General features: G+C 58.1%; 58 protein-coding genes and 4 pseudogenes (2 of these 62 only partly in view). 29 read left to right on the top strand and 33 right to left on the bottom strand.

Going from position 1 to position 55507, the window contains the following annotated elements:
- On the bottom strand, positions 1-602 hold the 5' portion of the coding sequence (locus tag JNX03_RS19620; RefSeq protein WP_203212453.1) for a methionine gamma-lyase. The gene continues 601 nt to the left of window position 1, outside the view; the window shows 602 of its 1203 coding nt (coding positions 1-602); the start codon lies at positions 600-602; its stop codon lies beyond the left edge, outside the window.
- 92 nt (positions 603-694) lie between these two features.
- Between JNX03_RS19620 and JNX03_RS19625 the strand changes: the two genes are divergently transcribed.
- The 10 genes from JNX03_RS19625 to JNX03_RS19670 all read left to right on the top strand — a co-directional run bounded on the left by JNX03_RS19625 (position 695) and on the right by JNX03_RS19670 (position 10168).
- Positions 695-1162 (top strand): Lrp/AsnC family transcriptional regulator, encoded by a 468-nt coding sequence (locus tag JNX03_RS19625; protein ID WP_203212454.1) that lies wholly within the window; start codon positions 695-697, stop codon positions 1160-1162.
- Between the two features lie 119 nt (positions 1163-1281).
- Positions 1282-2274, top strand: coding sequence for an IS30 family transposase (locus tag JNX03_RS19630; RefSeq protein WP_203212455.1), 993 nt, complete (start codon positions 1282-1284; stop codon positions 2272-2274).
- Between the two features lie 274 nt (positions 2275-2548).
- Positions 2549-4255, top strand: a complete 1707-nt coding sequence (locus JNX03_RS19635; RefSeq protein ID WP_203212456.1) for a class I adenylate-forming enzyme family protein — start codon at positions 2549-2551, stop codon at positions 4253-4255.
- Positions 4252-5544, top strand: coding sequence for a 3-hydroxyacyl-CoA dehydrogenase (locus JNX03_RS19640; protein WP_203212350.1), 1293 nt, complete (start codon positions 4252-4254; stop codon positions 5542-5544). The genes JNX03_RS19635 and JNX03_RS19640 overlap by 4 nt, the downstream gene beginning before the upstream one ends.
- The gene (locus tag JNX03_RS19645; protein ID WP_203212351.1) at positions 5541-6320 is read left to right on the top strand and encodes an enoyl-CoA hydratase-related protein; all 780 of its coding nucleotides are present in this window, start codon (positions 5541-5543) and stop codon (positions 6318-6320) included. The genes JNX03_RS19640 and JNX03_RS19645 overlap by 4 nt, the downstream gene beginning before the upstream one ends.
- A 21-nt stretch (positions 6321-6341) precedes the next feature.
- On the top strand, positions 6342-7658 hold the full coding sequence (locus JNX03_RS19650; RefSeq protein ID WP_231024408.1) for an acyl-CoA dehydrogenase family protein: 1317 nt from the start codon (positions 6342-6344) through the stop codon (positions 7656-7658).
- Positions 7655-8425: an SDR family NAD(P)-dependent oxidoreductase gene (locus tag JNX03_RS19655; RefSeq protein ID WP_203212352.1), complete on the top strand. Its 771-nt coding sequence runs from the start codon at positions 7655-7657 to the stop codon at positions 8423-8425. The genes JNX03_RS19650 and JNX03_RS19655 overlap by 4 nt, the downstream gene beginning before the upstream one ends.
- 4 nt (positions 8426-8429) lie before the next feature.
- Positions 8430-9200, top strand: coding sequence for an SDR family oxidoreductase (locus tag JNX03_RS19660; protein ID WP_203212353.1), 771 nt, complete (start codon positions 8430-8432; stop codon positions 9198-9200).
- 55 nt (positions 9201-9255) lie between these two features.
- A complete protein-coding gene (locus JNX03_RS19665; RefSeq protein WP_203212354.1) occupies positions 9256-9627 on the top strand; it encodes a VOC family protein in 372 nt (123 codons plus the stop codon).
- Entirely contained in the window at positions 9620-10168 is a 549-nt protein-coding gene (locus JNX03_RS19670; RefSeq protein ID WP_203240772.1) for a gamma carbonic anhydrase family protein, read from the top strand. Before JNX03_RS19665 ends, JNX03_RS19670 begins: the two co-directional genes overlap by 8 nt.
- 534 nt (positions 10169-10702) lie before the next feature.
- Here JNX03_RS19670 and JNX03_RS19675 read toward each other — a convergent pair.
- The 8 genes from JNX03_RS19675 to JNX03_RS19710 form a co-directional block, all read right to left on the bottom strand.
- On the bottom strand, positions 10703-11569 hold the full coding sequence (locus tag JNX03_RS19675; protein WP_203212356.1) for an acyl-CoA thioesterase: 867 nt from the start codon (positions 11567-11569) through the stop codon (positions 10703-10705).
- 9 nt (positions 11570-11578) lie between these two features.
- Positions 11579-13534, bottom strand: a complete 1956-nt coding sequence (locus JNX03_RS19680; protein WP_203212357.1) for an acetoacetate--CoA ligase — start codon at positions 13532-13534, stop codon at positions 11579-11581.
- A complete protein-coding gene (locus JNX03_RS19685) occupies positions 13531-14736 on the bottom strand; it encodes a serine hydrolase domain-containing protein (protein WP_231024407.1) in 1206 nt (401 codons plus the stop codon). Before JNX03_RS19685 ends, JNX03_RS19680 begins: the two co-directional genes overlap by 4 nt.
- A gap of 23 nt (positions 14737-14759) precedes the next feature.
- Positions 14760-15461 (bottom strand): ABC transporter ATP-binding protein, encoded by a 702-nt coding sequence (locus tag JNX03_RS19690; RefSeq protein WP_203212358.1) that lies wholly within the window; start codon positions 15459-15461, stop codon positions 14760-14762.
- Positions 15461-16222, bottom strand: a complete 762-nt coding sequence (locus tag JNX03_RS19695; RefSeq protein WP_203212359.1) for an ABC transporter ATP-binding protein — start codon at positions 16220-16222, stop codon at positions 15461-15463. Before JNX03_RS19695 ends, JNX03_RS19690 begins: the two co-directional genes overlap by 1 nt.
- On the bottom strand, positions 16219-17517 hold the full coding sequence (locus JNX03_RS19700; RefSeq protein ID WP_203212360.1) for a branched-chain amino acid ABC transporter permease: 1299 nt from the start codon (positions 17515-17517) through the stop codon (positions 16219-16221). The genes JNX03_RS19695 and JNX03_RS19700 overlap by 4 nt, the downstream gene beginning before the upstream one ends.
- On the bottom strand, positions 17514-18470 hold the full coding sequence (locus JNX03_RS19705) for a branched-chain amino acid ABC transporter permease (protein WP_203212361.1): 957 nt from the start codon (positions 18468-18470) through the stop codon (positions 17514-17516). Before JNX03_RS19705 ends, JNX03_RS19700 begins: the two co-directional genes overlap by 4 nt.
- Positions 18471-18562: 92 nt before the next feature.
- Entirely contained in the window at positions 18563-19807 is a 1245-nt protein-coding gene (locus JNX03_RS19710) for a branched-chain amino acid ABC transporter substrate-binding protein (RefSeq protein WP_203212362.1), read from the bottom strand.
- 186 nt (positions 19808-19993) lie between these two features.
- Between JNX03_RS19710 and JNX03_RS19715 the strand changes: the two genes are divergently transcribed.
- Complete coding sequence (locus tag JNX03_RS19715; RefSeq protein WP_203212363.1) at positions 19994-20185, top strand: hypothetical protein; 192 nt, start codon at positions 19994-19996, stop codon at positions 20183-20185.
- A gap of 62 nt (positions 20186-20247) precedes the next feature.
- On the opposite strand, the gene JNX03_RS19720 is transcribed toward JNX03_RS19715, so the two are convergent.
- The 8 genes from JNX03_RS19720 to JNX03_RS19755 form a co-directional block, all read right to left on the bottom strand.
- Positions 20248-21030 (bottom strand): IclR family transcriptional regulator, encoded by a 783-nt coding sequence (locus tag JNX03_RS19720; RefSeq protein WP_203212364.1) that lies wholly within the window; start codon positions 21028-21030, stop codon positions 20248-20250.
- A 13-nt stretch (positions 21031-21043) separates the two neighbouring features.
- Entirely contained in the window at positions 21044-22075 is a 1032-nt protein-coding gene (locus JNX03_RS19725) for a phosphotransferase family protein (protein ID WP_203212365.1), read from the bottom strand.
- 10 nt (positions 22076-22085) lie between these two features.
- Positions 22086-22739, bottom strand: coding sequence for a histidine phosphatase family protein (locus JNX03_RS19730; RefSeq protein WP_203212366.1), 654 nt, complete (start codon positions 22737-22739; stop codon positions 22086-22088).
- Positions 22739-23731, bottom strand: coding sequence for an NAD(P)H-dependent flavin oxidoreductase (locus JNX03_RS19735; RefSeq protein ID WP_203212367.1), 993 nt, complete (start codon positions 23729-23731; stop codon positions 22739-22741). The genes JNX03_RS19730 and JNX03_RS19735 overlap by 1 nt, the downstream gene beginning before the upstream one ends.
- A gap of 106 nt (positions 23732-23837) precedes the next feature.
- Positions 23838-24764: an SDR family NAD(P)-dependent oxidoreductase gene (locus JNX03_RS19740; RefSeq protein ID WP_203212368.1), complete on the bottom strand. Its 927-nt coding sequence runs from the start codon at positions 24762-24764 to the stop codon at positions 23838-23840.
- Positions 24764-25585, bottom strand: a complete 822-nt coding sequence (locus JNX03_RS19745; protein WP_203212369.1) for an SDR family NAD(P)-dependent oxidoreductase — start codon at positions 25583-25585, stop codon at positions 24764-24766. The genes JNX03_RS19740 and JNX03_RS19745 overlap by 1 nt, the downstream gene beginning before the upstream one ends.
- 2 nt (positions 25586-25587) lie before the next feature.
- Positions 25588-26703, bottom strand: coding sequence for an acyl-CoA dehydrogenase family protein (locus JNX03_RS19750; RefSeq protein WP_203212370.1), 1116 nt, complete (start codon positions 26701-26703; stop codon positions 25588-25590).
- Positions 26704-26707: 4 nt separating this feature from the next.
- On the bottom strand, positions 26708-27886 hold the full coding sequence (locus tag JNX03_RS19755; RefSeq protein WP_203212371.1) for an acyl-CoA dehydrogenase family protein: 1179 nt from the start codon (positions 27884-27886) through the stop codon (positions 26708-26710).
- A gap of 137 nt (positions 27887-28023) precedes the next feature.
- On the opposite strand from JNX03_RS19755, the gene JNX03_RS19760 reads away from it, so the two are divergent.
- Positions 28024-29019, top strand: a complete 996-nt coding sequence (locus JNX03_RS19760; protein ID WP_203212372.1) for an NADPH:quinone oxidoreductase family protein — start codon at positions 28024-28026, stop codon at positions 29017-29019.
- Between the two features lie 48 nt (positions 29020-29067).
- Here JNX03_RS19760 and JNX03_RS19765 read toward each other — a convergent pair whose 3' ends face one another.
- Positions 29068-29721 carry a histidine phosphatase family protein gene (locus JNX03_RS19765; RefSeq protein ID WP_203212373.1) on the bottom strand — a complete coding sequence of 218 codons (654 nt, stop codon included), beginning with the start codon at positions 29719-29721 and terminating at the stop codon, positions 29068-29070.
- A gap of 46 nt (positions 29722-29767) precedes the next feature.
- Here JNX03_RS19765 and JNX03_RS19770 point away from each other — a divergent pair, with 46 nt between their 5' ends.
- Both JNX03_RS19770 and JNX03_RS19775 read left to right on the top strand, forming a co-directional pair.
- Positions 29768-30772 (top strand): NADP-dependent oxidoreductase, encoded by a 1005-nt coding sequence (locus tag JNX03_RS19770; protein WP_203212374.1) that lies wholly within the window; start codon positions 29768-29770, stop codon positions 30770-30772.
- Positions 30773-30783: 11 nt separating this feature from the next.
- Entirely contained in the window at positions 30784-31254 is a 471-nt protein-coding gene (locus JNX03_RS19775; protein WP_203212375.1) for a MaoC family dehydratase, read from the top strand.
- Here the strand turns inward: JNX03_RS19775 and hemC are convergent, their stop codons facing one another.
- Positions 31255-32199: a hydroxymethylbilane synthase gene (gene hemC, locus JNX03_RS19780; RefSeq protein WP_203212376.1), complete on the bottom strand. Its 945-nt coding sequence runs from the start codon at positions 32197-32199 to the stop codon at positions 31255-31257. It lies immediately after the preceding gene.
- A gap of 97 nt (positions 32200-32296) precedes the next feature.
- Here hemC and hemE point away from each other — a divergent pair, with 97 nt between their 5' ends.
- Positions 32297-33331, top strand: a complete 1035-nt coding sequence (gene hemE, locus JNX03_RS19785) for a uroporphyrinogen decarboxylase (protein ID WP_203212377.1) — start codon at positions 32297-32299, stop codon at positions 33329-33331.
- A 15-nt stretch (positions 33332-33346) separates the two neighbouring features.
- Here the strand turns inward: hemE and JNX03_RS19790 are convergent, their stop codons facing one another.
- Positions 33347-33583 carry a hypothetical protein gene (locus JNX03_RS19790; RefSeq protein ID WP_203212378.1) on the bottom strand — a complete coding sequence of 79 codons (237 nt, stop codon included), beginning with the start codon at positions 33581-33583 and terminating at the stop codon, positions 33347-33349.
- Positions 33584-33878: 295 nt separating this feature from the next.
- Between JNX03_RS19790 and JNX03_RS19795 the strand changes: the two genes are divergently transcribed.
- On the top strand, positions 33879-34649 hold the full coding sequence (locus JNX03_RS19795; protein WP_203212379.1) for an anti-sigma factor family protein: 771 nt from the start codon (positions 33879-33881) through the stop codon (positions 34647-34649).
- Positions 34650-34714: 65 nt separating this feature from the next.
- Positions 34715-35773, top strand: a complete 1059-nt coding sequence (locus tag JNX03_RS19800; protein WP_203212380.1) for a hypothetical protein — start codon at positions 34715-34717, stop codon at positions 35771-35773.
- On the opposite strand, the gene JNX03_RS19805 is transcribed toward JNX03_RS19800, so the two are convergent.
- Positions 35724-37328: a winged helix-turn-helix domain-containing tetratricopeptide repeat protein gene (locus JNX03_RS19805; protein WP_203212381.1), complete on the bottom strand. Its 1605-nt coding sequence runs from the start codon at positions 37326-37328 to the stop codon at positions 35724-35726. The genes JNX03_RS19800 and JNX03_RS19805 overlap by 50 nt on opposite strands.
- Positions 37329-37501: 173 nt before the next feature.
- On the opposite strand from JNX03_RS19805, the gene JNX03_RS19810 reads away from it, so the two are divergent.
- Positions 37502-38443: a homocysteine S-methyltransferase family protein gene (locus tag JNX03_RS19810; protein WP_231024406.1), complete on the top strand. Its 942-nt coding sequence runs from the start codon at positions 37502-37504 to the stop codon at positions 38441-38443.
- A gap of 125 nt (positions 38444-38568) precedes the next feature.
- Complete coding sequence (locus JNX03_RS19815; protein ID WP_203212382.1) at positions 38569-39060, top strand: RNA polymerase sigma factor; 492 nt, start codon at positions 38569-38571, stop codon at positions 39058-39060.
- Positions 39061-39258: 198 nt separating this feature from the next.
- On the opposite strand, the pseudogene JNX03_RS20750 reads toward JNX03_RS19815, so the two are convergent.
- Positions 39259-39639 (bottom strand): annotated as a pseudogene (locus JNX03_RS20750) (IS6 family transposase); the annotation flags it as partial.
- 352 nt (positions 39640-39991) lie between these two features.
- On the opposite strand from JNX03_RS20750, the gene JNX03_RS19825 reads away from it, so the two are divergent.
- From JNX03_RS19825 to JNX03_RS19835, 3 genes are all read left to right on the top strand, one after another.
- A complete protein-coding gene (locus JNX03_RS19825) occupies positions 39992-40267 on the top strand; it encodes a hypothetical protein (protein ID WP_203212383.1) in 276 nt (91 codons plus the stop codon).
- Complete coding sequence (locus JNX03_RS19830) at positions 40264-40956, top strand: hypothetical protein (protein WP_203212384.1); 693 nt, start codon at positions 40264-40266, stop codon at positions 40954-40956. The genes JNX03_RS19825 and JNX03_RS19830 overlap by 4 nt, the downstream gene beginning before the upstream one ends.
- 149 nt (positions 40957-41105) lie before the next feature.
- Positions 41106-41738 (top strand): methyltransferase family protein, encoded by a 633-nt coding sequence (locus tag JNX03_RS19835; RefSeq protein WP_203212385.1) that lies wholly within the window; start codon positions 41106-41108, stop codon positions 41736-41738.
- Between the two features lie 192 nt (positions 41739-41930).
- Here JNX03_RS19835 and JNX03_RS20655 read toward each other — a convergent pair.
- Together JNX03_RS20655 and JNX03_RS19850 are read right to left on the bottom strand one after the other, a co-directional pair.
- Positions 41931-42506 (bottom strand): annotated as a pseudogene (locus tag JNX03_RS20655) (ABC transporter ATP-binding protein); the annotation flags it as partial.
- 407 nt (positions 42507-42913) lie between these two features.
- Positions 42914-43741 carry a crotonase/enoyl-CoA hydratase family protein gene (locus JNX03_RS19850; RefSeq protein ID WP_203212388.1) on the bottom strand — a complete coding sequence of 276 codons (828 nt, stop codon included), beginning with the start codon at positions 43739-43741 and terminating at the stop codon, positions 42914-42916.
- 98 nt (positions 43742-43839) lie between these two features.
- Here JNX03_RS19850 and JNX03_RS19855 point away from each other — a divergent pair, with 98 nt between their 5' ends.
- Both JNX03_RS19855 and JNX03_RS19860 read left to right on the top strand, forming a co-directional pair.
- Positions 43840-44466: a TetR/AcrR family transcriptional regulator gene (locus JNX03_RS19855; RefSeq protein WP_203240831.1), complete on the top strand. Its 627-nt coding sequence runs from the start codon at positions 43840-43842 to the stop codon at positions 44464-44466.
- A gap of 24 nt (positions 44467-44490) precedes the next feature.
- Positions 44491-45348 (top strand): crotonase/enoyl-CoA hydratase family protein, encoded by an 858-nt coding sequence (locus JNX03_RS19860; RefSeq protein WP_203212390.1) that lies wholly within the window; start codon positions 44491-44493, stop codon positions 45346-45348.
- A 27-nt stretch (positions 45349-45375) separates the two neighbouring features.
- On the opposite strand, the gene JNX03_RS19865 is transcribed toward JNX03_RS19860, so the two are convergent.
- The gene (locus tag JNX03_RS19865) at positions 45376-45732 is read right to left on the bottom strand and encodes a nuclear transport factor 2 family protein (RefSeq protein WP_203212391.1); all 357 of its coding nucleotides are present in this window, start codon (positions 45730-45732) and stop codon (positions 45376-45378) included.
- 65 nt (positions 45733-45797) lie between these two features.
- On the opposite strand from JNX03_RS19865, the gene JNX03_RS19870 reads away from it, so the two are divergent.
- Positions 45798-46379, top strand: coding sequence for a TetR/AcrR family transcriptional regulator (locus tag JNX03_RS19870; protein WP_203212392.1), 582 nt, complete (start codon positions 45798-45800; stop codon positions 46377-46379).
- Positions 46380-46662: 283 nt separating this feature from the next.
- Here JNX03_RS19870 and JNX03_RS19875 read toward each other — a convergent pair whose 3' ends face one another.
- The 3 genes and pseudogenes from JNX03_RS19875 to JNX03_RS19885 form a co-directional block, all read right to left on the bottom strand.
- Positions 46663-46962, bottom strand: a complete 300-nt coding sequence (locus JNX03_RS19875) for a putative quinol monooxygenase (protein WP_203212393.1) — start codon at positions 46960-46962, stop codon at positions 46663-46665.
- A pseudogene (locus JNX03_RS19880) lies at positions 46959-47480 on the bottom strand (GMC family oxidoreductase); the annotation flags it as partial. The pseudogene JNX03_RS19880 and the gene JNX03_RS19875, both read right to left, overlap by 4 nt.
- An 82-nt stretch (positions 47481-47562) precedes the next feature.
- Positions 47563-48242, bottom strand: a pseudogene (locus JNX03_RS19885) (IS6 family transposase).
- 117 nt (positions 48243-48359) lie between these two features.
- On the opposite strand from JNX03_RS19885, the gene JNX03_RS19890 reads away from it, so the two are divergent.
- On the top strand, positions 48360-49178 hold the full coding sequence (locus tag JNX03_RS19890; RefSeq protein WP_203212395.1) for a DUF4198 domain-containing protein: 819 nt from the start codon (positions 48360-48362) through the stop codon (positions 49176-49178).
- On the opposite strand, the gene gspD is transcribed toward JNX03_RS19890, so the two are convergent.
- Genes gspD through gspG form a run of 5 tightly spaced genes read right to left on the bottom strand, consistent with a single transcriptional unit; the run spans position 49172 to position 53300 of the window.
- Complete coding sequence (gene gspD, locus JNX03_RS19895) at positions 49172-51094, bottom strand: type II secretion system secretin GspD (RefSeq protein ID WP_203212396.1); 1923 nt, start codon at positions 51092-51094, stop codon at positions 49172-49174. The two genes, JNX03_RS19890 and gspD, sit on opposite strands and share 7 nt — an antisense overlap.
- Before the next feature lie 20 nt (positions 51095-51114).
- The gene (locus JNX03_RS19900; RefSeq protein WP_203212397.1) at positions 51115-51996 is read right to left on the bottom strand and encodes a type II secretion system protein N; all 882 of its coding nucleotides are present in this window, start codon (positions 51994-51996) and stop codon (positions 51115-51117) included.
- A complete protein-coding gene (gene gspI, locus JNX03_RS19905) occupies positions 51993-52370 on the bottom strand; it encodes a type II secretion system minor pseudopilin GspI (protein WP_203212398.1) in 378 nt (125 codons plus the stop codon). Before gspI ends, JNX03_RS19900 begins: the two co-directional genes overlap by 4 nt.
- Positions 52367-52837 carry a prepilin-type N-terminal cleavage/methylation domain-containing protein gene (locus JNX03_RS19910; protein WP_203240834.1) on the bottom strand — a complete coding sequence of 157 codons (471 nt, stop codon included), beginning with the start codon at positions 52835-52837 and terminating at the stop codon, positions 52367-52369. Before JNX03_RS19910 ends, gspI begins: the two co-directional genes overlap by 4 nt.
- Positions 52809-53300: a type II secretion system major pseudopilin GspG gene (gene gspG / locus JNX03_RS19915; RefSeq protein WP_203212400.1), complete on the bottom strand. Its 492-nt coding sequence runs from the start codon at positions 53298-53300 to the stop codon at positions 52809-52811. The genes JNX03_RS19910 and gspG overlap by 29 nt, the downstream gene beginning before the upstream one ends.
- A 261-nt stretch (positions 53301-53561) precedes the next feature.
- Between gspG and gspL the strand changes: the two genes are divergently transcribed.
- The 3 genes in view from gspL to JNX03_RS19930 are tightly spaced (each overlapping or abutting the next) and all read left to right on the top strand, a layout consistent with a single transcriptional unit that may run on beyond the window.
- The gene (gspL, locus tag JNX03_RS19920) at positions 53562-54560 is read left to right on the top strand and encodes a type II secretion system protein GspL (RefSeq protein WP_203212401.1); all 999 of its coding nucleotides are present in this window, start codon (positions 53562-53564) and stop codon (positions 54558-54560) included.
- Positions 54557-55015 carry a type II secretion system protein GspM gene (gene gspM / locus JNX03_RS19925; protein WP_203212402.1) on the top strand — a complete coding sequence of 153 codons (459 nt, stop codon included), beginning with the start codon at positions 54557-54559 and terminating at the stop codon, positions 55013-55015. The genes gspL and gspM overlap by 4 nt, the downstream gene beginning before the upstream one ends.
- On the top strand, positions 55012-55507 hold the 5' portion of the coding sequence (locus JNX03_RS19930) for a GspE/PulE family protein (protein WP_203212403.1). The gene runs 983 nt beyond the window's last position; 496 of the gene's 1479 nt are visible here — the first part of the coding sequence; it begins with the start codon at positions 55012-55014; its stop codon lies off the right edge, out of view. The genes gspM and JNX03_RS19930 overlap by 4 nt, the downstream gene beginning before the upstream one ends.

Raw genomic sequence — 55507 nt, forward strand, 5'->3', positions numbered from 1 at the left:
TCCGCCCCATGTTCGAGCGGTCGGGTGATCACCGGCGTGGCATAGGTGTTGTCGACCACCACCTTGGCCCCGGTGCGACGGGCGATCTGTGAAATCGCCGCAATATCCACCAAACGGTTGTTGGGGTTCGCGGGTGTCTCAAAATACACGATCTTGGTTTTTTCGCTGATCGCATGGGTCAGGTTGTCGGGGTTGGTCATATCCACCAGCGTCACCTTGACGCCAAAGCGGGGCAAACCGTGGGTCATGAAGGCAAAGGTGCAGCCATAGAGCGTTTTGTCGATGATTACCTCATCACCGGCCTCAAGAAACGACCAAAGGGTCGAGGTGATCGCGCCCATTCCGGAGGCGGTGCAAAGACCCGCTTCGCCGCCCTCAAGATTGGCGATCCGCTGTTCGAGATGATCCAGTGTCGGGTTGGAGATGCGCGAATAGAAATGCCCCTCCTTTTCCCCCGCAAACATCGCCCCGCCGGATTCGGCCGTGTCAAAGGTGAAGGTGGAGGTCATGTAGATCGGCGGGTTCAACGCCCCCTGATGGGATTGCGGATCATAGCCGTGGTGAATGGCGCGAGTGGAAAAATCATAGTCAGTGGAACGCATCGCTGTCTCCTCGATTCTGAAGGCATTATCAGCTAGGATCAGAGGTCATTAGTTGCTATGTTGTGCTGTGATTTCATGAATGTTGGAATAAAATGCCAAAACTCGACGCGATTGATCGAAAAATAATCCGTGCGCTGCAAGCCAACGGACGGATGACCAACCTTGACCTTGCTGCCGCGGTTAACCTGTCGCCATCGCCTTGTCTGCGGCGGCTGCGCCTGCTGGAGCAAAGCGGCGCGATCACCGGCTATAGCGTGGATGTGGACGCGCAGGCCTACGGGCTGCCGGTGACGGTGATGGTGCGGATCACGCTGGACAAACACACCAAGGATGTTGTGGGCCATTTCGAAGATCAGATGAAGCGCATTCCCGAGGTGCTCGAATGCATGGTGATGACCGGCCTGTCAGATTACCTGCTGCGGGTCGTGGTGAGCGATCTGGAAGGCTACGAACGGTTTGTGCGCGAACGCCTGCACCCGATTGGCGGGATCGGGTCAATCGACACCAGTTTTGTCTACGGGGTGGTGAAGCGGACACATGTGTATCCTGAGGTGGGATAGGTGTTTGGGGAATTTGTTTACATAATGTGAATTACGGGATTTTCGATACACAAAGGGGCACATTCTAAACTGGGTTGCGAAATTTCCCCTATCTTGCTGGAAAGCAAGGAGAATGAAAGATGGCACATAGAGAGCTTAACCTACGTGAACGACGCGCGATAGAAGATATGTTGAACGCCAAGATCGCTGTGCGTGAGATTGCAGCAGAGATCGACAGGCATGTTTCCACGGTGTATCGCGAGATCAAACGCAATCACTATGACGACAAAGAACTTCCAGAATTGAACGAATACTACGGCATGGTTGCGCAACGTGCAGCATCTCAAAGACGTGCGCGCCGTCGCAAGCTCGTGCGTCTCGCCGGACTGCGCAAAGCTGTGATCAAGCAGCTTAAAGAAGGTTGGTCGCCTGAACAGATCGCAGGTCGATTGCAGTTTGAAGGCCAATCCGTGCGCGTGAGCCACGAGACCATCTACGCCTATGTTTACGGCCCGGATGGTCGTTCCAAACAATTGGCGCGGCACCTTCCGAGTCGCCGCAAGAACCGCAGGTCGCGATACGCAAGAAGACCCAGAGGTCAGGTATTTCCGCCAGATCGGTCCATTCATCAACGTCCTGAGCACGTGAAAACCCGAGAAACTTTCGGCGAATGGGAGGGTGATCTGATGATCTTCGAGGGCGCTCAGGGCAAGATGAACGTCGCCTCACTGGTTGAGCGCAAGACCCGTTTTGCTGTCTTGTTCCGCAACAACGACCGTAGTTCGACCCACTTCATAAACAAGCTGATGGGTGTGATGGAACCCCTCCCCCAAACCGCGCGCCGGTCGATCACCTTTGATCGTGGCTTTGAGTTCCGGGAGTGGCGCAAGCTTAAGCCAGGGATCGGAACGGAGGCTTGGTTTTGTGATCCACAGGCGCCATGGCAAAAGGGTTCTGTCGAAAACCTAAACAAGCGAGCACGGCGCTATCTTCCACGCGATGCGCCCGTGGCCGCGCTCACAAATCGAGATATGAAGTCGATTTGCGAGCGCTTGAACGGCACCCCCAGAAAGTGCCTGGGCTGGCGGACGCCGACTGAGGTGTTCAGGGAAGAACTGATGAAACTGAGATAGCGGAAACCGTCGCAACGACCCTTGAGAGTCCAAAGGCCACCCTCGTGACGCTGCGTAAATCTGGCCGGTTCTGGGCCTTGATATAAGCTGAAAACCTTACCGTAACAGGCCTTGCCTTGGTCCTGCGAAAAAAATGCGGAACTTAGTTCCGTTATGCGGTATTGGCAGATCCCTCTTAACTGCCTAACCTTCGGGCAACAGAGTCGCACCTCCGGGGAGGGAAGTGCGCACATCTGCAATGGGAGGACAACATGCAGACCACAAGGTTGCTGCCATGACTGCGATGACACCAGAAGCGGCGGTGCATCACGTCATTACAACAGATCCAGTTTTTGAAGTTGGGCTGGCAGAGGTGCGCGGCGTCACGTTCCGCGCGTTCAAGAACATTCCCGGCACTGTGCCTGCGTTGATGGCGGCAGGGCATGCGCGGCATGGCGATGGCGCCTGGGACTATCTGGCCTATTGCGACGAGACCCTTACCTATGACCAGTTCTGCGCCGCCGTGCATCGGCAGGCGGATGCGCTGATCCAGCAATTGGGCGTGAAGCAGGGCGACCGGGTGGCCATTGCCATGCGCAATTATCCCGAGCTGTTGATCATGACTTTGGCGATCTCCTCCATCGGGGCGGTGGTCGTGTTTGTGAACGCATGGTGGACCACCGAGGAGCTGGATTACGCCCTGCGCGACAGTGCAGCCAAGGTGATCTTTGCCGATGGCCCGCGGCTTGAGCGGATGTTGCCATTGCAAAAAGAACTGGGGCTGACACTGGTTGGCGTGCGCGACGGTGAAGGCAAGGGCGATCACAGTTTTGCCGATCTGGACGCCGCCGCCACAACCAGCGCCGCGCCACAGGTTGCCATTGATACGGACGACGATTTTGCCGTTATGTATTCCTCCGGCACAACCGGCCATCCCAAGGGCGTGGTGCAAACCCACCGCAGCGCGGTGAACGCGGTCTTTAGTTGGCTGATGCAGTCGGTTGTGGCGCCGCTGATCGACCCGCCCGCGCCAGATGCACCTCCGCCGCCGCGCCCTTCGGCGCTGGTGGTGACGCCGCTGTTTCATGTGACCGCCACGCATCCGCTGTTTTTGCTGAGCCTGCCTGCGGGGGCCAAGATCACGATGATGCACAAATGGGATGCGGCCGAGGCCGTGCGCCTGATCCGCGACAATGACATCACCCGCTTTCTCGGGGTACCCACGCAATCGGCGGAACTGATGATCGCCGCCCGCGAAATGGGCGAGGCCCTGCCAACGCTGGATTATATCGGATCGGGCGGGGCCAAACGGCCCGCTGCGCAGGTCTCGCAACTGGTCGAAGCCTTTCCAAACGCAGGCGTGGCAACCGGATGGGGCATGACCGAGACCAATGCCTTGGGCATCGGCATGATCGGGGAGGACTACGCCGCCCGCCCCGAAAGCGCTGGGAAGTTGCATCCGCCCGTACAAGAGCTGCGGTTTCTCGATGACGACGGCAACGATGTGCCGGTGGGACAAATGGGCGAGATCACGGTCAAAAGCCCGGCCAACATGCGCTGTTACCTGAACAAACCAGAGGCCACCGCCGAGGTGCTTCAGGATGGCTGGCTGCGCACCGGTGATCTGGGCACGATTGACGCCGATGGCTATGTCACCATTCACGACCGCAAAAAAAATATCATCATCCGGGGGGGCGAAAACATTGCCTGTCTGGATGTTGAGGGCGCGCTGCACCGCCATCCCGATGTGCTGGAGGCCGCCGCGTTTTCCGTGCCTGATGACCGTTTGGGAGAGACCGTCGGCGCTGCTGTGCAACTGCGCAATGGTGCCAGCCTGTCCCATGCGGATATGGCGGCGTTTCTGGACGGGCATCTCGCCAAATTTAAGATACCCACGCATCTTTGGGCACAGCGCGACGTGCTGACCCGTGGTGCGACTGACAAAATTGACCGGCGCGCGATCCGTGCGGCCTGTCTGGACAACCAAGAGGCCAAGATATGATGACCCCGACCGAAGACCAAATCGGCAGCTATATCGCCGCATCCGGCAAAGCGGCGTGGGAGGTGCCGGGCCTGCCCGCCGATACCCCCCTGCGCCCGATCAAGACTGTTGGCATTATCGGCGCCGGCACCATGGGCGGCGGCATCGCGATGAATTTTGCCACCGCCGGTTTTCAGGTCAGGATTGTTGAAACCACGCAAGAGGCGCTGGACCGCGGCCTTGCGGTGGTGCGCGGCAATTATCAGCGCAGTTCCGACAAGGGCCGCTTTCCCCAGGACGAGGTCGAGGCGCGGATGGCGCGGTTTGACGGGCGTCTGGCGATTGCCGATCTGGCCGATTGCGACCTGATCATCGAAGCGGTGTTTGAAAACATGGAGCTGAAGCGCAAGATCTTTACCGAACTGGACGCGGTGATGAAGCCCGGTGCGATCCTGGCCACCAACACCTCGGCGTTGGACATCAACGAGATTGCCAGCATGACCAAGCGCCCCGAAGACGTGATCGGGCTGCACTTTTTCTCCCCCGCCAATGTGATGAAACTGCTGGAGATTGTCCGCGCCAGACACACCGCCGATGACGTGGTTGCCACCTGTATGGCGCTGGCCAAAGACATCAACAAGATTGCCACGCTGGTCGGGGTCTGCCCCGGATTTGTCGGCAACCGGATTTTGTTCGCCCGCCAAATTCAGGCCAACAAATTGGTTTATCAGGGCGTGATGCCATGGGATGTGGATGCGGCGCTGAACCAGTTCGGTTTCAAGATGGGACCGTTCCAGATGTCTGATCTGGCGGGGCTGGATATCGGGTGGTCCAAGGGGGCCAAGACCGACAATCCGATCCGCGACGCCCTGTGCGAGCTGGACCGGCGCGGGCAAAAGACCAAGGCGGGCTTTTATGACTATGACGAAAACCGCCGACCGATCCCTTCGGATGTGACGGCGGGCATCATCCGCGACATCACCGGCGCGGAGCCGTCCAAGATGAGCGCCGATGAAATCATCGAGATCTGCATCTACCCGATGATCAACGAAGCGGTGAAAATCCTTGAGGAGAACAAGGCGCAGCGGCCCTCTGATGTAGATGTGGTCTGGCTCAACGGCTATGGCTGGCCCGCCGACAAGGGCGGCCCGATGTTCTATGGCGATATGGTCGGCGCACAGGCGGTGCTGGACCGGATGGAAACGCTGGGTGCCGAAGATGCCGCATTTGCACCGGCGGACACCCTGCGCAAACTGGCCGCAGAGGGCGGAAAATTCACTGAAATAGACACTGGGGGGCTCAAGGTATGAGTTACGAATTCATCAAGACCGAGAAACAGGGGCATATTCTGATTGTCACTATGAACCGCCCTGATGTCTACAACGCGGTGCATGTGGATATGCACAACGAGATGGCCGATTGCTGGGACGCTTTTGCCGCAGATCAGGATCTCTGGGTTGCGGTTCTGACTGGCGCGGGGGACAAGGCGTTTTCTGCGGGCAACGATCTTAAGGCCACGGCGGCGGGCGGCTCCAAGAAAGAGATGACACCATCAGGCTTTGCCGGCCTGTCCGCGCGTTTCGATCTGGAAAAACCGATCATCGCCGCCGTCAACGGTTTTGCCATGGGCGGCGGCTTTGAAACCGCGCTGAGCTGCGACATTATTCTGGCCTCCGAGAACGCCAAGTTTGCCTTGCCTGAAGTGAAAGTCGGCTTTTTCGCCGCCGCCTCCGGTGTGCAGCGCCTGTCGCGCTATATCGGCCGTTTGGCCGCGCAGGAGTTGATGTACACCGGCCGGACCATCAGTGCGGCGGAAGCCCTCGAATTGGGCTGCGTCAACGCGGTGCATCCCCATGACGAGCTGATGGAAAAAGCCATGGAAAAAGCCGAACAGCTTTGTTCTGTCTCGCCCTCTGCGGTCAAGGCGACGAAACGGGTGCTCAACGATATGTACGCCCGCGACGGCATGCAGCAAAGCATTGGTTATTCCCGCGAAGTGATCGCCGATCTGTCCAAAACCGAAGATTTCAAAGAAGGCGTGAACGCCTTTGTCGAGAAACGCGCACCCCAATGGGTGAACAAGTAAACCACGCCAAGGAGGCACAATATGTCCGATAGCAATTCGCCACTCAGCCTGAACAATCTGGAAATGTCTGACAAGGCCAAGCCACTGCTGAACGCCGTGATCAAACACATCCGCGAAAACGTCGATCCGATTTCCGAAGAGTTCCACCGCCTTGCCGACAGCAACGAAAACCGCTGGTCCTATCACCCGCGCCAGACCGAGCTGATGGAAGGGGCCAAGCAAAAGGCCCGTGAAAGCGGTCTTTGGAACTTTTTCCTGCCGAATGCCGAAACCGGAGAAGGCCTGTCCAACCTCGATTACGCCTATATCGCCGCCGAGTTGGGTAAAAACCCGCTGGCATCCGAGACACTCAACTGTTCCGCGCCGGACACCGGCAATATGGAAGTGCTGGAACGGGTCGGCACCCAGCAACAGAAAGACACCTGGCTCAAGCCCCTGCTGGCCGGTGAAATCCGCTCTGCCTTTGCGATGACAGAGCCGGACGTGGCCTCTTCGGATGCCAAGAACATCTCGACCTCCGCTGTGCTGGAAAACGGCGAATGGGTGATCAACGGTGAGAAGTATTACATCTCCGGCGCCGGTGATCCGCGCTGCAAGATCATGATCGTGATGGTCAAAACCTCCCCCGATGCCGAAGCGTTCCGCCAGCAAAGCCAGATCCTTGTGCCGATGGACACCCCTGGCGTCGAGATCCTTGGCCCGATGCATGTCTTTGGCCATGACGACGCGCCGCACGGGCATATGCACATCAAGTTCACCAATGTGCGTGTGCCGGAGGAAAACATGCTTTGGGGCGAAGGGCGCGGCTTTGAAATCAGCCAGGTCCGCCTTGGACCGGGCCGTATCCACCACTGCATGCGCTCCATCGGGCAGGCCGAAAAGGCGCTGGATCTGATGATCGAACGCGGGCTGAGCCGTGTGGCCTTTGGCAAAAAGATTGTCGATCTGGGCAAGAACATGGAAACCATTTCCCGCGCCAAGATCGAGATTGAATCGATGCGTCTGCTGGTGCTGAAAGCCGCCAAGGCGATGGATGTGCTGGGTAACAAGGAGGCCCGCATCTGGGTGTCGATGATCAAGGCCAAAGTGCCGGAGCAAGTTTGCGATATCATTGATCAGGCGATGCAGGTGCATGGTGCCACCGGCATCAGCCAATGGTCGCCCCTGTCCGGCATGTATGCCCAGCAGCGAACCCTGCGTTATGCGGACGGCCCCGATGAGGTGCACCACCATGTAATCGCCCGCCATGAGGTGAAAACCTACCAGGACAGCAATTCGCGCCAGACCGCCGCCAAGGCCCATACCGAGGCACGCGGTTCTGCGGGGTTCATGGGATGAGCGATCTGTTTGATCTGACGGGAAAGGTCGCGCTGCTTACCGGCGCGTCCAAAGGCATGGGGCTGGCGATGGCCACGGCCCTTGCCGATCACGGCGCAACCGTGGTGATTTCCGCCCGCAAGCAAGAACAGCTGGACGAAGCGGCGGCGGGCATCAATGCCCGCGGCAAGGGCAAGGCGATCGCAGTGGCCTGCAACGTAGGCTATAAGGAACAGTTGCAGGCGCTGGTCGATCAAACCCATGAAAAGGCGGGCAAGATCGACGTTGTGATCGGCAATGCCGGGGTGAACCCCTATTACGGCAAGACATCGGAAATTCCCGATGACGCTTATGACAAGACCATGAATGCCAACGTCAAATCCAACCTCTGGCTGGCCCAGATGGTCGCGCCCGACATGGTCGAAAAGGGCGCGGGATCCATGGCGTTCACCTCCTCCATCGGGGCGTTCAAACCATCGGTGATGCTGGGCACCTATGGCATGTCGAAACTGGCGCTGATCGGTCTGTGCCGGAACTTGGCAGCAGAGTTCGGGCCCAAGGGTCTGCGCTTTAACGCGATTTGCCCCGGCCTTGTGAAAACCGAATTCGCCCGCGAGCTTTGGGACAATCCAGAGGTCGAAAAGCGTATCAAGGATGAAATACCCCTGCGCCGTCTGGGCGAACCGGAAGATTTTGCCGGGCTTGCGGTCTTTCTTGCCTCCGATGCCAGCAAATACATGACCGGTCAGGCGCTGACGGTCTGTGGCGGCTCTAACATGTGGACCTGAGATCATGGATGTAAAAGACAAAATCTGTGTTGTGACCGGCGCGGCCAGCGGCATTGGCCGGGCGCTCTGTGTGGCGTTCAAAGATGCGGGCGCGGCGGAGGTGGTCTGTGTGGACCGCAATGGCGAAGGCGCGGCGGAAACCGCAGAAATGGTGGGCGGCGCGGCCTATACCGTGGATGTGGCCCGCGAGGATCAGATCAAGGATATGATCGACAGCGTAGAGCGGGACATTGGCCCGATTGATCTGTTCTGGTCAAACGCCGGTATCGCCGTGGGCGGCGGGATGGACACCCCCAATGACGAATGGCAGCGGGTTTGGGACGTCAACGTGATGTCCCATGTCTGGGCCGCACGGCACCTGGTGCCGTTGATGGCGGCGCGCGGCGGGGGTTATCTGCTCAACACCGCATCGGCGGCAGGTCTGCTCAACCAGATCGGATCGGCCTCTTACGGTGTGACCAAACACGCCGCTGTTGGCCTTGCCGAATGGATCGCGATGACCCATGGCGATGAAGGTATCAAGGTGTCCGTGCTGTGCCCCCAAGCGGTGCGCACCGAAATGACCCGCGGCCACGAGGACCACGTCGCGGCGATTAACGGTATGATGGAGCCCGAGCCGGTGGCGCAGATCTGTTTGCAGGCGATCAAGGACGAGACCTTCCTGATCCTGCCGCATCCCGAAGTGCGCGAGTACATGAAGAACAAGACCGACGATTATGACCGTTGGATCGGCGGTATGCGCAAGCTGAACCGCAAGTTTGGGGAACTGTCCTAGCGCTGAGGGCATCGTCTTCGCTAGAGAGCGGCACATTTGAATGAAAGGACAAGTAATGATCGGCTATGTAACCCTCGGCGTTAAAGACATGAGCCGCGCCAAGACATTTTATGGGGATCTGCTTGCCGACAAGGGTGCCAAGATCGTGATGGATCAGGGGCGTCTGGCCTTTGTCAGCGCCGGACGCGGACAACCCATGCTGGCGATTTGCGAGCCATACGACAAAAACGATCCGGTCCCCGGCAATGGCACCATGGTCGCCCTGACCGCGGACAGCAAAGAACAGGTCGATCAGCTGCACCAAAAGGCACTGGACCTCGGCGCGACTTGCGACGGACCTCCCGGCCAGCGCATCCCCGACCGGTTCTATGGGGCCTATGTGCGTGACCCGGACGGCAACAAGCTGTGCTTTTTCGTCTTTGGCTGATCTCCAGCCCCATATCGGCCCGCATGTGACGCTCGATAACCCTGCCTTTGTGCATGGCACTGCGCAGCTATACGGCAAGGTCACCATCGGGCCGGGCGCATCTGTCTGGCCCTATGTGGTGACCCGCGCCGAAATGCACGAGATCATCGTCGGCGCACGCAGCAATATTCAAGACCACGTGATGATCCATGTTGGCACGGCGACGGGAACAATCGTGGGCGAGGATTGCTCGATCACCCACCGCGCGGTCTTGCATGGTTGCGAGATTGGCGACCGGGTGTTGATCGGCATTGGCGCGACGATCATGGACGGAGCCAAGATTGGCAGCAATTCCATTGTTGCGGGTCATTCCATCGTCACCGAAGGGTCGGAATTTCCCGACAATTCAATCATCGCGGGCAGCCCGGCAAAGCTGGTCAAAACCCGCGACAACAGCGCGGCAAATCTGATGAACGCCAGGTTCTATCATCTGAACGCGCTGAACTATGCCAAGGGGATTGATCGTTTGTCGCCTGAGGATCTCAAAGCCCTGCAATCCTGAGGCCAGACATAGAAAAAGGCGTCAGGAGCTTGGACCGAAGTCCGCACCAAGCAGCCGAAACTGCCATCCTGACGCCTTCCTAAACAGAGCTTCCCGAAGGTCCCCCTATTCAAATGCTCGGGCTCTATGAGCCGTTGCAAGCGGGATCAATCCTTGCGGATCGTCCCCCCAACCGGCAGCTGTCAAAGACCGCTACCAGACACGCAATGGCTTTTTCACCGACTTCCCGAACCGCTCAAAAGACCGTTTCGTTTCGCCCAGCGTTCCGTTGCTATCAACACGGGGTTCGGTTTGGTTTGACCCTCTCCTTGCCCGCTCCAACCTCGAAAGACCTTCGCGTCCCGCTTGGGGTCTTGCGACCCTTCGCGTTAACTAAAGATTGGCACCCAACCCCTGAGTCGCGCAAACAAAAAATCAGGCATTTGCGCAATTTCTTGGGGATAACCTATTGGAATAACTTGTGTATTTCCTGTGAGGAAGTGGGTTTTGATCCCTATTCCCAAAGGCTTGGCACCTTGGGGATAACTTCGCCAATTATTTGCGTTTTATGGGTCGCATCAGGCCTTCCTGGGCCACGCTGGCCACCAATTGCCCGTTCTGGCTATAGATTGCGCCACGGTTAAACCCTCGTGCGCCGCCTGTCCATGGGGCATCTAGATCATAAAGATGCCAGTCGGAAAATTCGATCGGCGCATGAAACCACATGGCGTGATCCAGGCTTGCGGTCATCACATTGCCCTTGAACCAGGTCAGCCCATGCGGGCGCAGGGACGATCCCAAAAGGTTCATGTCAGAAGCATAGGCCAGCAGGCAATGTTGCATCTGCGGTGACTGCCCCTTGGCGGCCTCCATCCGGAACCAAAGCTGGTTCACGTCGCTCTCCACCTCCGGGTCGAACATATCGCGCGGTGCCACCTCGCGCAGTTCGATCGGACGCTCTCGCAGGAACTCTTCGCGGTATTTCTCCGGGATGCGATCCACGTAGGCTTCGCGGGTCTCGGCGCGTGAGGGCCAATCCTCGGGCTTCCCAACCTCGCGCATCGGGTGCTGATAATCCCAGCCCTCTTCCTGTACATGAAACGAGGCCGAGAGGTTGAAAATCTGTTTGCCATGCTGGATCGCCACAACACGGCGGGTCGTGAAACTGCCGCCATCGCGGGCGCGATCCACCTGGTAGATCACCGGAATGCTCGGATCACCGGGGCGAATGAAATAGGCATGCAAGGAATGGCAAAGCCGGTCCTCCACCGTGCGATAGGCCGCCATCAATGCTTGCGCGATCACCTGCCCGCCAAAGATCCGCGTCGTCGTCTCGCCGCCCGATCCAAGGCCGCGAAACATATCGACCTCAAGCTGTTCGATGTCCAAAAGCTCAAGCAGTTTGTCGGCAACGGATGTCATGGGCTGGCCTCAGGCGTTGGCCCGTGCGTTGGCATAGGCGATAAAGAAATCAAAGCTGTCCGGATTGGCCATGGAATCGCGGTTCACGACCGTTGCCGGATCACCGCCAAGCAACAGCTTTTTGACCGGAACCTCAAGCTTTTTACCGGACAGGGTGCGCGGCACCTCTTTGACCTCGACAATCTCGTTGGGCACAAACCGCGCCGAGACCTGCGCCCGGATCGCGGCGTTGATCTTGTCTTTGAGCGCATCGTCCACCGCGCCGCCCTGCGCCGGCACCACAAACAGCGGCATAAAGCTGTCTTTGCCCAGAAACTCCAGATCGACCACCAGTGAATCCAGCACCTCTTCCAGCCCTTCAACCGCCTGATAGATCTCGGCGCTGCCAAGGCGCAGGCCCTTGCGGTTGATCGTGGCGTCCGAGCGGCCATAGATCACACTGGCCCCGCCTTCATCAATGGAAATCCAGTCCCCGTGCCGCCAAATGCCGGGATAGGTGTCATAATAGCTTTCGAACAGGCGGCTGCCGTCCTCGTCCCCCCAGAAGAACAGCGGCATGGACGGCAAAGGTTCGGTGCAAACCAGTTCGCCCACTTCGCCGACCAGTTCATTGCCGAGCGGATCGAACGCCCGTACCGCATTGCCAAGGGCGCGGCATTGCATTTCACCGGCCCTGACCGGCATGCCCGGATGGCCCACCACAAACGCCCCCGCCAGATCGGTGCCGCCCGACAGCGGCGCAAGCCAGACGTCGGATTTCACATCGCTGTAGATCCAGTCATAAGTGTCGCTCGACAGCGGCGATCCGGTTGAGCCAAGCGAGCGCAGCGCGGTCAGGTCAACCGCCTCACGCGGGATCAAAGCGGCCTTCATACATGTGCTGAAATAGGCCGCCCCCGCCCCGAAAAACGTCAGGCCCTCATCGGCGACAAAGCGCCAGATCACTCCCATATCGGGATGGTTCGGTGCCCCGTCAAACAGCGCCACGCGCGCCCCCTGCCCAAGCGCCATCCACTGCGAATTCCACATGATCCAGCCCGACGACGTCAGCCAGCAATAGCGGTCCTTGGGCGAGATATCCTTGTGCAGGGACTGCTTTGCCGCCTCCAGGATCACTCCACCATGGCCATGCACAATCGGCTTGGGGTTGCCCGTGGTGCCGGAGGAATAGACAATCCATAGCGGGTGATCAAAGGCCACATGGGTGCTGGCATATGCGCCGGTGCCATGGATCAAATCATCCCATGCCACATGGCCGCCCGGAAGATCCCCCGCCACGGCAACGGTCACAAAATGATCCACCGACGGCAGCGCCGCATTGATCTGCGCCAGAACATCGCGGCGGTCCGTCATCTTGCCCGCATGCATATAACCGTCCTGCGCGATCAGAACCTTGGGTTCGATCTGGGTAAACCGGTCCAGGATCGCAACATGGCCCATATCCGGCGCACAAAGTGACCAGACCGCGCCAAGGCTTGCCGTCGCGAGAAAGGCAATCAGCGCCACCTCGGTATTGGGCAGGATGGCAACAACACGGTCGCCCTTTTCCACGCCCATACCGCGCAGATGATCGGCGACAGAGGCAACCTGATCGCGCAATGCGCCCCAAGTCAGTTCACTGCGCCCAAAGGTTTCCGACTGCACAACCAGCGCAATCTCATCGGGCCGTTCATCGGCATGTTTGAGGATCTGATCGGCATAGTTCAGCCGTGCACCGGGGCACCATTCTGCGCCCGGCATCTGCCGTTTGGCGATAAAGGTCTCGGGCTCTTGACTGGCGCGCACGTCAAAGAAATCCCAGATCGCGGACCAGAACCCGTCAAGATCCTCAATGCTCCAACGCCACATGGCGTTGTAGTCCTCAAACGTCAGGCCGCGGTTGTCCTGCACCCAGCGTTCAAACTGCGCCATGGTCGAGGCCGCTGCACGTTCCGGGCTTGGGGTCCAAAGGGTCTTGGCGGTCACATCAATGCTCCATGTACCAACGCCTTAAGCTGCGGACGGGCGGGATAGGAACTGCTGGGCGACAACTGGGTAAAGAACACCACGCTCAACTCCTCTACCGGATCAATCCAGAAAAAGGTCGAGGCCATGCCCCCCCAGCTGAAATCGCCCACCGATCCGGGGCTGCGGGCGCGGCCCGGCTCCAGCACCACCGCACCCCCAATGCCAAAGCCCATGCCCTCCATCGGCTGCTCGGCAAAGCTTTGCGGACCCATGGAGGCGATATCCCCCGGCAAATGGTTGCGCATCATGAAGGCCAGCGTTTTGGGCGACAAAAGCCCCCGCCCGCCTGTGCGCAGCATCTCGGCAAATTTCATATAGTCATCAATCGTGCCCACCAGACCGCCGCCGCCCGAATGCATGGAGGCGCTGAGGAATGGCGATTTATCCGCATGATCCACTTGCCGCAGCGGATCGCCACCCGTCTTGGCCGCGTTCAGCGCAAAACTGTCACCGGCCAATGGCGTATACAGCGCGGCAAACCTCTCCACTGCATGAGGCGGCACGGAAAAGCGGGTTTCGTGCATGCCCAAAGGTTCAAGAATTTCCTCTGTCAGGAACTGATCCAGCGTTTTGCCCGACACCACTTCGATCACCCGGCCCAGCACATCAATGCCCACCGAATATTCCCAGCGGCTGCCCGGACGGAACGCCAGCGGCAGCGCGGCGACGCGGTCGGTCATCGCGGCCAGCGATCCCTGATCAGGCTTGAACAACAGATCCTCGGCGTCCATCGCCCGCGCCAGAATGCCGGGGTTGAACGGATAGCTGAGGCCCGACGTATGGGTCGCCAATTGATGCAGGGTCGGCGGGGCGCAGGGTTCGGTTTGCGAAATATCCGCCGCATCCGGTATCAGGCAGCGCATGTCGGCAAAGGCGGGGATGAACTCTGACACCGGCGCATCAAGGTGAAACAATCCCCGCTCCGCCAGCATCATCAGCGCCACCGAGGTGACCGGCTTGGTCATCGAATAGATCCGCGCCACGGTGTCGCGCTCGAACGGCAGGCCTGCCGCCATGTCGCGCATCCCGCAGCTGTGAAAATATTGTTCCGCGCCGCCCTTCGCGATCAAGACCGAACAGCCCGCAAAACGGTTCCTGTCCAGATATGACTGCATCCACGCCCCGATCCGGGTCAGCCTGCCTGCGTCAAATCTGCTCATCTTTGGATCCGTTCCGGGGTGGTTTAGACTTCCAACCATTCTTTGCGCACATCGTCACGTGCACGCAACTCTGCCGGTGTGCCTTCGAACACGACCTGCCCGTGACCCATGACATAGACGCGGTGCGCAATGTCCATGGCGATGGCCAGCTTCTGTTCCACCAGAAGGGTCGAAATTCCGCGATTGGCGATCTCTTGCAGCACCTCGGCCACCTTCATCGTCATCTGCGGCGACAGGCCCTCTGTCGGCTCGTCAATCATCACGAACTCAGGATCACCCATCAGCGTGCGGCACATGGTCAACATCTGCTGTTCACCGCCCGACAACACCGATGCCTCAACATCCGCGCGTTCGTTCAGGTTCGAGAACATGTCGAACATGTTTTGCATCGACCAGCGGCCCTCGCCATCCCTCTGCCCCGGCTTCAGGCCAAGAATCAGGTTTTGACGGGTCGTCAGACCGGGGAAAATATCGCGGTTCTCCGGCACATATCCGATGCCCATATTGGCAATTTCAAAGGCTTTCTTGCCCGCGATCTCCTGGCCCTTGAACTTGACAGAACCTTTGGGTTCAACCTCGCCCATCACCGCCTTGCAGGTGGTGGACCGGCCCACGCCATTGCGCCCCAAAAGTGCGACAATCTCGCCTTCCTGCACGTTCATGTTCACACCCTGAAGGATGTGCGACTTGCCATAATAGGCATGCATATCTGTGATTTCGATCATCAGTGTTCTGCCTCCAATGCGGCACCCAGATAGGCCTCTTGCACCTTGGGATCTGCGCGGACGTCTTCGGGTTTGCCCGTCGCAATGATTTCGCCGTAAACCAGCACGCTGATCCGATCAGCAAGGCCAAAAACCACGCCCATATCATGTTCCACCATGATCAGGGTTTTGCCTTCGGTGACCTTCATGATCAGGTCGGTGATATAATCGGTTTCCGAATGGCTCATCCCGGCGGTGGGTTCATCCAGCATGATCACATCCGCGCCACCCGCGATGGTGATCCCGATCTCCAGCGCTCGCTGTTCGGCATAAGACAGGGTGCCTGCCGGCAGGTTGCGCCGTTCCGACAGATTGATCTGCTCAAGGATCGCCTCGGCCCCCTCGGTCAGGGCGCGGCTGCGGTTCACCAGGTTCCAGAAGGAATACTTGTACCCCTGCGACCACAGCAAGGCGCAGCGCACGTTCTCGAACACCGTCATCTTTGGAAAGATATTGGTGATCTGGAAAGACCGCGACAGACCTTTGCGATTGATCTGATAGGGTTCCAGCCCCGCCAGATCCTCGCCGTGCAGTTTGACCGTGCCCGCCGATGGCGGAAACCGTGCCGTGATCAGGTTGAAAAGCGTCGATTTGCCCGCACCGTTTGGGCCGATGATCGCATGGCGTTCGGCCTTGCCAATCGACAGATCAATCCCGCGGATGATTTCAGCCTTGCCAAAGCTTTTCTTTAGCCCGGTCAGTTCAAGTGCTGCTGTGCTCATGACGCACCTCCTGCCGTATTGGCCTCGTCCCATGCTTCTTTCATTGCCGGTGCGGTGGCCCGCGCCACCCCAAGACCCACAGCTGCGACAACCCCCGCGATCAGCCAAGGCAAGATCGTATGGCTGTCAAAGGTGGTCCAGAACAGGGTCATCTCATTGTCACCCTTCGCCCCGTGCCGGAAATGGAAGGTCATTTCGATCAACGCACAAACCCCGAGGATGCCAATCGCGCCCGGCACCAATGTCTTGATATAAGGCACAATCAATCCGCTGGCCTTGCCCAGCCTCATGGCGGGCACATGCATCATCATCAGGCCGGCCAGACCGCCGGGGAAGAACATCACCGTCGCCAGGAACAGCCCGCCGACATAAATCGCCCAGAGATCCGTTTGCAGGCTCAGCACCGTTTGCAGCAGGGTAAAGGCGATTGCCCCGATGATCGGCCCAAAGAAGAACCCGACACCGCCCAGGAATGTCACCAGCAGGATCACACCCGAAGAGGCCGCGTTAAGGTTTTCCTCGGTCAGGATCTCATAGCTGATCGCAAAGAGCCCGCCTGCGATACCGCAGAAAAAACCCGACGCGCAGAAGCTGTAGAAACGCACCCAGCGTGCGGAATAACCAAGGAACTGCGCCCGCTCTGGGTTGTCGCGCACCGCGTTGGCCATCCGGCCCACTGGGGTGCGCGAGAACAGATACATCAGCGCCGCAGACAGCATGAGCCAGAAGGAGATCAGATAATAGACTTCGATCTGCTTGAGGAACTCGACCCCGAAAAACGGCAAACCATAGGTCCGGTCGCCCGAGATACCTTCTTCGCCGCCAAAGAAGGCCACGATGATCACGGAACAGGCCGCAATCAATTCGCCCACCCCAAGCGAGATCATCGCAAAACGCGTGCCCGCGCCGGAGGTCGAGAACGACCCGATGATCATCGCAAAACCCATGCCGAACAGACCGCCGAACAGCGGGAGCAGTGGCAGTGGGAAGGCAAGGCCAAAGTCCTCGATATAGTTCATAAGGTGCATGCAGAAGAACCCGCCAAGGCCCATGTAAACCGCATGGCCAAAGGACAGCATGCCCCCCTGCCCCAGCAGCATGTTATAGGCCAGGGCAAAAACCACCGTGATCCACATCTGGTTCATGATCGTCAGCGCCGAATTGGACGTGAAGATATAGGGCATCACCAACAATGCGATGGCCGCCACAATCCATGGACCAAGGGTCAGTGTCATCGAACCGGCCCGCATCCGCTGGGCTGGTTTGCTTGGATCTGTCGTCAGCTGATCGCTCATGATTCACGCTTTCCGAATAGGCCCGCAGGGCGGAAAATCAGGATCAGCACCATCAGGATGTAGGGCAGGATATCTGCAATCTGTGGGCTGGTGACGGTCCAAAGGTCGCGGAACATGTTGTCACTCAGGTTTTCGGGTGTGGCGATGCCGATCCCGTTCAGGATATCCGACATCGCGATGTTGTAGGATTTGGCAAAGGTGGTGATCCAGCCGATCAACAGCGAGGCCACAAGCGCGCCCCAAAGCGATCCGAGACCGCCAATCACGATCGTCACAAACACGATAGAGCCAAGCACAAAGGCCATGCCCGGAAAGGTGCCGAGAACCGGCCCGGCAATCACACCGGCCACACCGGCCAATGCCGTGCCAACGCCAAAGACACCCATAAAGATCAGCGGCACATTGTGACCCAGCGCCTCGACCGTACGCGGATAGCTCAGCGCGGCCTGAATGATCATGCCAACCCGTGTCTTTGTCAGAACATAGAGCAGCCCCATGAAGATCCCGACCGAGATGAAGATCATAAAGATTTTGTAGGCCGGGATCGAATTGCCCGCGATGGAGAAGGCGGTGAAATTCAGGATCTCGGGGATGTCATAGGGCATCTGGTTCTTGCCCCAGACAAATTGCACCAGCTCTTCGATCAGCAACGCCAGACCAAAGGTGAAAATCAGTTCGGGCACATGCCCGTATTGGTGGACCCGTCTGAGGCCGTATCTTTCGACACCTGCCCCCATCACACCGACGATAAGCGGTGCAATCAACAGGCCAACCCAAAACCCGAGGGCGAGGCTGATCTGATAGGCGAAATAGGCGCCCAGCATGTAAAAGCTGGCGTGTGCAAAGTTAAGCACGCCCATCATAGAGAAAATAAGCGTCAGGCCGGCGGAAAGCATGAACAACAGCAATCCGGTCACAAGCCCGTCGATCACATTGACGAGGATGAGTTCCATCAGGTCCCCCGAGGGATAGGATATTTATTAGCAATGAATTCCGCACCGCTGTCCTGCAGCGGTGCGGAAAAGAGAAAAAGAACGCTCAGGTCTTAAGGGCGTTTCATCTCGCAGGTCGTTGGGCTGTCCATCGACGCCATGGTCACTGTGGATTCAGTGAAGACACCATATCCAGAGTTGTCATAGTCAAAGTCGATGTTCTCGTTTGTGTGGACGCCAACATGCATATCCTGGATCGCCTGGTGATCCTGTGGACGCATGAAGATCTTGCCGCCCCACATGGAATCGTACTCCATGCCTTCCAGCTGCTTGGCCACGGCAACAACGTCGTCCGCTGTGCCAGCCTCTTCAATGGCCTGCGCCAACATGCCGATCACGTTGAAGATCCGGCTTTGATCGATGTTGCCATCTGGGTACTTGGCTTCAAACGCCTCGTAGGTCGCGCGGGCCTCTTCGGTGGCAATCGGGTTGATGCCGCCCTGCGAGATCAGGCGAATACGGTCCTTGGCGCTGTCACCAAAGGCCGCTGTCATACCGGAACCGGCTGCATAATAGGTAAAGATCGGGCCGTCATAGCCGTTCTCGATCACCGATTTGCCAAGGCCCAGCATGTCTGCGCCCCAGTTGCCTGTGATGATCGCATCCGCACCGGAGGCGACGATCTTGCGGGCATAGGGGGTGAAGTCTTTCACCTTGCCGATGGGGTGCAATTCGTTGCCGACGATTTCAACATCAGGACGTTTCTCGGCCAGGTTCGCAACAGCAGCGGCTGCAACGGCCTTACCAAAGGAATAGTCCTGACCGATGATATAGACCTTCTTCATGCTCTCATCAGCGGCCATCACATCTGTCAGCGCGTCCATCTTGATGTCGGCGTTGGCGTCGAAACGGAAGTGCCAGAAGTTGCACTTGTCATTGGTCAGCGCCGGATCAACCGCCGCGTAGTTCAGGAACAGAACCCGGCTGTCTGGGTTACGCTTGTTGTGCTTGTCGATCGCTTCGGTCAGCGCGTTCGCCACGCCCGAGCTGTTGCCCTGCGCGATGTAACGGATGCCCTGGTCGATCGCGACCTGAAGCTGGATCAGCGATTCTTTTGGGCTGATCTTGTTATCGAAAGGTACAATCTCGAAATTCTGGCCGCCCAGAACACCGCCCTTTTCGTTGACCATGTGGTCAGCCGCAAATTGGTACTGGTGCAGGCCGTTGGTGCCAGTGCTGGCAAACGGGCCGCTCAGCGGGTCAATAAATGCAATCTTGATGTTGTCAGCAAAGGCCGCTGTGGCCCCGACGATCAACGAAAGTGCGGACACCGCACCCAACTTGGTAATATTTTTCATTTTCATCCTCCCTATGACGACTTTGGCAATATTTTTCATGAGCCCTGAGCCGCTTGGAAAGACTTGCATACCCCCATCCAAAGTCAAGGCTGTTGGCAGGGCGGGCCGGTCCGGATTGGGCAGGGATTTCAAGTCACTGACACCCCTCGCAGGTGATCAACCCGCACCACTGGGCCCCGCAGAAGCATGAAAGCTAATCCTTTGAAAAAAATTATTTTTTCACTGTTTCGCAAAGGGTTTCAGGGCGCGAAACGGCTGTTTGGGGGCGGCAATCGGGTGGAACAAACCCAGAAAAACCGCGCAAAAATGCGCCGTTTGATCACTTTTATTTCGCCTTGGCCGCACAAAGTGACGCTACGGAAAACGGAAGAGATTTAGAATTTGTTCCGCTAAGCGAAACTGTGATCCGTGACCGCTGTTTCGATTCTTGGCGCTCCGGCTCAGCGCCGGACGCTGATTGCCTCGGCCGCCTTGATCAGAAGCGGCGCATAGACGCTTTCCAACTGGCGCTTTTTCACCCGGAACGACGGTCCGCCGACGTTCAGCCCGTATGTCCGCGCACCGGTCAGTGAGAACACCGGCACCGCGATGCCGTTTACGTCACTGCGCCAGCGCCCGTAACCGGTGCAAAACCCCTTGTCGCCAAATTCGGCTTTCGCCTCGGCGAAATGTGTCCGGCCCTCTGCCTCGACCTCCGGATCCTGGCGTCCGGCAATTTCGAAAACCGCCTCGCGTTGATCGTCCTCCATGCCCACAAGGATCGCCCGGCCAATCGCCGAATGAAACACCGGCAACCTTGACCCCACGCGGATCGAAAGGGAGACCCCTTCGGAAGAATTGGCCGTGGCCAGATAGACCACATCCAGCCCGTGCTGTTCGCCCAATGCCACGGTGATATAGGAGTTTGGCCCGCGGCGCAGCGCCTGCATCTCTTGCTTGGCGCGGTCGATGATGTCCATCGAGGCCAACACCCCAAAGCCAAGTTGCAGCACCCCCGCGCCCAGACGGTAGGTGCCGACGCGTTCATCGGCCACCAGATACCCCAGTTCGCACAGCGTATAGGTCAGCCGCGAAATCGTTGCCTTGGGCAGGCCGGTGCGGTCTGAAAAGTCACTGTTGGTCAGCGAGGGTTCATTATCACGATAACACCGCAGAATCTCCAATCCACGGGCCAGAGAGGTCACGAAATTCCTGTCTTTGCTCTCTGCCTGATCTGCGTCCATACCGTGCATCGCCCTACCCCCGCTTCAGCGCATCCAACCCGTGTTGCGCAAATACCGGCACATATTGTCCCAGCTTGATCGCTCTTTCAGGGTTCGACGCATTGCCGTCAATGGCGCGTTTGAGAACCCCCTGGATGATCCCCGCCATGCGGAAGAAACAAAACCCCAGATAATAGCCGAAATGATCAATCCCGTTCAGGCCGCGGCGCTGGCAATAGGCGGCGATAAACTCCTGATCGCTGGGCAGACCAAGCGCGGCGCGATCCAGCCCGCCCATCCCGCGCCCTTCGGTGCCTGTTGGCATCTGCCATTGCATGATCACCCCGGCCAGATCCGCAAAAGGATGGCCAATCGTGGACAGTTCCCAATCCAGCACCGCACGGCACTGGGTGCCAGTGGCATCAAACATCATGTTGTCGATGCGGTAATCGCCATGCACCAATGTGCGCTGCCCGTCATCTTCTGGCCGCTCCGCCACCAGCGCATCCATCAATTGATCCATCGCCGGCACCGTTTCGGTTTCCGAGGCGCGGTACTGCTTGGACCAGCGGCCCACCTGCCGCTCGAAATAATTGCCCTCAGGGCCATAATCGGCCAGCCCGACCGCATCAATATCCACCTGATGCAAGGCCGCCAGCACGCGGTTCATCTCGTCAATGATGGCGCCGCGATCGGCATTGCTAAAGTCCGGCATTGCCGGGTCGGTGATGTTGCGGCCCGCGACCTGCTCCATGATGTAAAACGCCGATCCGATCACATCGTCGTCCTCGCACAGCAGATACATCTTGGCGACTGGCACATCCGTGCCCGCCAGCGCCTTTTGCACCCGGTATTCACGGTCCACCGCATGGGCCGATTTCAACAAGACCCCCGGCGGCTTGCGGCGCAGCACGTAATTGTCCTTGGGAGTGGTCAAAAGGAACGTCGGGTTCGATTGCCCGCCCTGAAACTTCGTCACCCCTGTCAGCCCTTCAAATCCGGGCAGATGCTGTTCCAGATAGGCGCTGACCGCCGCTTGATCGAGTGTTTGTGTGTCCACGCTCATCCCCGTTTCTCTAACTATAGCTCAGCAGTTTTGCGCCCGCCGCAGAGGCAAAATGCGGCGTTGCGTTAAATTCATGCAAGGAAAACATCGGCCCTGAAAACATAAATCGCGTCATGGCGGTGTTCTTGATTTGCAAGTTCAGTTGCATCATCTGCCGCGCAGGCGCGCCAAGGGCCGTGGCTGTCATCTGGCCGATCACCCCGCCGGAACTGACCACCAACACCCGTTTGGCCTTTGTCTTGGTCACAAATTCCCGCGCCGCCTCAACACGCGCGGCAAATTCGGCATAGGTCTCGCTGGCCCCGTCAAAGGTGGCGTCCTGCCATTCAAAAACTGTCTCGCGCAGGGTGCGGAAATGGGTTTTGCGATCACCTTTCACAACATCCGGCACCTGCCCCTTGAACCGCGCGTTCAGCAGATCAGCAAAGTCATATTCGTTCAGCCCGGCATGTTCTTCCGCCGCGCCGCCGTCAAAGCCCATTGAGGTCAAGGTATCCCTCTGCCGCTTTAGCGTGCCGGTGACCAACCGGTCCGGCACCCATCCGCCATCGCGCAGCGTCTCGCCCACTGCCGCCGATTGCTGGTGGCCCAGATCCGACAGCACATCATAGTTGTCCTGCCCAAAGGAGGCCTGTCCGTGGCGGATGACCAGCAGCTCGGCCACTAGGTGAACTCCGCCGCCAGCTTCTGACCCGCCGCCAGATATTCCACTTCCATCCGGTCGACGATATCCCCCGCAGGCCCGACCGATTTGATCGCGCCGATGCCCTGGCCAGAGCCCCAGATGGTTTTCCACGCCTTTGGTTTTTCGCGATCCTGGCCAAAGTTCATCGAAGAGGCATCCGCCGTCGGCAGGTTGTTCGGATCCATGCCCGCCGCCTCAACCGACCCTTTCAGGTAATTGCCCCAAACCCCGGTAAAGAGCGAGGAATAAACGATATCTTCTGCACCAGAGCCGACAATCATATCTTTGTAACCCTGATCGGCATTGGCCTCATCCGTGGCGATAAACGGCGATCCGGTATAGCCAAGATCCGCACCCAGTGCCCGCGCCGCCAGCAGGGCCTCGCCCGTGGCAATGGCACCCGACAGGGCAATCGGCCCGTCAAACCATTCGCGGATTTCCCGCACCAGCGCAAAGGGCGATTGCGCCCCTGCATGCCCGCCCGCGCCCGCCGCCACGGCCACCAAACCATCTGCACCCTTTTCAATCGCCTTGCGGGCAAAGGTGTTGTTGATCACGTCATGCAATACGATCCCGCCGCAGGAATGCGCCGCCTCGTTGACCTCCACCCGCGCGCCCAGAGAGGTGATCCAGATCGGCACTTTATGTTTGGCACAAATCTCCAGATCCCGCTCCAGCCGTCCGTTGGACCGATGCACAATCTGGTTCACCGCATAGGGCGCAGCGGGGCGGTCCGGGTTGGCCTGGTTGTGACGATCCAGTTCCTCGCGGATCCGGGTCAGCCATGTATCAAGCAGCGGATGCTCCCCCTCGCCTTCCCGCGCATTCAGGGCCGGAAAGGATCCGACGATACCGGCCTTGCACTGGGCGATCACCAGTTCGGGCACCGAAATGATAAACAGCGGTGAGGCAATCAGCGGAATGCGCAGCCCTTGCAGAGCCTTGGGCAGATTGGAATCGTCACGCGGCATGGGGGATCCTCCGGCATCGTTCATGTTCACAGTCAAGGGGCGGGAAAATCCGCCCCGCTTGTTGGCAAATCGCATCACAAAGGCGACTGGCAGGGATCGCCAGGCATCACCACTCCAGTTTCAGCCCACGCGCACTGGCAGCGTTCAGAGCATATTTTCGCGTCTGGCTAAAGGCATCGGTCATTTCCACATGGCCCGCCGGATCGGTGATCCGGTCAAACTGCGCCGCGACCGCCTCGGGTGTGTTGTCCTCGTCCATCAGGGTGATGCCCGTACTTTCGTAGACCTGCGTCTGTGAGAAACTGCCGGCCCCCGCGCCAAGGATCACCCGGCTTGGTCCGTCCTCGCTGACCAGATAGAGCAGCCCCGGCGTGATGGTCTCGGGCGCCAGCAGCGCCTGCGCCTCGGCCGGCAGCAGATCTTCGGTCATCCGCGTCGCCGCGGTCGGGGCCAGCGTGTTCACCCGAATATTGTCCCGCGCCCCTTCCAGATGCAGCACATTCATCAGCCCCATCATCGCCGCCTTGGCCGCCCCATAGTTGGACTGCCCAAAGTTGCCATAAAGCCCGGAGGCAGAGGAGGTCAGCACAATACGCCCGTATTTCTGCTCCCGCATGATCGGCCAACAGGCATGGGTTACATTTGCCGATCCGATCAGATGCACATCCACCACCTTGCGGAAATCGGCCATCTCCATCTTGGCAAACGTCTTGTCGCGCAGAATGCCTGCGTTGTTCACCACGATGTCGATGCGGCCCCAAGCGTCCATCGCTTGGGCGACCATATCCTTGACGCCAGCCTCGTCCGACACATCCGTGCCATGGGCCATCGCGGTGCCGCCCATGGCGCGGATCTCGTCCACCACGGTTTCTGCCGCTTCGGAAGAGGCACCGGACCCGTCCCGCGCCACGCCCAGATCGTTGACCACAACCTTGGCGCCCCGTTCCGCCAGACCCAGCGCATGGGACCGGCCCAGACCGGTGCCCGCGCCGGTGACAATCGCAACCCGTCCGTCAAACCTGATCTCGGCCATCAGTGCAGCGCCTGTTCAAAGATGTTCGGCCCGCTCATCACGTTGATGCCGCCGCTGACTGGAATAATTGCGCCGGTGATGTAACTGCCCCCCTGCCCGCAGAGGAACAACATGCAGCCTGCGATATCCTCATCGCGGCCCACACGTTTCAACGGCACATCGTCGCCCACCTTGCTGCGTGTGGTCTCATCTGCCGTGGCAAAGGCCGTCATACGGCTGACAAACGGCCCCGGTGCCAGCGCATTAACGGTCACATGATGCCCGGCCAGTTCCTTGCCCAGAATGCGCGTCATGTGATGCACCGCCGCCTTGGACATGGAATAGGAATAGGCGCCATCGCCCATCTCCCGCTCGCCCATGACAGAGCCGACATTGACCACCCGCGCCGGATCATCCGCCGACGACGAGGCAATCAGCATCGGCAACAGCTTCTGCGTCAGATCGAACATGCCCGCCACGTTGACGTTCATCACCTTTTCCCAGGCATGATGCGGAAACTGGCCCAGGGGCGCCCCCCAGGTGATCCCGGCATTGTTCATCAGGATATGCAGGCTGTCCGTGCGCGATGCCACTTCGGCCACCAGTGCATCAATACCCGCCTCGCTGCCGACATCGCCAACAAAACCGATCGCCTTGCCAGAGGCGCCAAGCGCGTTCAGCTCTTCGGCCACCGCGGCACAGGCACCTTCCTTGCGGCTGGCCAGTAAAACCGTCGCCCCCGCGCGGATCAACCCTTCGGCGGCCATGCGCCCGATGCCGGTCGCGCCCCCTGTCACAAGGGCGGTTTTGCCCTCAAGACCAAACAGACTGTTGATATCCATCCTCAGAATCCTCTCAATGCTGCGACCTGTTCGGCGTGATAGCTGTAATCTCCCAGCCACTCCGCGCCGACCCGCGCCCGTTTCATGTAAAACCCCATGTCAAAGGCATCGGTCATCCCGATCCCACCATGCATCTGCACACCCTCCTGCACGGCAAGCTGCGCCGTGGCGGTCGCCCGCGCCTTGGCCAGTGACACCGCCAACGCGGCGTTTTCGGGATCATGGTCCAGCATCCGCCCCGCATGCAGGATCGCCGAAGACGTCACCTCGATCTCGCACCACAGATGCGCGGCGCGGTGTTGCAACGCCTGAAAGCGGCCGATCTCGATACCAAACTGCTTGCGCTCTTTGAGATAGCCAACGGTCATGCCAAAGGCCCCCGCCGTCAGCCCCGACATTTCCGCCGCCAGCGCCGCCTGTCCCGCCTGAAGCGCCGGGCGAAGCACATCCATGGCCTGATCCACTGTGCCCAGCAGATCCTCGCCCGTTGCTTCGACATCCTCAAAAGTGATCCGCGCCGCATCGCGGTCGTCAATCATATTGCTGGCATCGCGGGTCACGCCGGCCCGGTCTGCGGGAATATCAAACAGGCTCAGCCCGTTGTCTGTCCGCGCCAGAACCAACAGCCGGTCGGCCAATCCGCCATCGACCACGAACTGTTTCTTGCCAGACAGGCGAAAGCCGTTGCCGTCCGCCTTGGCCGTCATTTGCACCGCGTTAGGATCGAATTTGGACCCTTCGTCAACGGCCAGGGCATAGGTCACATCGCCGGTCGCAATCTTGGCCAATGCCGCCTCGGCCCGTGCATCGCTGACCTGCCGCAGCGCGGTTGCGGCAATCACCGCCGTGGACAAAAACGGGCTGACCACCAGGGTTTTGCCCATCTCATGCGCCAGCACATTCGCCGCCGCCGACCCCATGTCAGATCCGCCCGCGCTTTCCGGCACCAGCACCCCGGCCCAGCCCATTTCGGCCATCTTCTTCCACAGCTCCGGATCATGGGTCTTGCCCGCATCGCGCAGATCCCGCAGCGCCTTCACCGGCGCTTCGCTGTCCAGAAACCCACGGGCGCTATCGGCCAACATGGTCTCGTCTTCGGTCATCACTAGTTTTGCCATGTCTCTACCCCGGAAGCCCCAATACACGCCGCGACACAATCGACAGCATTACCTCGCTGGTGCCGCCCTCAATTGAATTGGCCTTGGTCCGCAGCCAGTCACCGGCGCGATTGCCCAATGGTCCGTCCCACTCCAGCGCATCACTGCCGCCCGCGTTCATCAACAACTCGTGCCGCTGTTTGTTCAACTCGGTGCCCATGTATTTCAACATCGCAGAGGCATCACCGGCCCCCTGCCCCGCTTCGGATTGATCCTTGTACCGCTCCAGCGTCAGCCCGATGGCAAGCGCATCAATCTCGCAGCGCATCGCGTCTGCGCGCAAAGTCGCGTCCGTCAGACCTTCTTCGCCCGCGCTTTCCGCCAGTATGGCACCCAGCGCCCGACCACCGCCCGACAGGCCAGCCCCGCCAGCCGAGATCATTTCCCGCTCATGGGTCAGCAAATATTTCGCCACATCCCAACCGCGGTTTTCCTCACCAACGATCTGGTGTTTGGGCACCTTCACATCCGAGAAAAACGTCTCGCAAAACGGCGAAATGCCCGAGATCATCTTGATCGGTCGCGTCTCGACACCCGGATCGTTCATGTCGATCAACAGAAACGAAATGCCCTTGTGTTTGGGCGCGTCCTTATCCGTCCGGATCAGCGCAAAAATCCAGTCGGCCTTGTCCGCATAGGAAGTCCAGATTTTCTGCCCGTTGACCAGCCAATGATCGCCCTGATCCTCGCCCTTGGTCTGGACCGATGCCAGATCGGACCCCGCGCCCGGCTCGGAATAGCCCTGGCACCAGCGGATCTCACCACGGGCAATCGGTGGCAAATAATGCAGCTTTTGTTCATGCGTGCCAAAATGCAGCAGCGCCGGCCCCAGCATCCAGATGCCAAAGCTCTGCAAAGGAGACCGCGCATTGATCCGCGCCATTTCCTCGTGGAACACTTTTTCTTCGTCGCGGTTCAGCCCCGCGCCACCATATTCCACGGGCCATGTTGGCACGGTGTAACCCTTGGCCGCCGCCCGCTCCAACCAGTCTTTTTGCGCAGGCGAGGAAAACGTCCATTGCGTCCCGCCCCAGCAAATCGCATCCTCGGACATGCCCCCGTCCCGCATTTCTTGGGGACAGTTCTCTTCAAGCCAGCCGCGCAGCTCCGCACGAAAGGCTTCAACGGTCTGGTTGCCGCTCATTTTGATTTCCTCCCTCAGGCACAGCGCAAGTCACGCTGCGTCAGTTCCGCATAGCAGAATTGCATTTCGAAATTTGATTGACAAGACGGAACGCTACGTCCCCTACTGACCGAAATTTCGGCAAAGGAGACGCCCCGATGAAAGCAATGCTAAGCAAAGAGGTCGGAGGACCAGAGACGCTGGTTTTGGAGGAATTGCCCACGCCAGAGCCGAAAAAGGGCCAGGTGCGTGTGCGCGTTCACGCCGCCGGATTGAACTTTCCCGATACGCTGATCATCCGCGATATGTACCAGATGAAACCGCCCCGCCCCTTTGCGCCGGGCGGTGAAATCGCCGGAGAGGTCGAGGCGCTTGGCGAGGGGGTCACAGAGGTTGCCGTGGGCGACCGCGTGCTGGCGCTCACCGGTTTTGGCGGCTTCGCCACACATGTTCTGGCCGATGCCAAACAGGTCATCAAAATCCCTGATGCCATGCCCTATGAGGAGGCCGCCTGCCTCATCCTGACTTATGGCACCTCCCATCACGCCCTCAAGGACCGCGCCGCGATCCAGCCCGGCGAATCCCTGTTGATCCTGGGGGCCGCGGGCGGTGTCGGCGCCGCTGCAATTGAACTGGGCAAGGCCGCAGGCGCACGGGTCATCGCCGCCGTATCCTCCGAGGAGAAAGCGCAGTTTTGCCGCGATCTCGGCGCGGATGAAACGTTGATTTACCCCCGCGAGCTGGACCGTGACGGGCAAAAGGAATTCTCCTCCCAGATCAAGAAACTGGCGGGCGGCGAGGGCGTAGATGTGGTCTATGACGCGGTGGGCGGCAATTATGCAGAACCGGCCGTGCGCGCGCTCGCGTGGAAGGGCCGCTATCTGGTCGTCGGCTTCCCCGCTGGCATTCCCAAGATCCCGCTGAACCTGACCCTGCTCAAAGGGTGCCAGATTGTCGGCGTGTTCTGGGGCGCTTCCACTTTGAGGGAGCCGCAAGGCCATGCCGAGAACATGTCGGACCTGTTCAGAATGTATGCGGATGGCCAGATCAAGCCGCGCATTTCGGCCCGCTTTCCACTGGAAAACGCCGACGAGGCGCTTGAGTTGATGCAGGATCGCAAGGTTCTGGGCAAAGTTGTCGTGACTGTCGCCTAGACCCTGAATGGCGGTGCAGTCTCACATATCATGCGCTGGGTTGCGCCCTCACAGGTGGGCGCAATCATTGAACCCGCGCACGATCATCTCCTCGCCATGCACCACTAGCCTTGAGATGGATCCATTGGCCGCGCCACTGAACGAAAAGGCCCGCGCACCCGTGGCCAGCGCCAGCGCCGCGCCAACAACCCCGCCATGCACAACCACCGCAACCAGCTCATCTGCATGGGCCGCCGCAATCCGCAAAAGCCCGCGCCGCACCCGCGTCTGGAATTCTGCCGTGGTCTCTGCGCCGGGCAGTTCGCCCCATTCATGCCGGTCCCGCGCCCGCAGAATGGCCGGATCGCCTTCTGCCGCACGAAACCGGAATTCGCCGCCGTCCCAATCGCCCAGAAACACCTCCCGCAAATCGGCCTCGACCCGTGGCCTCAGGCCCAGATGGGCCGCCAAGGGGGCCGCGGTCTGATGGGTCCGCTGCATCGTCGTCACATAAATCGCGTCAATAGGATGATCGCGCAGCCGTGCCGCCACCGCTTTGGCCTGCGCATGGCCTTCGGGCCGCAACGCCGGATCGCCTTGCCCGCCCACCATCGGAAAATTCTGACCGCGCACTGCCGCTTGTGTCTCGCCGTGCCGGATCAAAATCAGGTCCGCTGCGCCTTTGGGCGGCGTGAACCGGTGTTGTCGCATCTCGTTACTCATAAATCCCCCGCTGACCTCAGCGCAGCTTAACCGCAAGGACAAACCCATGACAAACCGACAAATCGTGATCGCCGAACTGCCCACAGATGCCCTTGGCCCGGAACATTTCACCATGACAGAAACCACCGTGCCCGAACCCGGCGCCGGCGAGGTGCAGTTGCGGGTGATCCTCATGTCTATCGACGCCGCCAACCGGTCCTGGATGAAGGGTGCGACCTACCGCGCCGCCGTACAAAAGGGCGATGCCATGCCCACCTACGCGATCTGCGAGGTGATGCAGTCCAACAGCCCGAAACTCGCCCCCGGTGACATCGTCGCGGCAGAGGCGACATGGTCCGACGTGATTACCATGCCTGCGCATAAAGTGATGAAAATGCCCAAGGTAGAGACACTTTCCCACCTGATGTCGGTCTATGGCATCGCTGGCAAAACCGCCTATCACGGGTTGATGTCCATCGGCCAACCTGTTGCGGGCGAAACCGTGCTGGTCTCTGCCGCCGCCGGGTCTGTCGGCGGCTATGTCGGCCAGATTGCCAAAGCGCTTGGCTGCCGCGTTGTCGGTATTGCGGGCGGGCCTGAAAAATGCGCTTGGGTCACTGACCATCTGGGCTTTGATGCCTGCCTTGATTATCGCGCTCCGGGGTTCTTCAAGGCGTTGCGCGGCGCCTGCCCTGATGGCGTGGATGTCTATTTCGACAATGTCGGCGGCAGCGTGCTTGAAATGGCGCTGAACGTGATGAACGAACGCGGGCGGGTGATCTGCTGTGGCGCGATCAGCCAGTATGACACCGAAAACCCCACCGGCCCGCGCAATCTGCCCGGTGTTGTGGTGGTCAAACGGCTCAAGATGGAGGGATTCATCGTGATGGACTTTGCCCACAACGATGCCAAATGTCTGCGCGCGATGCAGCATTGGGTCGGCACCGGCCAGATCAAGGTGCCCGAGGACATCGTTGATGGTCTTGAGAACGCGCCGCAGGCTTTGATTGGTTTGTTGGCCGGTGACAACAAGGGCAAGCGCATGGTGCGCGTGTCCGCCGATCCATCATAAGGGAAGCGAAAATGTCCGCATTAGAGACTGCTTTTTCAAATGCCGAAGCCCAACTCGGGACCGAAGTGGGCGTGTCAAACTGGATCACGGTAGACCAGCCGATGATTGACCAGTTTGCCAAAACCACCTTTGACACTCAATGGATTCACGTTGATCCCGAACGCGCGGCGGCAGAGACGCCTTTTGGCGGCACCATCGCCCATGGCTTCCTCACGCTCTCGCTCGCCAGCCGCTTTGCCTATGATTGTTTTCCCATGCTGTCCGGTCAGGTGATGGGCATCAATTACGGCATGAACAAGCTGCGGTTTCTGATGCCAGTGCGTGCCGGGGCGCGGTTGCGCGGGCGGTTCACGCTTCAGAAAGTCACCAAGCGCAGCGCGACAGACCTGTTGCGTGAAAACCTGCTGACCATTGAGATCGAGGGCGAAAAGACCCCTGCCCTTGTGGCAGAATGGCTGGGTCTGGCGATTTTCGAGGATTGATCAGCGCCAGTCGAAAAACTTTGGCCCCGCCTGGGCCAACATCTTTTCCGCCATTTCACGCCCCGCCTTTGCGCCGTCCTCGATAGGACAGCGCAGGGCGTCACTGATCGCCTCCGACCCGTCCGGGCGCAACACTTCACCGCGCAGGAACAACCCGCCGCCGTTCAGTTCCGCCAATCCGGCAATCGGGGTTTCGCATGACCCGTCCAGCGCCGCCAAAAAGGCCCGCTCTGCTGCCAAACGCTGGCCCGTTGGTCCGTCATGGATTGCCGCCAGCATATCGGCGACCCGTGTGTCATTTTGCCGCCGCTCGATCCCGATCGCGCCCTGCGCCACGGCGGGCAGCATCAGCTCGGTCTCAATTGCGGTCTTTGGCACATCGGTCATATTCAACCGGTTCAACCCCGCCATTGCAAGAAACGTCGCTTCTGCCACACCTTGATCCAGCTTCATCAGCCGGGTTTGCAGATTGCCGCGAAATTCCACCACCTCCAGATCAGGCCGCCGCAGCTTGAGCTGGGCCTTGCGCCGCAGGCTTGAGGTGCCAACCACCGTGCCCGCGGGCAGATCTTCCAGCGCCTTTGCCCGCGGCGAGATAAACGCATCGCGCACGTCTTCACGGGGCAAATATGTCTCTAACACAAGGCCATCAGGCTGATAGGTCGGCATATCCTTCATCGAATGCACCGCAATATCAATGCGCCCTGCCGCCAGATCTTCTTCGATCTCGCGGGTGAACAACCCTTTGCCGCCGATCTCTTTCAAGGGCCGGTCAATGATCTTGTCCCCGGTGGTTTTGATCACCACGATCGTGAAAGCCTCGAACGGCAGGTCAAACGCCTTGGCCAGCCGCTCGCGGGTTTCATGCGCCTGCGCAAGCGCCAGCGGCGATCCGCGTGTGCCAATGTTCAACGGGTTCTGCGGGGAAGGAAGATCATATGTCATGGCGCTTTCGTACCCCTGTACACTCAGGCTGACAACTGTTGTATGTGGCGACGCGAAAAAGCATGATGCAGCAGACGACAAAGCCGGAAAGATCCCCATGACACAGACCAAAACAATCCTGCGCGCATTGGCGGGCGAAACACTGCCCACGCCGCCGATCTGGATGATGCGCCAGGCAGGCCGTTATCTGCCGGAATACAAGGCGACGCGGGCACAGGCCGGTGATTTCCTGTCGCTTTGCTATAATCCCGAACTCGCGGCTGAAGTGACGTTGCAACCGATCCGCCGCTATGGCTTTGATGCGGCGATCCTCTTTGCCGATATCCTGTTGGTGCCTCAGGCACTGGGTGCCGATCTGTGGTTTGTCACCGGCGAAGGGCCGCGCCTGTCCACCATCACCACCGAGGCAGAGCTGAACGCGCTCAAACCGCTGGATGACATTCACGAGACCCTGAACCCCATCTATGAGACCGTGAAAATCCTCTCCCAAGAGCTTCCCAAAGAAACAACGCTGATTGGCTTTGCCGGTGCGCCCTGGACCGTTGCTACCTATATGATCGCCGGACGCGGCACCCCGGATCAGGGGCCAGCCCATGCGCTCAAGGCCGAAAACCGCGCCGTATTTGACGGCTTGCTGGACCGCATCACAGAGGCAACCATTCATTACCTTTCTGCCCAGATCGCGGCGGGCGCCGAGGTGGTCAAACTTTTCGACAGCTGGGCCGGATCGTTGCAAGGTGCTGATTTTGAAAATTATTCGCTCAAGCCGATGCAAAAAATCACCCGGGCACTCAAGGAAAAACACCCGCAAACGCCCATCATCGCCTTTCCGCGCGGTGCGGGCGAACGCTACACCGGCGCCCATGCCGCGATTGGCGCCGATTGTATCGCACTCGACGATGGGGTGAGCGCCGCTTGGGCCGCGGAAAATGTGCAAACCGCCGGATGTGTGCAGGGCAACCTTGCCTCTCGGCATATGGTGACGGGCGGCGATGATCTGATCCGCGAAACCCGCCAGATCGTCGATGCACTGTCAGGTGGGCCGCATATCTTCAACCTCGGTCATGGCATCACGCCGGACGCCGATCCCGCCAATGTGCAACTGATGATCGACACTGTGCGGGGCGGCTGACGCCCTGCATGGGGCTCAGGCGCCCATCTTGTCCCAAAATTCGACGATGGCCTCGAAATTGATCGCGGACATCCAGCCGTAGCGCACAAAATCGTCGCGCTGGTGGGTTTCTTTCAACTGCGACAGGAACAACCGCTTGTCCGCATCCTGCTGCGTTGGAGTCGGTGCCGCTGCCAGAGCCCGCACTTTTTCCAGCTTGGCCGCCCGCGCCGCATCCAACCAGGGGCTGGATGTCAATGGCGCGGCTGCCATGATGGCCGAAGATCAGTTCGCGGCATGGTATCGTGACATGGACAAGCACTCAGGTTGAAATAAGGGTAAGCCCCAGCGGATGGGGCTTACCTCAGTTTCAATGCCAGCGGGCGATATTGCCTGACCGTTGCTGACAACGCCTTAGAGGGCTTGCACGAAAACAAAAACTCAATCTTAACGAGAAAACTCTCTGAGTTAAGGAATATATCTCCCATTCAAGGCGTAGTCTAATCGACACCGGCATGTATGGACATCAACATCTGCCCTTTCGAGTGCACTTTGAAAAGACCAAGATATGACTGAATATATTGATAGACCGTCCGCATATATCGACGGTGAGCTAACCGAACCGGAGCTTCGAAGTCTCGAAGCGGAACTTGAGATCGACCCGGCGCTGCGCGCGGCGCTTGAAGAGCTGCAAATGGCAAATGACACAGCCGTACAGGCCTTCGAAGAGATGCTGAGCGAACCGGTTCCACCATCGCTTGTTGCGGCTATCCAATCTTATCAGCCACCGGCTGCGTCCAATCTAAACCGTGCGCCGACGACGGCTTGGTTGATCGGGATTGCGGCGTCCCTGCTGGTCGCGCTTTTTTTGGGGTATGGTATGGGCGTATCGACTTCGCAGTCACTCGTCGCGTCCAGTGGCGGATGGCTTGAAGATATAGCCGACTACCATGCTGTCTACGAAGGTCAAAAGCGCCATCTGGTAGAAGTTCCGGCGTCTGAATCCGATCACATCGAAACCTGGCTGGGCAAAACTGTTGGCGTTGCATTCAAAACGCCGGACCTCAGTGAAAAGGGTCTCACCTATCGGGGTGCGCGGCTTCTTGCGGCGGCCGGAAAACCGGTCGCGCAATTGATCTATACTGATGTCAGTGGTGGTGTCATTGCCCTGTGCATGATTGCCGCAAACAAACCGGATCAGCCGGATCTCGCGAACAGGTTGATCAACGGCTACCAGATGACAAGCTGGCACAGCAACAAGGCAGGATATGTCGTTGTCGCCCCTGTCGGTCAGAAAGACATCGAAGGCATTGCAAAAAGCGTTCAACGACAGGTTTGACCCTTGAACCATGGCTATGAGAATGCTGCTTGAGCCGGTGTCACCCACTCGTTACAGCATGAGCCATGCGACATTCAGGATTAATTATCGCCGCCGCGACTCTGGCATATGGCGGTGTGCTGATAAACACGATGCCCATCTGGCTGGTTCGGCTTGCGGCCAAGACAGAGGCAAGTGAGACTCTGCCGGGTGTTCTGGCCATGGTCGTGCTGATCGCGACTGCGGCTGGCTGTGCGATGAGGCAGCTGGGATTTCAAACTGGCAAGTGCAATGTGCTGGCTTCCTTGGCTCTGGTCACTTTGTCCATGTCTGCCGAATTGTTTGAATTTATCCCACAGCACATTCTGCTGTTTTCTGGTGGCGGTTTCGGTCTTGCACTTGGCTATTTACTGCACAAAACGCTGTCCATAATGTACCAAGCCGACGATACAGCGCGCCGCTTGGCCGAAGCGATTTCAGTCGGTGTGTTGATGTCTGCTGTGGTCTTGCTGGTGGATGCTGTCTTCGGGCGTGGTATTTTGCCGATCCTCGCTGGTCTGAGCATCCTTTCCGTATTGCTGAACCTGTTCCCGGACCAATCTCAAAAGTTAGAGCCGATCGATTTACGCGCTGATAGTCCGCCCTGGTGGCACCTCAGTTATCTTGCGTTCTTTTTGGGGATGGGCGCCTATTGGGCTTTTCTTGAGTCTTACGCCGAACATATCGGGTTAGGCAGTATCAGTGGTTGGCTCTTTGCTGGTCTCGTGACATCAGCGATGGGGTCTGCACTGGCGTCACGGCTGCGGCCTGCCACGCATCAGCGCATGCTGGTATTAAGCCTACTTGCCGCCGCGATAAGTGGTGGTGTCACCTATCTTGCCACGGTTCCGTCGGTGGTCGGTCTTTCAGTATGTGCCAACGGATTTTTCCTCTTTGTATTCTTCCCACTTTATCTAAGTGCAGGCCGCGCGGATGGCGTTGGGTCACGATTGGCTGTTTATCTTGCAGGATTTGCGCTCGGTGGTGGATTGGGCGCGCTGGCCGTCTCGTTTGGGGGCTTCACCGCCTTGGCCCTTACCGTAGCTTTGTCAGGGTTCATTGCCGTACCGGCTGCACTTCGTTCACAGGCGCCTCAGGTTGTCTGATCTCGATACCCGCCTGCCGCCAGGCTGCGATTGCCCGGTCCCTGAGTTCTGCATAGCAAGGCAGATCAAGTTCCTCATGGGCCTGTGTTTCAAAGTCCGGATACAGGTCGCGCATGATCGCCACCTCTGACCGCGCCTGATCCAAGTTTCCCAACTCAGCATGAAACCATGCAAGATGGGCGTGAAACCAGAAAAAACCGGGCGTTGGAAACCGGCTGATCTCCAGCAGTGCGCTTTCAACGTCACCAACCCGTGCCATGCGCCAGCAGTGGGCAAAATGATACCAGCCCGGGTGATTGGGACTAAGCGCGATAGCGCGGTCCAGCAGTGCAATTGCGCGCGCCTCTTCACCCAGAAAAGCAAAGCAATGTCCCAGCTCGGCCAGAACATCGGCGTGCCCGTCATTCAGACTTAGCGCTCTTTCGGCGGCATCATGGAAACCGGCCACGTCGCCCTGATAAAACCGGATTGTGGCAAGCGCGGTCTGTGCGAATGCGTCGGCTGGGTCTGCCTTGACTGCGTTGCGTGCGGCGGCATGTGCCTCGCCCAGTGCATCAACTCCTGGGCGCTGGTTGATGTGAAACCGGTGTTCTTCCAACAAAACAGTCGCATAGCACGCCCAGCCAAGCGACGCACCCGCATCCCGTTCAAGCGCCTTGGGGAAGGCATCGCGAAGGAAGGCGTGAAGTTCAGGTGTGTAGGTTCGGTAGAATTCATGGAACCGCGCGATCAGTTCACAGATCTCCCAAGTGCTTGCATCCCCGCGCCGTGTCTTGCGGTCGATGTGGTCAGCAACTGTACCATAACGGCTGGCAACGCGACCCACGATCAATCGAGCAATTTCATCCTGAATGTCGATCAAGTCCGCAAGGTCATCATTCCGGTCGAACTGATCAGTTAACAAGATCTCTCCGGTATCTGTTGCACTCACTTGGACTGTGACACGGATCCGCGGTGACGACTTGCGTATGCTTCCTTCCACGAAGTAGTCAACGCCGAATTCCCGCAGCAAAGCGTCGGGTTGTAAGCCGCGTTCAGCCATCTGGCTGGTGGTGCGACGCGAAAACACAAACAATTCGCGAAAATGCGACAGGTTGACAATAACCTGTTCGGTCAGCCCGTCTGCGACAAAGGCATCCGCCGCGTCTGATCCCAACATCTGAAAGGGAAAGACCGCGATCGTAGGGCGATTGTTGCGATGTGCATCAACCATTTTTGCTGGAGTTCTTGGCTGCTCTTCGCCAGCATCTGGTAAGATGTCAGCGACAAAGCGAAACCCATGACCATGGATGGTCTTGATCGTGTGCTGCTCCCGGCCTGTGTCCCCAACTGCAAGGCGGGTTTCCTTGATCGCGGTCGAAAGGCTGGCATCCGAAATGATCCGGTCGCCCCAGACTGCCCTGACCAGTTCGTCTTTGGGCATCACCCTGTGTCGGTTATCGACCAAGGCTTGCAACATGCGCATGGTCTGCGGCGTGAGAGCATGGGCTGAATTGTCCCGCTCAATCCGGGCAAGATCAGGGTCAAACGCGCAATTGTTAAATTTTAAAACCATAGATCCCGGGCATCCCATTGGCCGATGTGTCCTTGTATAAAGGCGTTCCCCCAAGAATTCTCAACAAAACTCAGGAAATTCTCAGAGTTTCTTCCAGATCTTCAGTCCCGAACTTTCTAAACCTCGGGACAGATGAGCTGCCCTCGTGGGGTAAGAGTTGAAAGGGATAAGACGTGAAATACAGAAATGCACTGCCACAACTGCATGGAAAAAAAATGATGGCCGATGGCGGGCTGGAAACGGTTCTGGTCTTTAAAGAAGGCATTGACCTGCCTCTTTTTGCAGCTTTTAAGGCGCTGGAAACAGAGGCGGGTGTCGCCGCCATCACACGTTATTTTGATCAGATGGCCCAAATCGCCGTAGAGACCGGCCGCGGCTTTATCATGGACACACCGACCTGGCGTGCGAGTTCAAAATGGGGCGCCGAACTTGGCCTTTCGACGACCGAGTTGAAAAAAATCCACCGCGAGGCCATCGACAGTTTCGTTAAGTTGCGGGAAAAATTCGAAACACCTCAAAGCCCTTTTGTTATCAATGGATTGGTTGGCCCTCATGGTGATGGTTATGCGCCAGAAACAGAACTTTCCGTTAAAGAAGCACAGAATTACTATGCCGAGCAGGTAGGTTGGTTCAACGAAATGGGTGCCGATATGGTAACGGGTATGACCATCACCTCCATTTCCGAAGGTATTGGTATTGTCAAAGCCGCGCAGGCGGTGAGCATCCCCTCTGTCGTGTCCTTCACAGTTGAAACCGACGGCAGTTTGCCATCTGGCGAAGGATTGGCCGAAGCCATCTATGCCGTCGACCGCGCCACAGATGGGGCCGCCGCATACTTTATGATCAACTGTGCCCACCCGGAACATTTTCTCGACGTGATTGGTGGGAATGGTGACTGGTTGGAGCGTATCTGGGGACTACGCGCCAATGCTTCCCGTCTGTCCCATGCCGAGTTGGATGAGGCCGAGGAATTGGACGATGGCGATCCGTTGGAATTGGGCCAACTGTATCGGCGCGTCTCGGATCTGTTGCCCAATCTGACTGTCGTTGGGGGCTGCTGCGGCACCGATCACCGCCACATCAAAGAAATCTGCGCTGCGTTGGACGCAGACTGACCCCATATCGCAAATCTGTCCGAGATGATCCGGAAAATATGTTCTGTGCGGCCGTGCGGGTCGCGCAGATCGCGCAAGGCCGTGCCAGCGCAATAAACGACATCTAGCCCAATGAGGCGAAATCCATGAGTGTCGAAACCCTGAAAGTCGAACTGGTGCGATTGTTGCCCAATCTTCGCAGATACGCCTTGTCCTTGACCAAGAACCCTTCTGATGCCGATGAATTGGTGCAGGATACCTGCTTTCGGGCCCTATCGCGCGTGGATCAATGGAAGCCCGATCAGCCGCTTTCTGGCTGGTTGTTCCGGATCCTGCACAACGCTTGGATTTCTGAAACGCGCAAGCGCAAGGTGCGTATCGGTCAAGGAAACGTTGACGCCGAGGGCACAACGGAGCTTTTGACCCGCACCACCGGCGAGAACCATGCAATGGCATCCAATCTGTACACGGAGATTGCGGCACTACCTCCACAGCTCTCCACCACTCTGCTTCTCGTGACGGTAGAAGGATATTCCTACAAGGAGGCTGCGGATGTTCTGAACGTTCCTGTGGGTACTGTGATGAGCCGGATCAGTCGTGCACGCGCGCATCTTATCAAGAAACTGGGTTCACTCTGAAACGTCATCATCCTTCTGGGGCATATGGCACGCGTATCGGTTCCTGGCCTCAGCAGTAATCGCCTGTTGCTCAAGAATGGATCCGATCTGAGCAACGAAACCTGCATGCACGACTGCAGAAGACATGGATTTGATCAAGACAGGTATTTTGCCGACGGAGTTTGGACTCCGCGGCCGATCTTGTTTCCCTGGTGCGGACCTTGCTTTCCATCTCGCGACTGTATTTCTCAGCCGGGTGTTGTCACCTTTTGGTCGGAGTATTTCGTCCAACACGACGCCATGCTGATCAACCGTGCGCCAAAGCCAATACTTGCGACCAGAGATCTTCACATCCACTTCATCGAGATGACAAACATCGCCAAGACGGTCCTGATTTAGTCGCAAGTTTCGAGCAATCACCGGTCCAAACTTGATCGCCCAACGCCGAACAGTCTCCAAAGAAACGTCAATCTCCCGGGCAATCAGCATCCCTTCAACTTCGCGAAGGCTTAAATTGAATCGAATAGAAAGCCAAACCGCGTGAGCAATGATCGGAGGAGGAAATCGGTGACGCTTGTAGCTGATGGAGGATAAATCCATCGATGTCGCCTATTCCCAAATCCCGACGGGAGCAGCCGACTGAGCGTTAACGGGACAAAACCTGTTTATGCCCTGCGGCAGGGCCTCGGTCTCAAAATCATTACCAAAGCCGGGCTGTAGCCTTCCTGTGGACCGGCGGGCGATGCCTGCCAAAGCCCGTGGCGTGCTTGACCGTTCTTGAAGACGAGACCCTTTCTGGCCAGCCGGACAGTTCACAGGTGAGCGGGTCTAAAGAGGTCGAGGAAAAAGAAATCTCAATTTCGTTAAAATCTTCTCAGGCAATGGGGAATTTTTTGCCGGGGCGACGCGTCTTCCTAGCACAAGTTCACCAAACAACCTGAAAGGCACTACAATGAAACAACTTATTTCCATATTGGCCCTTTGCGCGACAGCCACCGCATCCCATGCAGCCTCAACCGAGAATGGTTTGCGCTTCAATGGACTGCAACTGAATGGTTTCACCCTGAATGGCCTGGCCTCCAATGTGATCACATTCAACGGTGTATCTTCAAACGTCATTACCATTAACGGCGTGTCTTCCAATGTGATCACGATCAATGGAACACAGACTGCCGACGGCAGCACTCTGTCCGCCTTGTCTGCCTTGGCACAATCGGCGCTTAAATGACCCTAATTGGAACTTTTCTGGTCTCCTGCGGCACAATTGCTGCCGCAGGAACTCTCGTACTTGCGGAACAGGCCCATCGTTTAGCTGACATAGATCTCAGCGACAGTCCGTTGATGCGATCCGCGACCGAGCGAAAGATACTCGAATACACAATAGAATGCGCCCTTCCGGAAGGGCAAATTGCTTTTGCGGAGTACGAAGGTATTTCATATCAGTTCAGTGGCGTCATGAGGATCGCTCCGGAATGGGCCGATGGCCCCTTGTCCCTGGCGAAGCAAAGGGATGTTACAGCCTGCCTGCTCGCGCGAACAAATGCTTTTGGCGTACCCGTGCAAATTTCAATGCGGAGTGAAACGGGGCACCTTGCGGGGTTGTCGATGTTTCAGGTGTCACCTGAAGAACAAGTCGATTTTCCCATTTGGGAGGGTGCTTTCTTTGGGAACATCTTTGCCTCCGCACCTGTCGCATATGCCTGCCAAGGCTCTCCAAACCAGCAGGATAAGTTGCGTGCCGCGCAACGGATCTGCACTCTTCCCAGTGGAGAATTGACGCCTGACGGCAAACCGGTATCGGCCTGTGGTTTCGTGTCGCTCGGCCCCTGCGGAGCGCTTCAGACATCCGGCATTTTGGATACCTATGCGGATCACATGGTGCATGTGTATCTCGGGCAACCCGAAGAAAAGAAATGATTGCAAAAGGTTTTCCTGCCTGACAATTCCAACACCCCTAAGAGGTTAAAATGACTAGACTGCTCGCCCTCATTTACGCTTTGGCATGCTATGCGCTATTCGGTTGCGCTTTTCTTTTGCTGATAGCCTTTCAGCTGGGGATCCCGGCCTTGCCTGTTTCCAAGTCACTTTCGATTGGCCCGTCAGTCGCCATCAACATTGCGCTGATCACCGCTTTCGGATTGACCCATAGCATCATGGCGCGTGATGGGTTCAAACGGGTTTGGACCAGGATCATCTCGCCTACCGTGGAACGGGCAACTTACGTGCTTCAATCTTCGGTTTTCCTGATCGCGATCGTCTGGTTCTGGCAGCCCCTACCGACAGTTGTCTGGACAACCGATGGTGTAATTGCCCTTTTCATCGGTGGTCTGTTCTGGGCCGGTGTCGCGATTGTTCTGCTATCGACATTTCTATTGGGTCATCTGGAATTCGTCGGGATTGCAGCGCCTCTGAACAAGTTGCGCGGTGTCGCAGAACCTCAGGATGTCTTTCGCACACCGATGCTGTACAGTGTCGTGCGCCATCCATTGCAGTTGGGTTTGTTGCTTGTGTTTTTTGCATTGCCGGTGATGACGGCAGGGCATCTTCTTTTTGCTGGTCTGATGACAATCTACATGATGATCGGATTGCACTTCGAAGAGCGCGCGCTTGTTAGACGTTTTGGTGAAACATATCGGACCTATCAGTCCCATGTGCCAATGCTGATCCCTCGCTTGTGGCCCACGCGCCGTCGCGCTTGATTGGTCTGCCGTGTTTGAGACGCGCTTTTGCGCAGTGGAGCAAAACCGGCAGCACCCAATCCGTCCCAGCAGATTTCATTTAAGGGGACGTTCTTAGCACAAGAACATAAAAATGGCACCGCCAGGCAGTAAGCCAGGCGGTGCCGAGGGATAAATTGCACCGTGTCGCGCGATAGATCCCGCCCTACTCAACAAGAGCAGGTTGTCTTGATCCAAATGCCCGCCCACTTTCGCGGAAAACGTCGCGATGAGATCATCAACGGTCATATTCGTTTTTTCGTTTTCTAAAAGGTCCAAGATGATTTCGCCACGGTGCATCATGATCGTGCGATCTCCGTATTTCAACGCTTGGGCCATCGAATGTGTGATCATAAGTGCAGTCAGACCAATTTCCCGCACAACCTTGTCGGTCAGTTCGACAACGATATCAGCCATGATTGGATCAAGTGCTGCAGTATGTTCGTCCAGCAAGATCACCTCACAGGGGGCTAGCGTCGCCATAATCAGGTATACGGCCTGACGTTGCCCCCCCGACAAGAGATCCATTCTGTCCGTCAAGCGATCTTCCAAACCCAAGCCCAACACAGCCAGCCTATCGCGATAGACATTTCGTCGAGCTTTTTGCAAAGCAAACTGCAATTTGCGGGGTCCACCACGATCCGCGGCAAGCGCCATGTTTTCCTCAATGGTGAGGGCACCGCAGGTTCCAACGAGAGGGTCCTGAAACACGCGCGCCATATAGCGCGCCCGATGGCTTTTGATGGTGCGTTGCCGCGGAGAACAGCTTCGCCAAGGATAACCGCCGCCAGACCGATCACGATCGTACCCACACCCATGGTGACATCAGCAAATCCGTAGACCTGTGCAAAAAGTCCTCCGGCGAAACCACAAAGACCGTTTGCCAAAGCAAGGCCAAAAAAGATGCGACTGGAGGGATTTATGCCATTTGCCGCTGCCATGTCTGACATCAGCACCCATGGAACAGACTAGGTTGATTGCGTAGCAGAGGATCTCAGGCTCCTCGTAACCATCAGAGAGTGGAGATCAGAAAGAAATCCGGCTCTGCTGCCTTGCTTTGTAAAAGGTGGACTAAGAAAATATGTGCAGCCTCTAGATGAAGTTGTGCAGATAGGGCAATTCCCAAAAATGGATATGAAAGGGGTCTTTCGATCGCGTCAGATATCCTTGAAATCGCCGCTGCGGCCACGGCCCTTGCTGAAACGCGTCGCGCCTTGCACGCCTTCGTCAAATACCTGATCAACGCTGTTGTTCCATTCAGTTTGCAATCCATCGCGCGTGGATTTCCCATAGGTCTCGTAAACATTCAGCCGATCCGCGCGCATGGTCCCCTGGGGAAAGCGGGCAATTTCCTGCGCCATCTCTTCTGCTTTTGCGCGTGCTTGGCCTTTTGGTGTGACCCGCTCGCAAAGACCAATGCGTTCTGCCTCTGCAGCGTCGACACGACGACCTGTCAGAATGAGGTCTAGCGCACGTCCCTGTCCGACAAGGCGTGGCAATCTCACAGTGCCGCCATCAATCAGCGGCACGCCCCAACGTCTGCAGTAGACCCCGAAATACGCATCTTCTGCCATAACCCTGCAATCACACCAAAGGGCAATCTCCATACCACCTGCTACAGCTGCACCTTCGATGGCGGCGATCACCGGTTTTGACAATTCCATTCTTGTCGGCCCCATCGGGCCGCGAGGAGGAGAGCTGTGAGTGGAGCCGGTCGCGCCAGACGGGAAAGCGAACTTATGTTTCATATCCCGCTCAAAGTCTTCTTTTCTGGTCAGTGTTGAGGCCAGTTTCAGATCCCACCCAGCACAGAATGTTCCACCCTCACCCCAGAAAACTGCGACTGAGGCATCCGATGCCCGGTCAAATTCGGTGAAAGCGGCGTAAATTTCATCGGCACTTTGCGTATCCATCGCGTTGCGCGCTTCTGCTCTGCTGTGAATGATTGTCCACACAGGCCCCTGCTTTTCAATTCGCACGCCCATTGTTATCCTCACATAACATTGTTACTGATTCGTTATACCTCACGTTGGGTAACGATCAACAGCAAAAGGTCAGCAGTGTGCCAAGTTCAGAAGAGAGATTGGATCGCGAAGCAGCATTGCGCGAATTTCGACGCAACCTGATCCTCGATGGGGCCGGAAAGGTATTTGCGGAGGATGGATTCGACCGGGCGACTATGCGCAGAATTGCAGCCGCCGCGGGTTGCACAACCGGAGCAATCTACCCGATTTTTTCTGGGAAAGAGGAAATTTATGCGGGTCTGCTCATGCGCTCGCTTGACGCTTTGCAGCAGGCGGTGTCGAGCGCATTTGCAGAGGCAGAACCAGGCTGGGCAAAAGTTGTCGGCACCGCACATGCTTTTCTGCGATTTTATGTGCAGCGTCCTTCAGAACTGGCTCTGGGTTTACACCTGTTTTCGAATGGGATCGGGCAGCGTGGATTGACGCGTTCCTTGGATGCGGACCTGAACGAAAAATTATGGTCCAGTCTTTCACTGATCGAGCTTGGCCTGATCGAAAGCGGATTGCCAGAATCGATCGATCCGCGCCGGGAAACGATGACATTATTTGCGGCCCTCAGCGGCACTCTTGTTTCCTACCACACAGGACGCCTGAAAGTGTTTGGGCAAACTGGCGAAGAGATCTTGAACAGGCAGTTGGAGTTGCAGCGTGCAGCCCTAACGCACGAACCACATGAAGCAGATTGAACCGTATTCAAGGAGAATAAGCGTATGGACAAGGTGATATTTGAAAAGGATGGACGCATCGCACGGATCACACTCAATCGGCCAGAGGTGATGAATGCGATCGATGACGACGTGCCGACGCAGCTGGAGGCCTGTGTTCAGAAGGCCAACGCCGACCCTGACATTCACGTTATCATTCTATCTGGCGCGGGCGATGCCTTCTGTGCCGGCTATGATCTGCAATTCTACGCGCAATCAACCGGCACAAACAACGTGACTCAAGACATGCCATGGGACCCCATGAAAGATTACACCTTCATGGCTCGCAATACCGAACAGTTTATGAGCCTTTGGCGCAGTCACAAACCGGTCCTCTGCAAGGTTCATGGCTATGCCGTTGCCGGTGGGTCGGACATCGCGTTGTGCTGTGATATGATCGTTATGGCAGAGGATGCCAAGATTGGTTACATGCCGACCCGCGTTTGGGGGTGCCCAACAACTGCGATGTGGACATATCGTCTTGGCCCTGAACGGGCAAAGCGGATGCTGTTCACCGGTGACAAGATCAGCGGGATCGAAGCGGAACGTATGGGGCTTGTGCTGAAGGCGGTTCCGGCAAGTGATCTGGATGATGCGGTTGAGGATCTGGCCGCACGGATGGCAACGGTACCGGTCAATCAATTGATGATGCAAAAACTTGTCGTCAATCAGGCGATCGAAGCGATGGGGCTGAAAAACACGCAGATGATCGCAACCGTTTTCGACGGCATCACGCGCCATTCGCCGGAGGGCTTGAATTTCAAAGCCAAGGCAGAAGAAGTTGGTTGGAAAGAGGCCGTTCGGCTGCGTGATGAAGGCACATGGGATTGGACCGACCATCGTCCAATAAATCCGGAACGATGAGACCAGACGCGGGTTCTTTGGCGATGGTTAACGTCTAAGTTCGCCAAAGAACCCGATCACCTTGACGATGCGCCCTGTGTCGTTCACCTCAACCACATCGAAGCCAGTCATCACCTGTTTGCCCTCACGATCAATGCGCCAATGATAGCGGCAGAAATTGTTCTGAAAACCAACCTCGCCTTCGCGCACGTAGATGGCCTCAGGTATCTGGGTCTGCGTGGTTTTGACCATCTCGAGAAAAGCGGAACGCCCGATGATGTTGTGGTTGGGGTCAACGAAATGGACATTGTGTTCTAATGCAGCATCAACAAGTTGCGCCTTTTCCGTGTCATCTGTGCTGTTCCAGACAGCGAACATACGATCGAGATTTTCGAGGTAAGACATGAATTTCTCCAAAACAGACTGGCGGTCTATTTGCGGTCAGTAGGGAAATCTGTCAACAGAAAAGTATGAGAAATCAACAAAAGCGGTCCATCCGCACGCAAGAAAAGATTATCGAGGCGTTCCGCGCCCTTGTGCTTGAACACGGCTATGACGGGACCACGACACAGATGGTGTTGGACCATTGCGGCTTAAGCAAAGGCGCAATGTATCATCAGTTCCGCAGCAAATCTGACCTTATGGCGGCTCTTTATGAACGCGAAGCAACGGCAACGCTGGACGCCGCATGGGCGGTTTGTGCAAAGGATGAAGATCCACTGGCCAAGCTGTTCAGTTTCTATCTGGCCTGGGTCGAACAGGTGCGATCCCCTCCCGTAGCAAGGCTATTGTTTGAAATTGGGCCATTCGCCTTGGGCTATGAGGGCGCAAAGACCATCGAAGACCGGACAAGCGCGACCTATATTGAAGGGCTCCTTGAGACTGCCATGGAACAAAGTGCCATCCGGGCGGTGGATCTCAAGCTGCTGGCCGGAATGTTAAACGCGCTTGTTGGAGAGGCCGCTCTATACCATCACCGGACAGGCCGTGACACGGACGAAGACTTGTCGGTTATGCTGAAGGGCGCGCTGAAAGCGGTAAGAAAGGACTAATGTCGAACCACCAATCGTTTCGAGGCGTGATCACGTTGGGCGTTCCCGGCCACTGACCGATCACGCGTTGTTTCAGAAATCAAGGTAAAGACCCATGGATGGGATGATTTCTGGGCCTTTTCTGTCTTCAACCGTCGAGCTGACTGAGGGCTGCGCGCACGACGCGCTTGCCCAGATCGAAACCGAAGAATATGAAAACCAAACCCGCAGACACCCGTTATGAAAGAGGGAGCCTTGGGGGGCAGGTCAGGCCAAACAGACCTTTCCTGCTGCAGTCGATCTATCAAGGTTCGGAATCGTGGCGCAGAATTTCAACCTGCATGGAGCCCCTGTCTGTCAGAACTTCTTTTTTGAATGCCTGCAAATGATCGGTTGCCACATGGTGGCGCCAATCCGCATGGCTCGACCAGACTTCATAAATCAGGGTAACTGCCGCGTTCGTGGGATCGCGATATACTTCGTATCGCAAACAACCACTTTCCTGACGCGTGAGTGCGGCCAGTCGCTCAATCCGTTCGGCCACATATCCCTCATGACCGGAGTGAGCCGTAATGGTTGCAATGATGATACGTTTGTCTGTCATCTGGTATCTCCCCGGATCAGGTCAGCTGCTTTTTCCGCGATCATGATGACCGGAGATGCGGTGTTTCCCGAAGGAATCTTTGGCATGATCGAGGCATCCACCACTCGCAACCCAGTGCAACCCAGAACCCGCAACTGAGAATCCACAACCGCCATCGGGTCGCTGCCCATCTTGCAGGTGCCAACGGGGTGAAATATCGTGGTGGCAATATCACCCACGGCCTTAACGATTTGACTTTCGTCTTGGACCTGCGAACCGGGCAGTATCTCTTCGGGACTGAACGGCGAAAGCGCCCGGGCCGTCATGATTTCTCTGGCTTGCCTAATTGATCTCGCGGCGACGATCTTATCCCGCTGGGCAGAGAGATAATTCAAACGGATCTCCGGCTGCCTGTCGCTATTCGTAGTCGTAATGTGGCAATGGCCGACACTTTCCGGGCGCAAATTGCAGACCGACACGGTGATGGCAGGAAACGGGTGCAAGGGATCGCCAAGCCTGTCGGTTGAAAGCGGTTGAACAGGCATTGCCAACTTGTTTTGCCGAGTTTGCATTGATGTTCTTTCTCGCACTTCAGGCGGTCATCTCGAGAGCATAGTCTTTCTAAAGATGGAAAGCATCGGTGCGAGCGTGGCGGTAGGATTTGGTGGAGAGACGATATCGACGAGGGCGGAAGATGACATTGATTTGGTCATGATCTGCCAGAAACCTTTGCGCCTGGCGTGGCGATTTGAACCGCCCCATCAGCTTCTCGCGCTTTCTGGTTGGACGATGTGATCCTTCGATCCGATTATTCAGCCCCTTGTGCGCCCGGTGGTCAGCGCGCGGCGCAAGCGATTTGATTGGTTTGATATAACTGCGCAATTTGTCTGTTATCACAACACGCGGATCACCAAAACGGTCGACAATCCGCTGAACGAAGCGCCGAGCGGCCTTCGCATTTCGCTGCGATTGAACAAGGATTCCAGGACGTCCCCGTTGGCATCGATAGCCCGCCAAAGCCAGAATTTTCGTCCATTGATCGGGATCACGACCTCATCGAGATGCCACTGGTCGTTGGCGGCGGGCCGCTCCCGTTTCACGCACTTCGCGAAGTGTGACCCGAACCGGTTCACCCATTTGCGAACCGTCTCGCGACTGACCGTCACACCCCGCTCCGACAATAGATCCTCGACATCGGCGGTGCTGAGGGCAAACCGGTGGTAGGCCCAAACAGCGTAGGAAATGACTCCACGTGGAAAACGGAAGCCCTTCAGGCGCGGCATGTCGGTCAGGATCTTCATGCAGGGCCTCTAGGCGAAGCGAAACATACAGACAAGTTGGCAATGCCGCTGAAACTTTGCCGGGCTGCATTACGTGTTTCCCTCAGATGCCATCAACCGACCAGAGGAATTAACCTGATGCCGTTTCGTACCGCTCTTTCAACGCTTTTCATTTGTCTCACACTTGGCACCGCGCAGGCACATGAAGTCTGGATCGAACCTTTGAAATGGGAGATTGACACAGGGGATGTGCTGATGGCGCACCGGATCAATGGCGAGGACTTCAAGGGCAGCAAGCTGATCTGGAACCCGCAATCTACCGTCTTGGCCGAAAAACGGCTGGGCGGACAGATAACACCTCTGGAAGGGCGTACCGGAAATAAACCGGCGTTTCGTGTTCCGACATCAGACGAGGGGCTGCTGACCTTGATCTACCAATCCACTCACAGCACGATCACCTATCGCGACTATGCCAAGTTTGCCCGCTTCGTGACATCCAAAGGCTGGAAGGAGACGCTTGAATCCCATTCGGCGCGAAAGTTGCCAGAGACACCGATCAAGGAGGCTTATGTGCGCTTTGCCAAGGCGCTGGTGGCTGTTGGGGATGGTGCCGGCGAGGATACGGCCCGTGGGATGGAACTGGAATTGGTCGCGCTCGACAACCCCTATACAGAGGTGGGAACGGAACTGCGGTTCCAGCTGCTCTATCGCGATGCGCCTTTGGCGGGCAATAAGATCACCGTTTTTACTGGCGACGATGCTGGTCAAGTCAGCGATTTTAATCTGACCACCGATGCCGATGGCCGTGTGTCCTTCACCCCCGAGCCCGGTGTCGCCTACTTGATTGACAGCGTTCTGCTGCGAGAGCCCGCTCGCGAGTTGGTAATTGAAACGAAAGGCGCTGTCTGGGAATCGCTTTGGGCGTCTCTGACCTTTCGCGCCCCTGATATTCAGTAAAGTCCGTTGATCTCAAGCGGCAGGCGGTTGACCTTGCGCTCTCTGAGCAGACTGCGCGGGGGTTCTGCCGCGTCGGCCTTGCGCAAGCGTCGAAACTGTCGCTGCGCAACCGCCTTAGCCTTGTGCTGACTGTCTATGACCGTGGGCCGGAGGAACACGAACAGGGTGCGCCGTGTCTGATCCTTGGAGCGCGATCGGAATAGTCCGCCGATCACAGGAACATCGCCCAGCCCCGGCACCTTGCCCTGCACCGCACGGTTGTCATCGGTGATCAGCCCACCCAGCACTATCGTGCCGCCGTCCTGCGCTTGTACGGTTGTCTCGATGACGCGGCGGTTGGTGATCAAGTCCGCCGCCCCTTCGACATTGGCATTCACAAGGCTCGATACCTCTTGTGCGATGTCCAGCCTGACAACGCCGTTCTTGGTCACGCGCGGCAACACCTGCATGGTGATGCCCACGTCGCGCCGCTCGATCGTCGTGAAGGGGGTGGCGGTGTTGCCATCGGTTGCGAAAGAACCGGTGCGGAAAGGCACGTTTTGCCCCACCACGATGGTCGCAGGCTTGTTATCTGTGGTGGTGATCGACGGGGTCGACAGAAGATTCGCCTGGGTCGATTGTGACAGCGCCTGCACAAGTATACCGAAGTTATCGACAGAACCGCCCAGGGTCAGGCCACTGGCCAGGCCAGAGGCCTGATTGACGCCAAGCGCCGCTAGCACATTGCCAAGTGACGCGCCTCCGTTGGAGAAATTGGTCGCGGCGATCCCGCCGGACGGCATCTGATCGGCCAATCCCAGTTGCACGCCCAGCCGTTCCGCTACCTCGCCGGAGACCTCGACAATGGCGGCCTCAATCATCACCTGTCTTGGGCGCTGATCCAGTGCTGCAATCAGGCTTGAGGCTTCTTTGATCTGGATGTCGGTTCCCCGGATCACGATGGAGTTCGTTTCCGTTGAGGCCTGAACGGCAACCTCCGGCGCAGGGCCGTTCACGGTTGGGCTTGTGTCCTCCACATCCGCCGCCACAGGGTTGGTGATGTCCGTGCCACCTTGCAACGTCTTGGCGACAATATCGGCCACCACTTCGGCATCTGCAAATTGCAGGGCGTAGATATGGGTGCGCTTGCGTTCCTGCGGTGAGGTGCGGGGGGCGACGTCAAGATCACGCGCCAACTGACGTATCTGACTGATGTCACGCTCGTTGCCGCGCACAAGGAGCAGGTTTGAGGCCGCATCGACCGAGATGCGCGCGCCCGTGCCAGAAGTTCCCAGCACTTCGGCCATCGCCTGCGCGACAGCGGTGGCATCCGCAAAGGCAAAGCGGATGACCTCTGTCCGTTCTTCTTCGGGCAGATCGAAAGTGCGGGCAATATTGACGATGCGATCCACATTGGCCTGCGTATCCGTGATGATGATGGCGTTTGGATCGCTCAATGCCTCGATAAACCCTGTCTGCGCCACCAGCGGGCGCAGGACGCGAACGGCTTCTGCAGAGGGCAGACGGTCAAGCGGCACCAGCTTGGTGATCACATCCTGATCCCCTGCCCGCTCACCGGGCGGCGTCGTCCCGGCCTTGGCCACGGATTCCGCCTCCGGCACAATTTCCCAAATGACGCCAGCTTCAACCGCCACAAAACCACGCACGCGCAACATCGACTGGAACAAAGACCACACACCCGCCTGCGTCAACGGCTTGGCAGAAATGACGCTAACGTTGCCTGACAGACCCGGATTGATCACCAGCGTGCGCTCGGTAATCTCGGAGACCTGTTCGGCCAGCACCGCAATGGCGGCATTGCGTAGATTGATGGTAAACGCCGGATTGCTGTCATCAAGCGCATTGTCCTGCGCGTGCGACAAGCTCGCAACGGACAGAAACAGGAGGCCAAGTGCCAGACTGAAAAGTGTGCGCATGCGGTCCGCTCCCCTTCTCACTACCTCAGAGGGAAGGTCAGCAACAGCGCCCGCCCGTCCCGCTCCACTTCAACCCGTGCGATCCCCGCGGCCGCCACCTCATCATAAAGCAAACGGTCGCGGTCCAAATCGCCAAGAGTCTGACCGTTAAGTCGCGTTACCACATCGCCAGGACGCAGCCCAGCTAAAACAACGCCAAGATTGGGATCAGGTTTGATCCTGTAACCATTTTCCACCAGTTCCACACCGACTGTGTCCATCGCCGCCTGCGGGTTCTCCGTGATCCGGTCCCGCCAGTAGTTGATATATTCCTCGGTGGTCTCGGGCGACGGTGCCTCGCGCAGGTCGATGGAACCCTTTCCCGGAACGATGGCCGCTGCCAGCCGGGCAAAGGGGTCGGCAGTGTCGCTGTCCGGGCCTTTCGAAATTTGCGGTTCAGCGCTTGGATCATTGCCCTCGATCCCGTCAAAACCCACGATCACCAGTGCCTCACCGGATCTGAGCGTCACCGTATCCGTGTTGATTGCGACCAGTTCCGCTGACGCAACACGATCGCTCAACCGAAAAACGGAGGTCTGTCCGCTAACCTGCAGAAAAGCGCGGGAGGCTTCGGGATCCGGATCCACCAGAACACCGCGCAGGACAACGTCCAGTTGCTGCGCCATCGGGGTGGGTGCTTCAGCCACGATTGCGGATCGCCCGAAGGGCGCCAAGGCGATGATCACACCGGTTTCACTGGGGGCATTGTCGCGTGGTTCGCGCGCTAGCTTAGGGAGAGGCTCCGGCATCACCGCCGTATGCCCCTGTGCGTGCCAGATCAGTCGCGTGCCGGCGAAGACTAGCGAAGCAACCAGGCCCAGCACCGCCACCAAAGTGAACATCCAAAGCCGCCCCGCCGTCATTGTGACCCTCCTGTCAAAGCGGTGTACCCGGTGAGCGAAACGAGTTCCGCATCCGGCCCTTGCGCCGCATCCGCGACGCGCAGCGTCACAGCGCTCAGCCCGGTTTCCGGCAAGGCCCGCGCCTCAATCCGCACGGCCCAGTCGACGCCCATGGCCGACCGCCAGCGCGGGGCCACATCTAGCCCCAGCGATGTTGCCGCCAAAGCATTTTCGGCAACCCATCTCGCTACGATCCGATCCGCCAACTGCCCGGATGCGCGGGCGTGACGTTCCACCGCCGTAAGCAGTGTCATCGACCCCACAGCCAGCACAGTAAGTGCCACCAGCGTCTCGATCAGGGTGAACCCCGCATCTGGCTGCCGGGTATCAATCATGGCGACACACTTGCACGGGCACCGTCAAACCGAACGCTGCGCTGGCTTGTGCCCGTGCCCAGCCGCAACAGGGTTACTCGCCCGGTTTCCGATATCCCATCGGGGGTAATCAAAACCTCACCGGCGCGGCTTCCATTGGCGTCACTTAGGCTGAACTCTATCTGTTTCCGGTCGCCGGCGGCCTCCCAGCGTTCGCCGTCCCACACCTCAAATCCATAGCCATCCGATCCCCAGTCCAGGCGCATGTAGCGGGCCGCAATTAGACTGCGCTCCGCTGCGAGGTTAAGGCGGCTTTGTAACAGTTCAGCCTCTTGTGCAATCCCGCGCGATGGTGCGCGGCCCGGCAATGCCAAGGTCACGACACCCGCGCTTATTCCGATGATCACCAAAACAGCCAGTATTTCGATCAGCGTCACACCGGCATCAGGTATCCGGCGATCAGCCATTGCCGGACTGATCGGTGCCATGCACAATGTCTGCATTCACGCCCTCTCCCCCCGGTTGCCCATCGGCACCCAGGGTAATCAGATCAAACGGCCCCGTTTGCCCCGGCGAGCGATAGACATAGGCCGCCCCCCAAGGGTCTTGCGGCATGACACTCAGATAGCCACCGCTTGCCCAGCTCACCGGCTCGGGCGGCACGGTTGGCCGTTCGACCAATGCGGCCAGCCCCTGCGCTGTTGTGGGATAGGTCCGGTTGTCCAAACGGTATATTTCCAGCGCTCCGGAAATCGTTTTCAAGTCGGTCTTGGCCACTGTCACCCGCGCCTCATCAGGGCGGCCTATCACGTTGGGCACGACCATCGCCGCGACGACCGCAATGATCACCAGCACCACCATCATTTCGATCAACGTAACGCCCGCCTCACCGTCGCGACAGGCGGGGCGCTGTCGACGGCGGCAACAGTGGCGCAATTTTTCTAACTTCATGAAACTCTACTCCTGTTCGGTCCGTGCATTTTGTGTGACCATTAACACAGCAGGAGACTACCGCACCCGAGATTGACCCAAATCAAGCCGCAAGACAAGCCCGTGATCCAGAAAAAAACTGTCTTAAATCAAAATAATAGCCCCGGTAATGCCCCGTCGCAACCGGGGTCCGAAGACGTGAAGAAAGACGGGTTAAACAGCTCTGTTCCAATGATCTGGGCTGAGGTTGAGATACTGGTTCCGGGCGAACAGGCTGCAGGCATGGCCGTGATTCGCGCAGAACATACAGCGTTTCACGTCGTCGCGCTGCCTGTACGCGGAGCCGCCAGAAAGGCAGCCGCCCTGCCCTACGCACTCGAAGGCGAGATCGGGAGCGCGCTTGAAACAACCCATGTGGCCTATTGCGGTACAGCAGGAACAGCGGGAGAAACACTAGCTACAGTGGTCAGCGCAGAGGTTATGAGGCAAGCCATAGCCGAACGCCCCGACCAGCCCATCATCGCCGAAGTTACATTGCTGTCGCGACCTGAGCCCGGCCCGGATGGTTCCGCACGCTGGCGGTGCCTGAATGATGGCAACCGTGTGTTGGTGCGTGCTTCGGACGGGACAGGCTTTGCCGCTCGGGCGGACGTGCTGGTGACGCTTTGGCACTTGGCCGGTCAACCACCGGTGGAGAACTACGGCACCCCGCTGCTCAATGGCATCACCGCACAGCACGACCCCGACACCGCCCCACCGCTCAGCGATCCGGGCCAGAGGCCTGATCTGCGACAAGAGCGCTTTCGGCCCGACCGCAATCTTGGCCGGCCCATGAAATGGCTCGCTGCGGCCTGTGTGTTGGCGGCTGCGGGACATCTCGGGATCGCCGCCGCCGATGCGCGTGCGCAAAGGCAGATGGCAGACGAATTGCGCACCCTCGCGCAAACTGCCCTTGCTCGGCATCTTCCTGGTGCCTCCGCCGAGACCGCGCCCGCCCTGCTGCATCGCCAACTTGCCTCGCTGAACCGGGTTGAGCCGGGATCGGGTTTTCTGTCCCTGATGAACGGGGTCTCCACTGCGCTATCCAAACTTCCAGATACGGTACAGTTCCGGCAACTGTCATGGGCGGATGACACATTGCGCCTGACGCTGGAGGCTCCGAACCTGGAGTCGCTTCAGCGAGCGGAGGTCGCCATACTCGAAGCAGGGTTGCGTGTTTCCACCGGATCGGCCATGGCTGAAGGGGGATCGGCCCGCGCTGACCTCACGGTGCGACCATGAAAGTGCTGGCAAGGCTGACCGTTCGGGAACGGGTCCTGATGATTGGCGGCGCGGCGCTGTTGCTGGTGCCGGCGGCCTGGTTCTACCTCTGGCAACCCATTGCGGAAATGCAAGGCACACAAGAGGCGCGTATCGCACGGTATCTCGCATTGATTGATCTGGCCCGCGACGCGGAGCTGGCCCCGCTGGCACAAACCAAAACGGAAGCCCGCAGCACGCCCCTTGCCCAACGCGTCACGCAGAGCAGTGAGACCGCCGGCATCCCCCTCGCGCGGCTTGACCCGGATGGGCGCCGCCTGCGCGTCACCGTGGCCGAAGCCCCTTACGCGGATCTCATCGCATGGATTGCAGCACTCGAAACGCAATCTGGGGTCCGCGCGTTGTCGGTGGAGGTGTCGCGCCTCACGGCCCCCGGCACCGTTTCGCTGCGTATCACGTTGGAGGATGCCACATGACCGCAACGCTGAGTTACAGCTTTGCCAAGGCCCATGGCGTTTTGCTGGAAACGGAGGGCGGCACACCGCTATGCCGCCACCTGCCCGGTGCCACCCTGTCCGCGCTCATGGAGGCGCAGCGCATTGCGGGCAGGCCGATCAGCTTTGATCCCATCGAAGCCGACAGATTTGATCAGGCGCTTTCCGCTGCCTATCGCAACAGCGCGTCCGAAGCCGCAAGCATCGCAGGCGGCGATAGCGATGACCTGAGTGCGCTGGCCGAAACCGCCGCCTCCGTTGATGATTTGTTGGACCAGAAAGACGACGCCCCCGTCGTCCGCCTGATCAACGCGCTTTTGCTGGAGGCCGTCAAAGATGGCGCGTCGGATATTCATATCGAGGTGGAAGAAAAGCGCCTTGTGGTGCGCTTCCGCGTCGATGGGGTCCTGCGCGAGGTGCTGAGCCCGCGCCGCGCGCTGGCCGCACAGTTGTCCAGCCGTTTGAAGGTCATGG

Origin of the sequence: Sulfitobacter mediterraneus (assembly GCF_016801775.1) — a bacterium.
Taxonomy (GTDB): Bacteria; Pseudomonadota; Alphaproteobacteria; order Rhodobacterales; family Rhodobacteraceae; genus Sulfitobacter; species Sulfitobacter mediterraneus_A.

Excerpts from the sequence above, each read along its gene's own strand:
- JNX03_RS19625 (WP_203212454.1), top strand. The coding sequence starts at position 695 with ATGCCAAAACTCGACGCGATTGATCGAAAAATAATCCGTGCGCTGCAA.
- JNX03_RS19630 (WP_203212455.1), top strand. The coding sequence starts at position 1,282 with ATGGCACATAGAGAGCTTAACCTACGTGAACGACGCGCGATAGAAGAT.
- JNX03_RS19635 (WP_203212456.1), top strand. The coding sequence starts at position 2,549 with ATGACTGCGATGACACCAGAAGCGGCGGTGCATCACGTCATTACAACA.
- JNX03_RS19640 (WP_203212350.1), top strand. The coding sequence starts at position 4,252 with ATGATGACCCCGACCGAAGACCAAATCGGCAGCTATATCGCCGCATCC.
- JNX03_RS19645 (WP_203212351.1), top strand. The coding sequence starts at position 5,541 with ATGAGTTACGAATTCATCAAGACCGAGAAACAGGGGCATATTCTGATT.
- JNX03_RS19650 (WP_231024408.1), top strand. The coding sequence starts at position 6,342 with ATGTCCGATAGCAATTCGCCACTCAGCCTGAACAATCTGGAAATGTCT.
- JNX03_RS19655 (WP_203212352.1), top strand. The coding sequence starts at position 7,655 with ATGAGCGATCTGTTTGATCTGACGGGAAAGGTCGCGCTGCTTACCGGC.
- JNX03_RS19660 (WP_203212353.1), top strand. The coding sequence starts at position 8,430 with ATGGATGTAAAAGACAAAATCTGTGTTGTGACCGGCGCGGCCAGCGGC.
- JNX03_RS19665 (WP_203212354.1), top strand. The coding sequence starts at position 9,256 with ATGATCGGCTATGTAACCCTCGGCGTTAAAGACATGAGCCGCGCCAAG.
- JNX03_RS19675 (WP_203212356.1), bottom strand. The coding sequence starts at position 11,569 with ATGACATCCGTTGCCGACAAACTGCTTGAGCTTTTGGACATCGAACAG.
- JNX03_RS19685 (WP_231024407.1), bottom strand. The coding sequence starts at position 14,736 with ATGAGCAGATTTGACGCAGGCAGGCTGACCCGGATCGGGGCGTGGATG.
- JNX03_RS19690 (WP_203212358.1), bottom strand. The coding sequence starts at position 15,461 with ATGATCGAAATCACAGATATGCATGCCTATTATGGCAAGTCGCACATC.
- JNX03_RS19695 (WP_203212359.1), bottom strand. The coding sequence starts at position 16,222 with ATGAGCACAGCAGCACTTGAACTGACCGGGCTAAAGAAAAGCTTTGGC.
- JNX03_RS19700 (WP_203212360.1), bottom strand. The coding sequence starts at position 17,517 with ATGAGCGATCAGCTGACGACAGATCCAAGCAAACCAGCCCAGCGGATG.
- JNX03_RS19705 (WP_203212361.1), bottom strand. The coding sequence starts at position 18,470 with ATGGAACTCATCCTCGTCAATGTGATCGACGGGCTTGTGACCGGATTG.
- JNX03_RS19710 (WP_203212362.1), bottom strand. The coding sequence starts at position 19,807 with ATGAAAAATATTACCAAGTTGGGTGCGGTGTCCGCACTTTCGTTGATC.
- JNX03_RS19715 (WP_203212363.1), top strand. The coding sequence starts at position 19,994 with ATGAAAGCTAATCCTTTGAAAAAAATTATTTTTTCACTGTTTCGCAAA.
- JNX03_RS19720 (WP_203212364.1), bottom strand. The coding sequence starts at position 21,030 with ATGGACGCAGATCAGGCAGAGAGCAAAGACAGGAATTTCGTGACCTCT.
- JNX03_RS19725 (WP_203212365.1), bottom strand. The coding sequence starts at position 22,075 with ATGAGCGTGGACACACAAACACTCGATCAAGCGGCGGTCAGCGCCTAT.
- JNX03_RS19735 (WP_203212367.1), bottom strand. The coding sequence starts at position 23,731 with ATGCCGCGTGACGATTCCAATCTGCCCAAGGCTCTGCAAGGGCTGCGC.
- JNX03_RS19740 (WP_203212368.1), bottom strand. The coding sequence starts at position 24,764 with ATGGCCGAGATCAGGTTTGACGGACGGGTTGCGATTGTCACCGGCGCG.
- JNX03_RS19745 (WP_203212369.1), bottom strand. The coding sequence starts at position 25,585 with ATGGATATCAACAGTCTGTTTGGTCTTGAGGGCAAAACCGCCCTTGTG.
- JNX03_RS19750 (WP_203212370.1), bottom strand. The coding sequence starts at position 26,703 with ATGGCAAAACTAGTGATGACCGAAGACGAGACCATGTTGGCCGATAGC.
- JNX03_RS19755 (WP_203212371.1), bottom strand. The coding sequence starts at position 27,886 with ATGAGCGGCAACCAGACCGTTGAAGCCTTTCGTGCGGAGCTGCGCGGC.
- JNX03_RS19760 (WP_203212372.1), top strand. The coding sequence starts at position 28,024 with ATGAAAGCAATGCTAAGCAAAGAGGTCGGAGGACCAGAGACGCTGGTT.
- JNX03_RS19765 (WP_203212373.1), bottom strand. The coding sequence starts at position 29,721 with ATGAGTAACGAGATGCGACAACACCGGTTCACGCCGCCCAAAGGCGCA.
- JNX03_RS19770 (WP_203212374.1), top strand. The coding sequence starts at position 29,768 with ATGACAAACCGACAAATCGTGATCGCCGAACTGCCCACAGATGCCCTT.
- JNX03_RS19775 (WP_203212375.1), top strand. The coding sequence starts at position 30,784 with ATGTCCGCATTAGAGACTGCTTTTTCAAATGCCGAAGCCCAACTCGGG.
- hemC (WP_203212376.1), bottom strand. The coding sequence starts at position 32,199 with ATGACATATGATCTTCCTTCCCCGCAGAACCCGTTGAACATTGGCACA.
- hemE (WP_203212377.1), top strand. The coding sequence starts at position 32,297 with ATGACACAGACCAAAACAATCCTGCGCGCATTGGCGGGCGAAACACTG.
- JNX03_RS19790 (WP_203212378.1), bottom strand. The coding sequence starts at position 33,583 with ATGGCAGCCGCGCCATTGACATCCAGCCCCTGGTTGGATGCGGCGCGG.
- JNX03_RS19795 (WP_203212379.1), top strand. The coding sequence starts at position 33,879 with ATGACTGAATATATTGATAGACCGTCCGCATATATCGACGGTGAGCTA.
- JNX03_RS19800 (WP_203212380.1), top strand. The coding sequence starts at position 34,715 with ATGCGACATTCAGGATTAATTATCGCCGCCGCGACTCTGGCATATGGC.
- JNX03_RS19805 (WP_203212381.1), bottom strand. The coding sequence starts at position 37,328 with ATGGTTTTAAAATTTAACAATTGCGCGTTTGACCCTGATCTTGCCCGG.
- JNX03_RS19815 (WP_203212382.1), top strand. The coding sequence starts at position 38,569 with ATGAGTGTCGAAACCCTGAAAGTCGAACTGGTGCGATTGTTGCCCAAT.
- JNX03_RS19825 (WP_203212383.1), top strand. The coding sequence starts at position 39,992 with ATGAAACAACTTATTTCCATATTGGCCCTTTGCGCGACAGCCACCGCA.
- JNX03_RS19830 (WP_203212384.1), top strand. The coding sequence starts at position 40,264 with ATGACCCTAATTGGAACTTTTCTGGTCTCCTGCGGCACAATTGCTGCC.
- JNX03_RS19850 (WP_203212388.1), bottom strand. The coding sequence starts at position 43,741 with ATGGGCGTGCGAATTGAAAAGCAGGGGCCTGTGTGGACAATCATTCAC.
- JNX03_RS19860 (WP_203212390.1), top strand. The coding sequence starts at position 44,491 with ATGGACAAGGTGATATTTGAAAAGGATGGACGCATCGCACGGATCACA.
- JNX03_RS19865 (WP_203212391.1), bottom strand. The coding sequence starts at position 45,732 with ATGTCTTACCTCGAAAATCTCGATCGTATGTTCGCTGTCTGGAACAGC.
- JNX03_RS19870 (WP_203212392.1), top strand. The coding sequence starts at position 45,798 with ATGAGAAATCAACAAAAGCGGTCCATCCGCACGCAAGAAAAGATTATC.
- JNX03_RS19875 (WP_203212393.1), bottom strand. The coding sequence starts at position 46,962 with ATGACAGACAAACGTATCATCATTGCAACCATTACGGCTCACTCCGGT.
- JNX03_RS19890 (WP_203212395.1), top strand. The coding sequence starts at position 48,360 with ATGCCGTTTCGTACCGCTCTTTCAACGCTTTTCATTTGTCTCACACTT.
- gspD (WP_203212396.1), bottom strand. The coding sequence starts at position 51,094 with ATGCGCACACTTTTCAGTCTGGCACTTGGCCTCCTGTTTCTGTCCGTT.
- JNX03_RS19900 (WP_203212397.1), bottom strand. The coding sequence starts at position 51,996 with ATGACGGCGGGGCGGCTTTGGATGTTCACTTTGGTGGCGGTGCTGGGC.
- gspI (WP_203212398.1), bottom strand. The coding sequence starts at position 52,370 with ATGATTGATACCCGGCAGCCAGATGCGGGGTTCACCCTGATCGAGACG.
- JNX03_RS19910 (WP_203240834.1), bottom strand. The coding sequence starts at position 52,837 with ATGGCACCGATCAGTCCGGCAATGGCTGATCGCCGGATACCTGATGCC.
- gspG (WP_203212400.1), bottom strand. The coding sequence starts at position 53,300 with ATGAAGTTAGAAAAATTGCGCCACTGTTGCCGCCGTCGACAGCGCCCC.
- gspL (WP_203212401.1), top strand. The coding sequence starts at position 53,562 with ATGGCCGTGATTCGCGCAGAACATACAGCGTTTCACGTCGTCGCGCTG.
- gspM (WP_203212402.1), top strand. The coding sequence starts at position 54,557 with ATGAAAGTGCTGGCAAGGCTGACCGTTCGGGAACGGGTCCTGATGATT.